Source organism: Streptomyces sp. NPDC039736 (genome assembly GCF_055596485.1).
This window is the reverse complement of sequence record NZ_JBVIUQ010000007.1, coordinates 449,829-493,519: the sequence shown is the minus strand read 5'-3', so window position 1 is coordinate 493,519 and position 43,691 is coordinate 449,829. Positions and strand designations below refer to the sequence as shown.

Below are 43,691 nucleotides of genomic sequence, written 5' to 3'. Positions count from 1 at the left end.
CGGGTGTCAGGACCCACACCCCGTCACGGAGAAGCCCGTCGGCTTCCCCCGCCAAGTCCTCGATCAGCGACCTCATACCCATGCCCGAAATCCTACTGATCGCTGACCTGCCGGGCTCATGAGGCAGGACATGATGGGGCGTGGCGAAGCGGGGTTGGTTCGTCCCGCGCGGGCCGTGACCCGTTCGCTGGGAGGGCCGTTGAAGAGGGCAGTGCCCCGTGGCGCTACCCCCATCAGAAGTCCCCCGGTGTTTGTGCACCCCGGGGGATTTTTGGGATGGAGCGGTTGTCCCGGCACCCGTACGGTTGTCTCTTCGCCCCGGACGGGGCCGGGCCGCGCCGGTAGGTGTCAGAGGGCCGCGGTCGTCGTGCGGCGTGCGGGCGACGTGCCGCACGACATGGGCCAGCGGGCGCTCACCGGGGCCGCCAGAGCGACAGCGCGCGGCCCTTCCCGCACAACTGGCACAGGCCGCGTGGGGTCCTCGACTGCTGCTCGTGATGCTTGAGGTCGATGATCAGGCGGGTGAGGATCCGGACGCTTCCGGCGGGCAGTCGCAGCCCGTACGGGCTTCCCTCGACGATGACGTCGGCCGCGCAGTCGTCGGACAGGTCCGCCTCGGTGCCGGCCGGGTGGATGACCTCGATGCGGGTGGCGTCGGCAGCGACCGAGACGGTCACCGTGGACGTCGTGGCCGGAGGCGGCGGGACGGCGTCGTCCTGGTCGTCGTCGGCGGGCCTCAGCAGGAGCCACCAGGAGGCGTGTTCACCTCCGTCGGCGTCGTGTTCGGGATCTGACGCGTGGAAGGTGTCGAGCAGCTCGCGCAGTGCCCGTCCGAGGGTGGCGACAGCGAGGTCGGGGTCGGGGTCGAAGTCGGGGAGGCTGTAGGCATCTGACATCGGGGGCGGTTCCTTCCGCGCGGGGTGAGGCTGCGTGATCACGCAGCCTCACCCCGGTCTACGGCCTCCCGGGCAGCCGCGGGGCGGGCAACGTCGTCCTCTCCCGCCCGGCGGGCAACGATCTTGGTTGAGGCTCCTCCTGGCGGACCCGGTGCCAAAGACCCGTCCGGGGTTACTCGTGTGGGAGTCGACAGCGCGGCCAGAGCGCAGGACGCTCCGCAGAAAGCCACGGGGGCCGGCCGGTTCGCGGGCGGGGCCCCGCGTACATCCGCAAGGGCGCACGCCCCGCCTACGCTCGCCACCGGTGGCGCCGGTCAGCAGCCCGTGGCCGAGACCTCGAACTTGAACGTGGCCGTCCTGTCGTGCTGGTGGACGTCCGAGGTTGACGTGAAGTCGCTCGTCACGGAGTACACACCGGGGCCTTGGCACTGGTACGTGAAGCTGCGGCCCCGACGGTTCGTCAGGCTGCGCCAAGCCTCATCACGGGGCTCGCTCTTGACGATGGTCTTGCCGTCCTTGGTGAGTACGTAAGGCGAGCGCGCGTCGCAGTCGACGTATTTCCACCCCCAGATGCCGGTCCCGCTCTGCCAGTATTCCTGGCACTCGGTCCAGAATCGGATGGTCGGAGTGCCATCCTTGTCGTCCGTGAGACAGACCTCGGACTTGACCCAGAAGTACTTGCTGTTCTTCCCATACCCCGTCTTCTTGGCACAGGACTGTGGAGGCGCCCCGGCTGCCGTCGAGGCGGCGGGAGCGCCCATGACTGCAAGGGCTGCAAGGGCCACCGCGGGAGCGAGCACGCGAGAGATGGATGCTTTCGTCACGCTCACTGCAACGAATCCGGCACCGGAACGCAACGGCAACCAACCGGACGTTGCCACGCATGGACTAAAAGGGGTTTTTTCTACCGATACTTCGCCTGGAAATGGCATCGCTTCACAGGTGTACGGCAGTCCGCGCGTACGTCCGCAAGGGCGCACACATAGCAGCAGGGCCGCTCCCTGGGTTCCGGGGAGCGGCCCTATGCTGTTCGTGCGTGTGGGGTAGTGGCTAGTCGATGCCGTAGTGGTGGTTCACCGCGGTACGTGCGCGCGCGACGTCGGCGTTGGTGACGCGGTCGTCGTCCTCCAGCGCGGTGAGCCAGTCGCTGATCTCCTCGCTCGACCAGCAGGCGAGGTCCGCCAGGGCGGGAAGAGCCAGCGGCGAGGTGAGGGGCACGGTGGTCCTTGGGGGTGTCGTGGGTGCTGCGTAGGGGGGCAACGTGGTGCGGCGGGGGCCGGTCACCGCCGGAAGGACAGGAGCTTGCCGCCCATCACAACACCCGGACGGCGCGTCACAGCACACAGGCCAAACGTTCCCCGCTAACGACAAGCGGCCGCTCTGCCGGAACCGCGCACGCCGCGATCGCGTCTATCGCAGGCATGGGCGACTGGGTCAAGGACCTCAGCCGGGGCACCTGTTGATCTCAACTGGATACACGCCCTAGTTCAGCGGCGGGTAGTTCTCGACGAAATAGGCGTAGCTGTCGGCGTTCATGATCGCAAGGGCCGGACTCTCGCGGGCCAGTGTCTGGAGATCGTCATGGCCGTCTTCATGCTCCTGGGTGCCGCCGTTGTCCAGGAACCTGCTCGCTTCACGGACCAGGAAGCCCGCCTGGGAAGAGGAGCCCCAGCCTGTGGGCGCGGCATGCCAGAACGCGGGGCCGAGATAGATGGTGCCGAATTGATCCGGGTAGATGTAACCGTACGAGTCCGGCTCGGTATTGATACTGATGTTGCCGTCGTAGACGAAGTCTGTGAGGTCGGTGTTGGTAAGGTTTTTGAGGATGTTCTCGACGTAGGCCCTTCGTTGGGGTTCGTCCTCGCCGAACCAGGCGGTGTACCTGTCTCCGATGGCGTCCGAAGGCGGGTTCACGAGGTATTGGTAAGCCTCGGCGATGTGCTTGGTGGCCGCGCTGACCGCGGCCTTGACCTCGTCTTGCCCCTCACGCCAGACGCCGATGAACTGCGGCTCCACAGTGCCCCTATCGATCAAGGTTCGTTCGCTCAAGGGTGTTCGGTCCACGCGGCTTTCCGGTGGTCGCATGGCCGCTCACAGGTCCCACTGTGACCCGGCCGCGCCGTGCCTTCGTAGCTGACACGCGTGTGGGATGTGTTCACGTTCGAGTGGTCCTATGCGGCAGCCGCGGCTCAGGCATCTGCGCAGTCAGAACAGCTGACGGGGTCGCGGTTGGCCGAGCCAGTACGTTTGGCCGCTCTCGTCGACGGTGACGCCGAACCGGGTGATCTGCGGGTGTCCGTAGTCCTCCCACCAGTGGTAGGCGGCCTCCGCCGCGTCCCACAGGCGGCGCAGCATGATCAACAAGCTGAAGGCCTGGCGAGGCATCGCCACCCGCTACGACAAGACCCCTGAAAGCTACCTCGCCGGCCTCCACCTTCGCGCCGCAATGATCTGGGGCAAGGACCTCAGCCGGAGCACCTGTTGATCTCAACTGGATACACGCCCTAGTCCACCGCAGTACGTGCGCGCACGACGTCGGCGTCAATAACGCGGTCGTCGTCCTCGTGCGGCGGGGGCCGGTCACCGCCGGAAGGGCAGGATGGTGCCGTCCTGGGTGGCGGGCCGGGGGCTGCCGGTGCAGGTGCGCTGGTGCCCGGCGCACCAGGGGCCTGCCTGCTGGGGGGTGAGGTCGCTCTGGCTGTGGTGGCAGGTCCGGCAGGTCACGCTGGCGGTGTCCGCTCGCGCCGTTCCAGACGGCTTCGAGTTCAGAGGTACTTCTGGCCGCACACGCGATGGCCAAGCGGAGCTCACGTGCGGAGGGCCTGCTCGATCCTGCTACTTCCAGTCTGCGATCGCGGTAGCCGTCGCAGCCGCTGCGGCAACCGAGGTTGCCAAAGCGCCGCAGAAGGCAATGCGATTCGCCAGGTTCATACCGGCCCAGAAACCCGCCGAAGGATCCGGGTCGGCGACAGCATTGACCACATTATTCCTCCGCGCCATGACAGCCCTCCTGAAGGAATAGGCAGGGATATACATAAGGGCGTTCACTCCTAGCCCTATCAAAGCATAGATAAATTGGAATTTACCGACTGTCGCAATAAGGAGCTGGAAAAGAAGCCCCAAAGCAATCAACGCATTCACAGGCACAAGGTCGCGCCATACCGTCCTGTCGTGGGCACCGTGCCCCGCCAAGTAGCCCCTGATGGTTTCGAACCTGCCCAGGACTATCGCACGGTCCTCACCACTTACTGAAAGATAGAGCAGGTTTGGTTTCATAGATATATAGACGCTAAGTTCAGGGTTTTCACCGCGCACACTGATGGTCAGGTTCGCGATCTCCCTCTCATTGGATACGACTGCAGATCTTCTGACCTCCGCCAGCAATTCCCCGAGCGTCTCGGCACGAAATTTCGTGTCACTAGCAGTTTGCGAGAAAGCAGTTCGAGCCCCAGGAACTCCTTCGCTCGCAATCGCGCCGAGGTGGTTCAGAGCAGTAGGGCCCAGGCGGCATCCGTACAGGGATATTGACTTCTCGGTGATGCTTGGCAAAAGGGGCTCCTCGGCTGGGGCCACCAGCTCTGCGGCAGACGCTGGATCACGGTGCACCCTAGCGGCCCCCACTGACAGCCGTGGCAGGACAGAAGAGTGCGGCACCAAGTCAGGCGGCGAAGCCGACGTTGGTGACGTACTCGTACTGGCCCCAGTTGGAGCCGAGGTCGCCGATGACGTCGTCCCACGCGGCTTCGAGGCCGGCGTGGTCGCTGGCGGCCCAGGAGCCGACGATCGTGTCCCAGCGGCGGACGTTCATCGTGCGGTACTCCACGACGCGTTTTTGGCGCTGGTCGACCTGGGACTGGTTGACCGGGTGGATCTCCACCCGGGTCCCGCCTCCGGAGTTGAGGCGCTTGAGGAGATGCTTGGCGACGTTCTGCCGTCGCACGGCGGTGTAGGCGCGCTCGATCTTCTCCAGACTGGCCCGGGAGGGGGCGCGCTTGCCCTCGCGCCAGGCTTTGAGGGTGCGGTCGGTGACGGTGAGGCCAGCGGCCTTCGCCGCCTGGCGGGCGTGGTCGGTGCGGGTGAGGTAGTTCAGGCGGGCCGTCCAGCCGCGCTTGGAGGTGACCGGGGTGGCGATGCCTCCAGCGAGGCGGTCGAGCTGGCGGGCGACCGCCTCGCTCCCCTTGATGCCGCGCGCGCCGAACAGGCCGAACTGATGATTCCTCTGGGGCACTTACTTCCCCTCCCCCGTCTGGCCGTCGGCGGTCGTGCCGACGGTGTACGCGTCCTTCACCTTCACCTCGGTGACGCCCCGCCCTTCGGGGAACACCTGGTGCCAGTCGCCGATGACATGGAGCTCGTCGGTGCCCATGGCCCGCACCACGTGCAGGCCGCCCTCATGAGCCTTCCACGCCTTCATCCACAGGTTCGCGAACGCCTGGGAGCGGATGAGGTGCATCCAGTCCTGGCGGTAGATCTCCCGGTTGTAGTTCGACTCCCCCAGGGTGGAGACGAACTTCGAGTACATCGCCTTCACGTACTCCAGCGTCGCCTCGTCCCCCTCGGCCAGCGCCTGGGCGCGGGCCTCGGTGAGCGTCACGCGGAACTTCTCCAGCAGCCCTTCGGTCGAGCCGGAGGTGTAGGACTCGTGGATCTCCGGCGGGTCGCACAGCCGGTGCTTGGGGCCGGACAGGCGCAGCAGCAGCCGCAGGGTCGGCTCGGTCACCCACAGCGGGCCGGGCTCGTCGCGGTTGCCGATCGGGTTGGGCAGGACGTCCTCGTGCTCCCAGACCGGCGGGGTGATCAGGTGGACCCCGGCGCGGCGGCGGTCGAAGTCGAACCCGGTGGAGTGCTCCAGCTGCCCGATGGGGAGATGGGTTTTGAGGGCGGAGAGGTAGGCGGCGTTCATGTCGAGCGCGACCACCTCGTGCGCCCCCTCGGGCAGTGCGCGCCGGGTCCACTTCGGGCGGGCCTCCCAGACCTGGTCGGCGCCCTTGGAAGTCTGCTTGCGCAGGATCTTCGGCAAAGCCGGGTGGGCGACGACGTCGTACCGGCCTCCCTTACGGGTCTCGTCCAGCAGCGCCATCGCGTCCGGGATCGCCCGCTTGACCAGAGCGGCAGTGGCTTCTTCGACATCGCCGCCGTGCTCGGACAAGGCGGCCTGGACGGCCTGGACGATGAGGTCGCCGGGGCCGGACTCCTCCTGGAACGCCCGCCCCCGCGGCTTCTGCTGTGCCGTCGGCCGGGAGGCCGGACGGCTCGTACGGGCCGCACGCGCCGGGACCGGCGGCACCGACGTCGGGGCAGGTGTCGTACGGGCCGGGGCGGCGTCGATGGCGGGTTCTGCCGGGGCGGGGGGCGGAGGGGTGGGGGCACTCTGGCAGTCGGTGGGGTCCAGGTGCTGCGCGAAGCCGTCGATCCGGTGACCGGCCGGGCTGCCGCACAGCACGCACGGCTCAGGCACCGCCAGGACCTCCACGTCGTCTCCCAGCTCGTCGTCCTCGGGCGCGGCCTCGGTGGACGTGTCCTCGGCGGCCGGGCCGGTGTCGTCCTGGTCGTCGTCGGCCGGGTCCGGGGCCTGGTCGGCGAACTTCGCGGCGAGGCCGTCGAGGAGGTACGCGTACTTGGTGCGGAGCTCACCGCTCGGGTCGCGGCCGGACTCCCAGCCGGTCACCGTGGACGGGCTCACGCCGAGCGCCTTCGCGACCTGCGCCTTCGACAGGTGTGCGCGCTCGCGCAGCGCACGGCGCACCCCCGGCTCGGGGAGGGCGGCCTGCTCGGTCACGGAGGACAGCAGCGAGTCGATCGCGTCGAAGCCGCTCATCGGCCGGCTCCCTTCTTCTGGCCGGTCGTGCGCAGCCGGTCGGCGGGCAGCGCCTCGCACGCCTTCGTCGGCCCGTCCAGGAGATCGAGCGGGCGCACCCCGTAGTGGACGGCCAGCGCATCAACATCGTCCAACTGCCACGAAGCGGCACCGGACTGACGGCGCGAGACCTGCGTCTGGGTCAGCCCCAGCACCTCAGCCACCACCCGCTGCGACTCCCCCGTCGCCTGCATCAACGCCGCCACCGTCAGCCGCAGCGACTCCTCCAAGCTCATTCCCATAGACCCATCATAGCGGCAACTCATGCATAGAACGCATGGATCTTTGATGTATGACCTTGCTCATTACTTTTTTAACTCATCTTTGTGCAAGGGTGCTTCACGGGCGGCTGTCAGTGAACCACCAGCCTGAAACGCCCTTCCCCTCACGACATTTCACAGAGAACCCACAGGCCAGGGGTGAAGCAGCGGAATGCGTTTCAGTCCTTGCGGTACCGCTGTCCCGTCGCACCGAACCTCGAGCAAATCTCGCCCGAATGCCAGCGAAGCTTGACCACTGGCGGTTAGTGTCACCACAGTTCGGCGGCCGTCCGTCACCGGTGCGAGAGAGGCGCCTGGGGCCGTAGAGCAGTAGGCGAGCCGCGTCGGAGAAGTGGTCGGGGGAGTTGCTGTGGAGCTAGTGAATCAACTACCTGCTCTGATAGGCGTCGTGGTGGGTTCACTCGGCTCGTACGCCACACAGAGCCTGACCGAGCGCCGGAAGTGGACACGGCAGCGGGCGGAGAGATGGGATGAGAAGCGCTTCGAGACCTACGGCGCCTACGCCAATGCCCTCAAGGCCCAGCTCCGCCTCGCTCAACGCATCGGTGCCGCTCTCGGATTCGCGGACGTGGCCGATCCGTTGCCGCCAGCCGAAGGCCTGCCCCTGCTTGCCGACGCGGAGTCCCACCGCGCGACGGAGTGGGAGTCCGTCCTGCTCGTCGGGGACGCGGCGACCATCGCGGCCGCCCGGCGCTGGCACGAGACGATCTGGACCATCGAGTCACTCATACGCGAAGGATCGATCGACGAAGAAAAGTGGACCAAGATCCATCGGCTGGCAAGCGCGGCGCGCGACGCCTTCTACGAGAGCGCGCGACGGGATCTCGGAATCCACGGAGCTCCGCCGCCGCCGGGGCAGTGGCCCCGGCAATGGCGGACTGAACTGTCCGAGTAAGCGCTCCAGGCCTCGCTTGCGCGAGGCCGTGCACGACAGATCCTCGACAGGGTGGCGCGGTGATAGGCAACCTCACCGAGAACCCGCAGCCCAGCGGTGAAACAGGGAGCCGTTGCACCCCTGCGTCTCAGTCTTCGCGGTGCCGCGCTTCCTCCATCGCCCGGCGCCGGGCACGCAGTTCCTCACGGCGGGCCCGGCGTTCGTCCGCCGCCTGCTCCTCCTGCCGCTCCCGGCGGCGGTGGGCGATGCAGGCCGGGCACACCAGGTCCGCGACCAGGTGCCGGACCTCACGTCGCGGACCAGGCCCGACCGGCAAACGCCACCCCCGGGCAAGGAGGCGGACCGTCAGACGCGTCAGGGATGCCCGCGACGCGAGCATAGGCAGCGTCCAGTCCTCCCGGTCCAGAAGGAACCGCACCTGCGCGGGCAGCCCTCCGCGCGGGAACCGTGCGGCAAGCAGCGCACGGTCGTCGTCGTTGCGGGGGTAGTAGTGCGCCGGGCAGGCACGCTGTGCCCGCCGGTTCGTCTTCTTCCGGGCCCGGCCCGGTGTCGTGTTCTCCATTCGAGAAGCGTTCCGTACCAGCCCTGTGGATACGGGCCGCCGTGGAACGCCACGGCCCGGTACCGCGGAGGGAACCCGCGGGACCGGGCCGGCTGTTGTCGGATGCTGCGGGATCAGTCCCAGCGGCTGTCGGGGACGAGGCCCCAGCCCGGGTCCCGGCGGTGCCGCGTGGTGTCCTCGTGCAGATCCCAGTTCGGGTCCTTGCGTGTCATCGGGTTCCCCTCCCCTTTCGTGTGCTGCCGAGCGCAGCAACGATCACGAGCGTACGACCCCGCACCCTCTTCACGGGCCTCTCCTACTTCTCCTCTTCTCAACCGCCGGGGGCACCGCGACGTCGACCGCCTGCCGGTCGAGACCCTCGTTTGGGAGAGTGTCCGCTTTCCCCGCCACGCTGCCCTCCACGGCCCGCACCACAGCAGGCCGGGCACGGCAACTACAGGGAGAACAAGGTGGAGAAGGAACAGCAGGGGCAGGACGCGGTGCGGGTGAGCGGATACCGGGAGCGGGCGCAGCGGCGCCGGACGGTGCAGGGCACCGGGGAGGCCCGGGGCGACGGTTGGATGCGCACAAGCGCGGACGAGCGGCTGCTCGCGCTGGCCACCCGGTACGGGTCGCTGACGCTGCGGCAGGCGGCGGCCGCGTGCTGGGGCGGGCAGGTGGAGACGGCCCGGACGCGGGTGCGGCTGATGACGGAGGCCGGGCTGCTGTTCCGGTCGGCGGAGACGCGGTGGGCGGGGACGGTGATGTGGACGACGGAACGCGGCGCCCGCCTCTCCGGCACCGGGCTGGGAGCACCGCACCCTCCGAGCGAACGGCTGCTGCACCGCCTCGCCCTGGCCGATGTCGGGCTGCGCCAGGAGACGGGCACCGGGTCTCCCGTTGTGCTCACCGAACGCGAGGTGCGCACCGCCGACGCTGTTCCCGGGCGGGCGGCGCAGCTCCTGGCCGACCTCGGGACACCGCAGCTGGCACCGGTCGGAGCAGGCCGCGGAGAGACCTTGGCGGTGCCGTTGGGGGTGCGGTCGGTGCACTGGCCCGACCTGGTCGTCATCCGCCCCGACACCCCGCTGCTGTTCGCGGTCGAGGTCGAGCTCACCCCGAAGACACCGGCCGCGCTGCGGCAGATCCTGCGCGGCTGCCTCCAGGCCCGCCGCAAGGTGATCCACCTGTGCACCGGCGCAGTCGTCCGCCAGCTCGTCGGGCACCAGACACCGGGCGGGTGGAAGGACGGGATCGCGCAGCAGGTACGGCTGCTGCCGCCCGGCCCGCCGACCGGCCAAGGCGCAACACTGCTGCACGTCCAGGAACTCCACCTCCGCGACCCGGGCGTACGCGCACAGCTGGAGCGGCACACCGCCCGCCACCGGGTCAACACGTACACAGCGCGCTGAACCGCTCTGGCTGGATCAGAGGTGCTCGGGCGCCAAGCCGGGACGCAGCCGGTGGCAGGAGAGACGGCGAAGGAGCCCGGTGTCCTCTGACATCGAACCTGGACCGATTGCCATCGAAACGGGACGGATTAACTCCTGTCACGGCGCGCTGTTCGGACCTCTTGCATGTGCTGTGAGTCCCGCTCCTGGGCTCGACGCCTGGAGCGAGCGATCAGCGGCCCCATCACCGTATAGAGCACCGACATGATCAGACTGAGGATCACGAAGTCCCATCCCCAGGTCCACCTGCATACCAAGGTCATGAGTGCGCTTGCCGCGACACCCGTCGTTGTCCCGGCTGCTACCCATCCCAACCACCGTGCCATGAATGACGGATACCCCTGAACTTCATGGTCATCGTCGTCGGTCGCTAACCAAGACGATCGGCACTGTCCAACTTCAGTGGCGAACGGTCCAGGTTCGATGACAGGAGGCACCCGGCCTGCGTGCGGGTGAGGAAGCAGTATCCATAGCCGCCCCCGGGCGTCACGCTGACTGTCACGGCCGGAGCGAGGACGGAAATTGACAGGTATGTCCTCTGCCATCGGGTCTTGCCCGTTTGTCATCGGAGCGTGACCACTACCGGTTTCGTGACATCGAACCTTGGTCATGCAGGTCAGGTGGCATCACGTGTGTGAGGGTCCCGCACGGTGCCTGTACCTCCCCGGGGTGATGATCTCGGGCGAAGCGGCATGAAGGTGTACGCCGCCGGGCTACGGTGAGTGCACGGTTGATCACTCACCAGGAGGTGCCCCTCATGCCTTTGATTTCGTTCGTGAAGGAAGCCGGCGAGCAGCTCATCGACCTGCTCTCGCCCGGCAACGCCAATGCCGAAGAGCAGCTGAAGAAGCACATCGAGCACGTCGGCCTGGGCGAGCCGGACGTCTCGGCGATCGTCGAGGGCGACAAGATCATCCTCAAGGGTGAGATGGCGAGCCAGGAGGAGAAGGAGAAGGTCGTGCTCGCCTCCGGGAACGTCCGCGGGGTGGCAGCTGTTGACGACCAGATCACAGTCACCGGCCCCGTCGCCCAGACCGCCCGGTTCATCACCGTCGAGAGGGGCGACACCCTCCCCAGCATCTCCACGAAGGTGTATGGAGACCCGAACAAGCACCAGAAGATCTTCGAGGCCAACAGGCCGATGCTGCGCCATCCTGACCAGATCTACGCCGGGCAGCTCCTCCGCGTCGTCGACTGACAGTAGGACAGGGCTTCGGGCTCGGAGACCAGGCGGCGGCCCATGACGAGCCGCCGCCTCCCGCACCCCCGGATCCGCTCGGGTCCGGGGCGCTGCTGTCTCTGCCGCTCGGTGCTGCTGGTGGTGGTGCGGGGTGCCGGAGAGCGATGACATTCCGAAGACCAGCCCTGGCGCCGCGTGGCGGCTGATGCCCGAGCACCTGACGACAGCCGGCCAGGACGCGAAGCTGTCCTACAAGGTCCTCTTCCACGTGTCCGTCCCGGTCGGCGGGGCCCACGTGGTCCGGCGGTGGAAGGCGACGACGAAGAACCCCACGGCCACAGCCCTGCCCCTCTCGCGAATAGTGAACCGCAGTCGTCCTCCATCGCTGTGGTCAGACTCGGGTCGCCAGCCAGCCGAAGACGAACTTCTCGTTCTGTTCCCGAGACTCGGCGATCTCGATGTACCGCGCGCCCTGCAGGCTGGAGATCGCCTTAAGCATCACCGTCTCGCCCTGCGGCTTCCGCTTGTCGATGAAGGCTCTGAGTGCCGTGACGGTCTTCGGGCCGATCGCGCCGTCCACGGTCATGTCCGGGTAGTCGGCCTGCTGCCGGTTCAGCGCGTTGAGGCTGCGCTGCAGGAACTTCGCCACCGTCCCGATGCCCATGTTGACGCCGGTGTCGAACAGCTTCAGGGCAAGCGGCTGGGACATCTCGGCGATGGCGTCCAGCCGCAGCGGCTTCCAGTAACGGTCGAGGTAGATGGTCTTGGCCGTCTCAAGCGGGAGAGCCGACATCGGGCCCGTGTACCCCTGCTTCCTGGCCACATCCTCGGTGATGCCGTAGGCGGCATGGTCCCCGGAAGCGGCCTCCAGCTTCACCGTGGACTCAAACGCATCATCGAACGCACTCATCACGAACCCCTCTCCATGTCGGTGCACCGTGGATCAGATAGATCAATGTCGACGCTAGTGATCACCAGATCCGGATGCCGCAGGTGACGCCCGCTCCCACTCAAAGGAGTGATTCACGCTGTCAAGGTCGCCCGGACCGCCAAGCTGCTGCGGGTACCGACCCCCGCCGACCGCGGGCCCGGCCGGCCCTGGCGGCCACACTCCTCCGTCAGCCGCGCCCATCACCGGCACCCCAAAGCGGACACCTGCATCGGACACCAGGACAAGGTCTTCTTGGAGAAGATCAGCAGCTGGCGAGGTCGAGAACGCTGCACCCGCTCACGCACGCGTCACACCGCGCTCCCAGACCAGCGAGCGCCTCGAGTACTCAAGCTTCGGTGACAGGAAAGTGCGGTTCGTCAGACTTCAATGGCAATCGAACAAGGTTCGTTGTCGGGGGACACGTCCTCCGTCGGCTCGGCCTACTGACGGAAGACCTCGACTCGCTGCAGAACGACGTCCGAGTCGGGGCGGTCCCGCGTGGTGGGCACGTTGGCGATCGTCTTCACGACGTCCTGCCCGGTGACGACCTGTCCGAAGACGGTGTGCTTGTTGTCCAGGTGGGGTGTCGCGTCCTCGGTGATGAACCACTGAGAGCCGTTGGTGCCGGGGCCGGAGTTGGCCATGGACACCACGCCGGGGCCGCTGTGGCGCAGCTCCGGGTGGAATTCGTCGGAGAACTTGTAGCCGGGACCGCCTTGGCCCCACCGGTCGGCCTGGTCGGGGTAGCGGCTGAGAGGGTCTCCGGCCTGGATCATGAAGGTGGGGATGACCCGGTGGAAGCGGGTGCCGTCGTACAGCGGCGTGCCTCGCATCGACGCCCCCGAGGTGGGGTCCTTCCAGTCGATGGTGCCTGTTGCCAGGCCGACGAAGTTCTTGACCGTGTCGGGCGCGCGGTCTTCTTCGAGGCGAATCACGATGTCGCCGAGCGAGGTGATCAGGCGGGCATGGAGCTGGCCGGAGCCAGGTACGTGAATAGCGGGAAACTCCACAGTCGGTGATCCTTCCGGGTTCGTGGCGACAGCACAGCCGCGGTGTGCTTCCCCTCGCGACTCGGGTCGCCGGCGATGGTCAGGTCGACTGAGACCTAGTCCCTGCGATCCTCTCGCTGTGCACCACTGAGGCCGAGCAGATATGGCTCCCATTCACCCAGGCGGACTAAAACACCCGACGTACCGGATGGCTGAGGAACTCAGGGTGGCCGTCATTGGTCCAACTTCAGTGGCAATCGATCCAGGTGCGGTGTCAGAGGACACTCAGAACATGTATGGCGGGTTTTCCCCGGGGGCGCCCGGGGCGAGCGCTTCGGCCGCCAGACCTGTCGGGGTCAGCTACGGCATCGCCCCTTCCGTGCCCGCCTTCAGCTCTTTCGCATCCAGGCCCAGGGCCATGCTCATCCGCAGGGGCGCGAGTATCCACCGCCGCCAGCACTGGATTCAGGCTGTTGCCCGGACTGCCACCCGCATGTGCGACCCGTCCGACAGCCGCCGCCGGCCACACGTCCCTCCCACCCCGCGCTCCGCTTCTCCTCATCCTGTAGTTGCCGCCCGGCAGAAAGCAGACGGCCACCGCAAGCACGGCCGTGGACGGGGAGAGGGAGAGCAGTGCTGTACCGGGACCCGGTCGACCTGGCGGTCGAGCGGGTGGTCAATCCGGTCAGGTGCCGGTACGGGCGACGGCGGCCCGGAACTCCTGGGTCATCAGGGGGGACCGAGCCCCGCTGCACCGGGGCCGGCCCCGGCTCGTCCCACATCTTGTGCAGGGCCGCCCTCATGCATTCGTTCAGCGCGGCGCCGCCGGCCCCCGGACCCGGGACAGGCCTCTTGGTCCGGCTATCGCGGACAAAGAGGTGTCGTTTCGCGAAGGGGGCTTGCCCACGGCCCCTGAGCTGCACAAATGCAAGATCACCAGATGCGGGGGGTCCCACCGCCGGTCACCCCTTCGGTCCCCCGCCCAGTGCACCCCTCCAGGCACCTCTGCAGCCTCCTTCCGGTGCAACCCCTCCCTGAGCCAGGTGCGGCTTCGCCGAGCAGATCAGAGCTTCGATGCCCACGCTCGACTTCAGCCACCTCGTACCAAAGATCGACTACAGCCACCTCATCCCGCAGACGACGATCAACCAGATCGCCGCAGCCGCGTTGACGGCGGGACTTCAGAGTCCCGCCGAAGACGATGACGACGACGCAGCGGTTTCCGGCGTCGATGACGGCTCGGATCCGGAGACCGGCCCGGCCAAAGCGGCCGACCCGGAAGCAGACCGCTGACCGAACCGTCTGTCCTGGGCAAGCCCGCCCACACAGAGGGCTTGCCCAGGCTCCCCTAAGGCTTGCCCGGCAGGATCCCACCGCGGGTACGGCCTTCGGCCACCGCCTCCCAGACGGTGACGCCACGAGCTCGGGGGCCGTCCCGCCCTGCGGCCCGGACGCTGGGCAAGCCCTCCGTGGCGAGGGCTTGCCCAACAGAACTCGTGACCGATCGGCGGGCCGGGCGTGACCGGGCCGTCTCCCGCGATCGGTCAAGCAGCACGTCAACGCCGTGACCGGCCTATGCAACTCCCGGCCGAGGCGGTGACCGGTCATCGGTCACCCGTCATCGGCCAGTCGCGTCTTGGCCACGCCCGCGCTTCGTCGTACGGCACCACCCTCCGCCGGCGGTATCGCACTGGCCATGGTGCTCAGTGCGACGTCGGCAGCGGGGCAAGAGGGGGGTCAGCGGGGCAGCAGCGAACTGAGCATGGTGGCGAGCTGGTGGAAGAGCACGTTCGTCGCCTCGATCTGCCGGATGACGTCGAGCCCGTCGGGTCCGGCCGCCCGGTCCAGGGGAAGCCCGGTCCGTGCCGCCTTGTCGACGGGCTTGCGCAGGGCGTCGCAGAGGTTGGCGACGGCGGTCAGGAGAAGAGGGATCGGCCCGGTGGAGGGCAGCGCGGCTGCGTGCCGCAGGGCGGGGGCGGCGTTCAGGAGGAGGCCGGCCTGCTCCTGACCGGTGAGGCTGCCGCCGATGACGCCTCCGGTGTAGGCCGGGATCACCCGGCCGCCGGTGAGGCCGCAGGTGTGGATCGTGTCCCAGTCGGCATCCGCAGGTGTCCACCGCCAGTCCTGGAACTGGAGCCTGAGGCCGGCGAGGCAGTCCTTGGCCAGCTGCTCGCCGTCGCCGACGTCGAGGGGAGCGCGGCGTGCTGCCTTCAGCAGGGACTCGATCGCGGCCCGCAGCCGCAGACCGCTCGGTGACGCGGCAACGGAGTCGTAGCGGATTGCGGTGGCGCACCGCACGAGGGCGTGGGCCAGCGGGCCGGCTCACGGTGTCGTCCACTCCCCAGCGGTGGGCTCCACCGCACCGGGTGTACGCCATCGGGTCCACTCAGTGGCCGGCCTCCCGGCCGCGGTGCAGTCCGGGCTGCTGTAGGTAGTGCGCCTGCTGGCCGTCCGGGCGCATCGCGTCGGCGTCGGCTGGTGCGGTGCGGCGGTCTGTGCGGGCACGGGAGTCGTTGACCATCTTGGTGGCCGCCTCCTGGATGCGGCGCAGTCGGTCGGCGGTGAGATCGAGGGCTTCCAGGTCCGTGCGGGACTTCCGCAGGGCCCGCAGCGCCGTCATGTCGATCGCCTCCCCGCGACCAGCCTCCGGCTCGGGGTCGTCGTACTTAGGGTCGGCCGGCTCGGGCGCGAGCAGCAGCTCGGGCACCGCCGCCTGCTGGTGGGCGACGACGTCGTACGCCCGGCCCCGCACGGCGGCAACAGTGGTCCTCAGGCGAGGAAGTCGACGCGGTTGATGAGGCCGTCGCACACCCGGTAGGCCACTAGGACGCGGAGAGGGGTGCCGGATGTGCCCAGTGAGTGGGCGAGTTCGTGGTCGACGACCCAGTCCCCTTCGGCCAGCCGGGCCAGGATCTCCGCCCTGCAACGGCCCTGAGCGAACAGCGGCGCGTATATCTCCCGCAGCGCCTCACGTCCTTCAATTTGACTGCCGTCACGGCGGTTCACCACGACGTCGGTCGCGTAGGTGGCGGTGAACGCGTCGATGTCGTGATGGTTGTAGGCGGCGAGCTGCCGCTCGACCACCAGGCACGGATCGGTCATGTGCGCGCGGGCTCCTTCTTTGATCGGGTTTTGGTCGGGATGGATGGTAGCGGGAGAGGTCTTCAGGCAGGCGGCGAGGTCAGGGCGGAGTGTCGCGCCCACGGTGCAGCGCAGCAATGTCAGCCGCCCGGAAAACGAACCAGGTGCTTGTCCGGAAACCCCAGATGCCGGAGGCCACGGGCTGCCGATGCCAGCTGGTGGTACGTGCTCTTCACGTCGGTGGCGGTCGGCGACCAGCGTCGTCGTGCGCGACCTGATGGTTCGCCTGATCGGTCAGGACTCGTACCGGATGGCGGGGGGGGGTGGGTGTCGTACGGCTTGGGGGCGGGCTGCGGGGGCGGCAGCGACTCCGGCGATGTCGTTGTGCCTCTTCGATGGCCTGGTCGGTGGTTTGTTCGGTCGGATGCCGCAGGACTCACCCGCATGAGGTGGTAGATCACTCAGTTCTTCTCCACCGGCCGGCGGTCCGGGGCCGCCGGGGCACCGGCCCTGTTCTCGGCTCCCACCTGCTCCGGCAGCTCACGTCGTGTGCGGATCGGGGAGAGGAAGACCGGCAGGAAGGCAAGCATGAGGCAGACGGCCCCTCCCCATAGGGCCGTGCGCGGTCCGGCGAGTTCCCCGATGAGGCCGGAGAGGGCGGCGCCTACTGCCAGTGCGCCGCTCAGCATGAAGCGGAAGGTGGCGTTCATGCGGCCGAGGAGGGGCGCGGGGGTCAGGCGTTGCCGGAGGGTGATGGCGAGAACGTTGTCGACACCGATCTTGACGGTTATCAGCAACCATCCCGTACCGGCCGCCAGGAGTCCCAGCCCGTGGTCGAGCAGGGGGATCAGTAGCGCGGCGGGAGCCGTGCACAGACCGCTGATTCTCAGGGCCCTTCCGTATCCGGCGCGTGCCGCCAGCGGGCGGGCGCAGAGGGCCCCGAGGAGAATCCCTGCTCCGCCCATTGCCCAGTACAGGCCCAGCACCGCTGTCGAGAGCTGGAGTTCGCGTGCGAACAGAACGGGCAGCAGGGTGTTGATGGCCTGGGTGCCCAGGTTGGAGAGGGAGGCGGACAGTGCGAGCGCACGCAGTTCCCGGTGACGGAACACGTGACGCATCCCTTCCGTGACCTGGATGCGTAGGGAGGTGTCTGGTAGGTGGCGCCGTGGTGCCGGGCGGGGGCGGATGCCTGTGAGGCACACTGCCGAGGCGAGGTGCAGCAATGCCGTGCAGGCCACGGCGAGCGGTGCCGTGATGAGAGCCACGAGACCGCCGCCCGCTGCCCCGCCGGCTACGTTTCCGGCGGCCTGGAGGCCGGTCACGGTGGTATTGGCGCGTATCAGCCTGTGGTCGGCGACGAGATGGGGCAGCACGCTCTGTGAACCCACGTCGAAGAAGACCGTTGCGCAACCGTTCAGAGCCACCACCAGATACAGCTGCTCCAGGGTCAGCACTCCCAGGGCCCATGCGGCGGGCACGGTGGCGAGCAGCGCCGCCCGCGTCAGGTCCGCAACGATCAGTACCTGGCGGTGGCGCATCCGGTCCACCCATGCTCCGCAGGGCAGGCCGATGAGCAGGAATGCCGCCGTGCTCAGTGCGGCCAGAGCCCCCACCTGGCCCGGACCGGCGTCCAGGGCCAGTACTGCGACGAGGGGGAGGGCGATCTGACCGGTATGAGTGCCGAGCTGTGCGAGCGCGAGCGCGGCGAAGAAGACGCGGAAGCCGGATGTCTGCTGCGGGGTGTCTGTGTGGGGAGACATGGCCGCAACCTGCCGTGACTCGGCTCCCTGAACCAGTGATTTAGGCTCTGCTAAATGGTGGTGGAGATCGGGTTCACAGCGAAGGATCTGGCATTGACACGGTTCGCCGTGTCCCCCCTGTGGGAGGTGGTGGCCAGTGTGCGGGTCCTGAAGGGCGCCGACACCCAGGGGCTGCACCGACGCTGGGCGGCACAGGCCGTTCCGGCACTCGCGGCGGCGAAACTGGACCTGACTCCCCTGTTCGATCTGGTGCCCGTACCCACTGCCGGCATCGTCGGCTTCCTCGCACCGCCCCCGGCAGCCCCGCAGCCCTCGCTGGAAACGGAATTGGCAGCCCTTCGTGCCACCCCGACCGCCCTGATACGGACAACCGACCCGGCGGTCCGTCATCCCGTGGCAGCCCTGCGCGAGAATGCCGGGCTGGGGCTCGGCCGGCTCGCAGACACCATCACCGCGTACTGGGAGGTGGCGCTCGCCCCCTACTGGGCGCGCATCCTCGCCTTGCACGAAAGAGACATCGCCCGCCGGGCCCAGCACTTCGCCGAAGGCGGGGCACATCGTCTCCTGGCGGACCTGAACCCCCAACTCACTTGGGACGAAACCACTTTGCGCGCCCCCCACGGGTCACTGCGCGGGTCCCAGCAACTCGGCGGCCGCGGGCTCCTGCTGCTCCCCTCCGCTTTTACCTGGCCCCGGATCTTCTCCATCCTGGAGAGCGACAGCTACCAGCCCACGTTGCGCTACCCGCCGCTCGGCGTGGGTGGCCTGTGGCAGGAGCAGCCTCCACCCCAGTGCGAGGCTCTGGCCGGAGTCCTTGGACGTACTCGCGCGCGGCTGCTGGCCGAATTGACGGCTCCCGCATCCACCACGGACCTGGCCGGTCGCATCGGCGTCACCCCGGGCGGTGCTTCCCAACACCTGACCGCGCTGCGCACTGCCGGCCTGGTCTCAGCGCATCGGGTAGGGCGGATGGTGCTGTACGCGCGCACCGGTATCGCTGAGGCTTTGGTGCAGGGGGCCGCCTGAGAGGCCACGTCGCACAGTTGCGGCCGGAATTGCACGGTTGCGGTGGGGCTGTGACCTCAGGTGGAACGGTATGGCCACCGGTCAGTCGCCAGCCCGGCGGCCACCTCTGAGGAGGTGGCCGCCGGGGCCGAGCATGCGGCCGTACAGGGTCATCGCCGCCCGTCCTTGGCGGTAGAAATGACGGCACGTAACAGAGCGCATACCGTTCACGGCGCCTGGCTCCTTCCTCGTCCCGGCTTCCGGCAGGCTTGCCCCCTGGTCACGGAGGCGGGGATGCGGGGGTGCTGGGGGCTGCCACTTTCGACCACGGTCTGTGCCACTGTGCCGAAGGCCTCGGCCCAGGTGGCACGCAGGGCACCGACACCGTGTCGGAAGCCGACCCGCCTTTTGCTGTCTGGCCTTTGACGCACTTTCCGGTCGCTGGCACGTCCTTGTCACTGGAGTCCCTGCTTCTTCCGGCCCCTGATCAGCGCGTGATCTGTCGCCCGTAGGTCGCTGACGTGGAGGGCGGCTTCGGCTCCTCTCCACTGGCGGCCTCAGCCTGCACGGTGACTGCCCCGAGACATATCAGCGAGAGGGCCGCGATCGCGACGGCATTCACTGTTGTCGACCGGGCCGCCTGCAGCTGCCGATTCGGGGCAAGGCCGGCCTGGTCATGGTGCGACATCGATATCGTCCTCTTACTCTCTGCGCCTACGATCCGCGTGCAATTCCCCGGGCGGAGCGGCTGCCGCTCGTCTACTCCGTGCGGAGCCCTTCTGGTCGCATGAGATGCCATAGAGCCGGCATGCTCAGGGCTGTGACGAGGAGTACGGCTGACGCTCCGATTCCCGTCATCGCTGCAGCAGTTCCCCAGTCGAAGTTCACCGGCATTCCCGTCATGCGGAGCAATACCGCTCCCAGCCCGTTGCCGACGACAACCGCGAGCAGCAGTCCCAGCAGCACGGGGAGTGCTGATTGCCACAGCACCGACCACCCGAGTGTGGAGCGCCGTACTCCGACCGCCACCAGTGTCGCGAGAAGCCTGCGCCGTTCGCGCAGCTGTTCCAGTTGTGAGATGAGCAGGCTCGCCCCGATCAGCAGCAGTACGCACGTCGCACCAGCGAGCAGGGCCCTGCGGATACGGCTGAACCTGCTGTCGACCTCGACCTCGGCCATTCCTTCGGCCCGGACGAACGGGTCGACAGCGGTGGCGGCATTGCGTATCCGTTCGGCAGCGTCTGGCACCGCGGGGTCGACCATCAGATCCAAACTGTGGCTGAGCGCGGTCCCGGCCATGGCCGGCAGGGCCCCAGGAGTGGCCAGGATGCCGCCGGACAGATCATGCTGGGGTTTGAGGCGGGCCTGTTTGCTGGCTGCTCCGCTCGGGAGGGTCCAGGGCACAGCCCGGCCAGACGCCTTCTCAAGCTTCGGGTCGAGGAAAACCCGCTGTCCCGCCGCGATGCCCGCGAGGTTGCCGCTGCCTGTCTGGAAGGAGTCTCCGTCCCTGCAGGACGGGAGAGTTGCGATCTTCCGCAGCGAGGTGCAGTCGCCCACCGTCAACAGGGTGGTCTTCTGGGGTGCCGTCGGCGTGTCACCCACGGAAACGTGGGACAGGTGAAGGGTGAGATCAACGCCTCGGATCGCGGCCAGCCGCTCCTTCAGGGTCCTGATCCGGGCGGCGGCAGGACTGCCGGCCTCGACCTGGACCCACATGTCCGAGCGGGAAGCGACGGTGTCAGTGTCCTTGGAGTACCGGTCGGACGTCTCACCGAACAGCAACTGGAGAGCGATTGCCCCGGCCACTGCCACCGCGATGGCGTTGACCGCGCGGGAGGCAGTACCACTGCTCATCTGGAGTCTGCGCACCGCCAGCTGCCAGGCCACGGGCCCCTTGCCAAGACGCGCCACGACCGTTTCGACCAGCCACGGCAGTACGGCCGTGACGCCGGTCAGCGTCAGCGCAGTGCCGGCGATGACTGGGGCCTGGTCGAAGTTGCCGCCCCCGGTGCCCGCGCGCATCTGCGGCAGCAACAGAGCCAGTCCGCTGAGGGGCAGCAGCAGCCGCCACCAGATTCTGCGGCGCCTGGGCCTGACCGTACGGACCACACCGAGGGGTTCGATGACCACGCTGCGCATCGCCAGGAGCGTCACCAGGACTGCGGCCACAGGCACTGCGAGACAGATCAACGCCACCAGCCAGGGTGCTGGGGCAAGGTCGGCAGGGAACACGCTGATGCTCTCCAGCGTGATCAGCGCGGACTGGGAACGGGCCAGGAAGAACAGCGCGCTGCCCACCATGAGGCCGCCGAACGCACCAGCAAGGGCCTCGCCTGCGGCGATTCTGCGGGTGGAACGAGCGTCGGCACCGACCAGCCGCAGGGCGGCGAGCCGCCGGTCGCGGCGGTCGCCGCCGAAACGGACGGCAGCCGCGATCAGCACCGCGACCGGGACGAGCAGCACCACGAGGGCGACGACGACAAGAAGCAGCAGGGTGGTGTCCAGGCCCTGCTTCGATGAGCCCCGGAAAGCGTTGATCCGGCTGACTTCGGTGGCACTTGGAGCGAGGCGGTCGGTCCCCCTGTAGTAGGTCAGCTCATTGGGCCCCAGCAGCCCGGCGTCTTCGACGAGGGCAGTGACCCGGCCCCCCAGGCGCTCCCGCAGCAGTTCGCCCTCGTCGGACTCCAGGAGCGCCTTGAGAGCGGGCGAGACGGCCAATTCGCCGGGCTTCGGCAGAGCAGTCAGGCCGGGCGGCACCGGAGCCCGCGGCCCCTCGGGCTGCACGAGCCGTCCGCGTACCGCCTGCTCGTGGAATTCGGTCTCCACCGCTCCGATCAAGAGTGTGTCCGGGCCGGGAGCGTCGACGCGCCCAGCGAACTCGCCGCGCGCGAAGCCGCGTTCGTCCCTCGCAGCCAGCGCGTTCGGTATCGCAGCGGTGACCAGGAGCAGGGTCACGCCGAGGCCGACGCCGATCGCGGTAAGGGCCGTCCGTATCCATCCCTCGCGGCCTCCGCGGACTGCGAACTCCATTCCCATGCGCAGGTCGCCGAGGGCGGTCATCCGATGACCTCCAAGGTGAGATCGCGCGCCCGGCCGTCGCGTACGACGACTTCCCGGTCGGAGTAAGCGGCGACGCGAGCCTCGTGGGTGACCAGGACGACGGCGGCATTGGCGGAACGGGCGGCCTCGGTCAGCAGCTCCATGACACGTTCGCCGTTGAGGGAGTCCAGCGCGCCGGTCGGCTCGTCCGCGAACAGCACTCGGGGGCCGCCCGCCAGGGCACGGGCGACCGCAACGCGCTGGCCCTGGCCTCCGGAGACCTCACCGGGGCGCTTGGCAGCGAGGGTGTCGACTTCGAGGCGCTCCATCCAGGACAGCGCCATTCGCTCGGCGCTCCTGCGACTGAAACCGTTCAGACGCAACGGCAGGGCGGCGTTCTCCACGCAGGTCAGCTCGGGCACAAGTTGGCCGAACTGAAAGACGAAGCCGAAGTCCGAGCGGCGCAGGGCGCTGCGCTCGCGCTCCGGCATGGCGGACAAATCACGGCCGTCGTAAATGACGGTGCCCGAGTCGGGAGTCACGATCCCGGCCAGGCACTGCAGCAGCGTCGACTTGCCGGAGCCCGAGGGGCCCATGACGGCCACCACCTCGCCGGGATGGATGGAGAAGTGCGACCCGTCGAGGGCGGGGGTCGCACCGTACGTCTTGAACACGTCGGTAGCGGTAAGAAGCGAACCGGGCGGAGCGGTGTAGGCAGGCGATGCCTCCGGATCACCGGGCTGGCCTTGGGCGTTCATCGGCGTACCTCCGTGGCGAGGCGGTCCAGGCGGGCGGCGGTCAGTTCCAGCCAGCGCAGGTCGGCTTCGAGGTGGAACAGGGCGTGGTCGCAGATCAGCTGGTCGGCGAGGTCGCCGCGGCGTTTGCGGTCGGTGAGGTTGCGCATCAGCCGCAGGTGCTCCGAGCGCTGGGTGTCCAGGAGCCGGTCGGCGGGGCGGCCGGTGAGCAGGGCCAGGACGACCTTGGTGTAGAGGGTCGACTGGAGGTAGGGCTCGGGCTTCTCGGGGGCGGCGAGCCACTGTTCGACGTCGGTGATCCCGGCGTCGGTGATGGCGTAGGTCTTGCGGTCGGGTCCGTTGCCGGACTCGGTGCCGTCGACTTCGACGAGGCCGTTCTTCAGCAGGCGGGACATCGTCGCGTAGACCTGGCCGTAGGCGAGGGGGCGGTCGTGCCCGAACTTCTCGTCGAAGGTGCGCTTCAGGTCGTAACCGTGGCGGGGGCCGGCCTCCAGGAGGCCGAGCAGCGTGTGGCTGATGGTCATGATCTGACTATACACACGGTGTATACACAGCGTGTATAGCGAAAAGCGCCTGAGCACCGGGGCAGCCGCCTCAGCCCTTCTTCACCAGTGGGCCGCTGCTGGCGGAACCGACGAGTACGGTGCAGGCGGAGCCGCCGCACGCAGCCAGCACACACGCACTCCGCTTGTCTCCGACCCGGCCTTCGCCTTCCCGTCATCCTGCGCCGGTGGAGGCGGGATGGCTGGGTTGCGCGTGTGGCTGCCGCCGATGGCGGCCACCTGGCGGTCGTCACCGAGAACGGCCGTGGCGTAGGCATCACCAACGCGGCCGAGGAGATCACCGCCGAGCTCGCCGCCCGGTACCTGGGGCCCCTGGTCGTGCTGGAGCACTGGCTCCCCGGCGACGGCGCCGGCCACGACCGTCCCGACCAGGTCCTTGCCCCGCCCGGCCGCACCCTGCGGTGGCGCCCGGTGTGGCCCGTCCCGCCGGCCAACCCCGACCACGCCGCGCACCGGGAGTGGAGGCGAATCCGCGGGCACGCCCTGCTCACCGCCCGCCCGGCCTGAACTGGCGCCGTTCGTGGTGATGAACAGCTTGCGGCTGCGAACCACCGGGGGTCTGGTGGGCGGTTAAGCCCGCCAGGCCGGCGGACGTTGCCGTCCGTGGGGCTCCCGGGGTGGCTGATTCCCATGCGGTCTGGTTGTCGTACGGGGGTTGCGGTCTACCCTCACGAAGGGCGAACAGGGATTCGCCGCGGGGGACGAGGGAGGGATCGCGGTGTATACGCGGGGTCTGTTGGTGCTCATGGTCATGGTGGTCACGCTGGGGGGCGGCACCACAGTCGCCTCCGCAGCGCCTGACTCGCCGGGATGGCGGCCGACGGCCGCGCCGAGGAACCAGGTCGCTCCCGGCCACATGCGCTCGGACCGAGAGCGGGTGCCAAAGGGGTTCACCAAGGCCGACGCCGACAAGGCCGAGACGATGGAGGCCCGGCGGGTCGCCGCCGACTGCCAGGTGTACTGGCCCGCGCCGTACGAGGTGTGTGGCGCGATCCGAGACAAGTACAACGAACTTGGCGGCCCGAACAGCTTCCTTTCCTTCCCGAAGTCCAACGAACTGACCAACCCCGACGGATACGGCAAGCGCACCGAGTTCGTCAACGGGCCCATCTTCTGGTCGCCGCAGGGTGGAGCCCACCCCGTGGTCAATCACTTCTTCGCCGCGTGGGCCCGCAACGGCTACGAGACCGGACCGCTGGGCTACCCCACCTCCGACGAGATCGTGAACCCGGACAACATCGGGCGGCGCCAGTACTTCGAGCACGGCACCATTTACTGGAAGCTCAACGAGGCCTACGCGGTACACGGAGCCATCCGCGACAAGTGGGGTGAGGCGGGCTGGGAGACCGGCTACCTCGGCTATCCGATCAGCGATGAATTCCGCACCCCGGACGGTCTGGGCCGGGCCACCCGCTTCGAGCACGGAATGATCTACTGGACCGAGGCCTACGGAGCGCATCCGATCAGCGGCGGACTCCTGCGCAAATGGGAACTGTCCGGTTACGAACGCGGCCCCTACGGCTATCCCGTCGCCGGCCAGCAGCCGCGCGGCTCCTCCTGGGACCAGGAGTTCCAGTTCGGCACCATGGGCTTCCCCACCGACCCGGTGGCCGCGACCGACCCCGACGACGGGGACGCCGAGCCCACCGTGCCCGACGCTCGGCCGGTGACCTGGTCCGACTTCGCGGAAGACGCCCGTACCGGAAAGGCGGGGCCGATCACCCAGGGCAAGGCGATCACCCTGGACCCTTGCCAGAGCGGCCAGTCCTGCATGCGGCAGAAGCCGGGCACCGCCCGCACGCGGCTGATGGACGAGGACCCGAACATCGACGGCCCGGACACCCACGGGTACTTCATACCCGGCTGGTGCACCGCGGAGTCGCCCTGGGACGGCCAGTGGCGAAGCACCCGGAAGAACGCCTGCGCCATCCACCCCCATCTGGAAGTCGAAGTCATCAACACCGCAGGCGCCAAAGTGGGCAGCGTCCCGTACACCATCAAGACCGGAATCCTGTCCTCACACCGCTCCGGGGAAATACAGCAGGAATTCCGCGTCGACTTCGGGGCGTTCATCGGCAACGTCGGCACGCCGACCTTCCGCTACGAGCCCAACTACCTCGGTTACGGCACCGACGCCTACAGCGTGGAGGGTGCCGCCAACGGCTCGGTGATCAAACCCGGCACCTCCAAGGTGATCGTGATCAAGTGGAAGGAACGACCCATGGCGGACGGCGCCCTCAAATACCGGTCCGTGAGGGTCGTCTGGTATCTGGGAAATCTAGACGCCGACGTCACCCGTTCCAACCTCGGCAATCTGCCGAACAACAGCTTCCGCTGCGACTCGACCATGAAGACCTCCTCAGGAAACTTCCGGCAAGGCTGCGTAGTCCCCGGCCGCACCCCCGTGTTCGAACTGACCGGATCCACACCGGAGCAGACCTGGCATGTTCAGGAAGCCATCCGCTCTGGCCTGCCCGGCGCCACCGACCGCCCGCTGCACCGCCAAGCCGACAAGGTCAAGCGAGACATCAACCGCCAGAAGTCCTGCCCCCGGTCGGGCGCGGTGTACCAGCAGCGCCGCCTGACCGGCAGGTCCTGCGACGAATACCCCTTCGCCTCGACCACGGAGGGCGCGGCCACTTCGAACGGTCCAGGCCGCACTGTCCATACGAACTGCAACGTCCCAGACCTGCCGATCACCACCGGTCCCACGGGCTACAGCGTCTGCATGATCAACGCGAAGCAGAACTCTTATAGCGGCAGCCTCCTGGGCGCGTTCTACGGGAACGAGCGGGTCGTCGACCAGGACGCGTTCGCCTTGACTGCCTCTGGGGGTGGGGCGCCACCCACGCCGTGATCGGCGGTGGGTGCGGGGTGGCGTGTTGTGACGCGCTGTGGCCCCTGCCCTCAGGGCACCGAATGATCAGTGTCCCCCGGTTATGTTTTCTGCGGCTCCGCAATGGGGCCGTCGGCCTCCGGGCCCGGTATGACTGTTTCCCCTGTCGAACAGGGCCCGCCGGGCGGTGTAGAGGCGGTAGTCCGCCAGCAGGCCGATCGTGGTCTTCGGCTCGGTGATGTCCAGGCAGTGGGTGGAGAGGGCGGCAGGGTGCTTCGTCCTGTCAGGAACGTGCGCTCACGACCGTACGGGTGCCGACCCCACTCACATCCGCAGGAAGCCGTACGGATGCTGGCGGGTGGCACCTGGTCAGCACTGACCGCCGTGCCGGGGAGAGGTGGTCGGGCGGTGTAACGCCAGTCCTTTACCGTCCGGCGTTCGGCACCGATGTCGTACGCGAACATCTGCAACGACTCCGTCACCGTGAACAGGTCGTCCGTGCCGATATGGACGCGTGGGTCAGGCTCGGTGCATGCGGCGCTCTGGGGCTCCGCGTGCCGAGCGCAGAGGCCGCGTCCGCGGAAGTAGGCCATGGCTTTGGGCGGCTGCTCAGCCCTGCTTGCGACGCGGTGGGCGAGGGGGTCTGAGTCCGCGCATGGCGAGCTCGACGGCGTCCTCGACAAAGGCCGCGTCGTCCGGGCTGTCCGGTCCTCGCACGATGAGCAGCCGGTAGTACAGCTGGGCGTAGATCAGCTCGATGGCGCGGTGCGGATCGATGTCTGCGGCGACCTGTCCGTCCGCCTGGGCGCGGCGGATGCGCTGCGCGACCAGCGCGGTGGCGGGATCGATGAGGCGTTTGCGGAACTCCGCCGCAAGGTCGGGATCGTGCTGGGCCTCGGCGACGATCGAGGCGAGCACGCGGCGTGTATCGCCGATCGTGTCGATCCACGCGTCTTTGACCATCAGCTTCAGGTCAGCCTCGAAGTCGCCGGTCTGCGCGGCCTCGAGACGTTGGTGCAGGCGCTCGCCGAGCTGCTGCGCCCATGCGTCGAGGACGACCGCGCCCTTGGACGGCCACCAGCGGTAGACGGTCCGCTTGCCGACACCGGCGCGGGCTGCGATTCCTTCGATGCTGACGCGCGCCAGGCCGCTCTCCCGGGCCATGTCGAGCGCGGCTTCGAGGATCGCGGCCGTCGACTGCGGGTTGCGCCGGGCGGGGTCGGGTGCATGCGTCGTGCTCATGTTGCTGTCGCCTCCGTCTGCTCAGGGGCTCACGCTACCCCAGGGGAGACGATCCGGTTCGTGTTGACGTGGATGCGAACTTACGACACGATCCGTGTCGGCTCGCGATCCGACACGGATCGTCTCCTATCAATGGCCGTCAAACGGTGGTTTCTTGCGAAGGGAATCCCATGCACAACGACCTGTACGACTACAGCCCCATCACCGAACGCCCGCCCATCCACTGGCCCGACGGCGCCCGCGTGGCGTTCTACGTCGGCCTCAACGTGGAACACTTCCTGCTCGGCAAACCGTCCACCAGCATCAACCAGGGAACTGCGGCGCTCGTACCCGATCCCCTGAACCACGGATGGCGCGACTACGGCGCCCGAGTGGCGATCTGGCGGATGATCGAGTCGTTCGACCGGCACGGGGTGCGCCCGAGCGTGCTGCTCAACTCCGATGTCGCCGAGCACTACCCGCAGATAGTCGAAGCCGGCCGGGCGCGCGGCTGGGCCTGGCTCGCGCACGGCAAGAACAACTCCACCCTGCAGGCGGAAGTCGAGGAGGACGAGCGCGCATACCTGACCGACGTCGTCGAGACCATCGAGAAGGCGACCGGGCAGCGGCCACGCGGCTGGATGGGGCCCGCTCTCAGCGAGACGTTCCAGACCCCGGCGCTGGTCGCCGAACTCGGCCTGCGCTACGTGCTGGACTGGACCGCCGACGACCAGCCGTTCCGGCTCAACGTACCGGGCCTCCTGAGCGTCCCGTACACACTCGAACTCAATGACCTGGGACTGTTCACGGCCCATTCTCTCAGCGGCCCCGACTTCGTACAGATCGTCAAGGACCAACTCGACCAGCTGTACGCGGACTCGGAGCACAGCGGCCGCGTGATGGCGCTGGCGCTGCATCCCTTCGTGACCGGCCAGGCGTTCCGGATGAAGTACCTGGACCAAGCGCTCGAATACGTGGTCAACCACCCCGGCGTGTGGACGACCACCAGCGACGACATCGCGGAGCACTACGCGCGCACCACCGCCGACTGACACCGCGCGCACGGCACCGACGGCGGTCCCGCGTACCCACGAAAACCACGGGACCACCGACGCGCCACCGAGACGCGCGCCCACGACCGCACAGTGGAAATCACCTACATCCCGACCTTCTGTGTCCAGTCTGGGCGTGTTGCGTGAATGCTTGTGTCTGCTTGGTTGGCCTCGCAGCCCTAACGAGCTCGTGCACGGTAAGCGGTGAGACGTCGAGGTCTTCATGGCCCACCATGGAGGCGTGGTGGGGAACGTGGATCGGGCAGCGATCGTCAGCAACCGCCGGATCACCGGCCTGACGGCCGATGTGATCGGCGAACTCGTCGTTGAGGTGGGCCCGTTGTGGCACGCTCGCCATCAGGCCCGGCTCGTTTCCCGGCAGCGGAAGCGTGCCGTGGGGGCTGGTGCGAAGCACCAGCTGGTGTTCGTCGACCGGCTGCTGGCCATCCTGGTCCACCTGCGCCGTGCGGCCACCCACGACGTACTCGCCTGCTGGTTCGGCGTAGACCGCTCCACCATTACCCGTGCCGTCAACGAGGTGCGGCCCTTGCTTGCCGGGCGGGGCTGCACCGTCAGCCGAGGAGTCCGGCTGCGGACTCTTGCCGAGGTCGTCAGCCACCTCGGCAAGAGCGGGAGGACCGGAATCATCGATGGCACAAAAATCCGTGTCCGGCGCCCCGCGGCCGGAAGCAGGGGCCGGGAGAAGTTCATCTCCGGCAAGAACAAGCAGAACGCCGTGAAGTCCGTGGTCGTCACCGACGCCTCCGGACGCGTGCTGTGGTGCAGCCCGACCCGGCCTGCGAGCTGCCCGGACATCACTCACGCCCGCCAGCTCGGCCTGGTCCAACTCCTCGCCGGCGGACCTGTGGTGGAGATCCTCGGGGACGCCGGCTACCAGAGACTCGGCGCGCAGACCGGCGGCCAGGTGGTGACACCTCCGCACCGTAAGTCCAAGAAGAACGTCCCCGACGGGTACGAACATAGGCACGAACGGCAGCGCAAGGCACATTCCTCACGGCGCATCCCAGTCGAGCACGGCATTGCCCACCTCAAGAACTGGCGGGCCCCGGCCCGTCACCTCGGCCGCCGAGAGCACATGAGCGACACCATCCAGGCCATCGCCGGCCTCCTCAGCCATCAGCAGAGCGTCGACCTGACACCGGGGCCACGCAGGTGAAAATCACAGGCCGAACTGCCCCTCGACGTCTCACCGCTTACCGTGCACGAGCTCGTTAGCAGGGGCAGACCGGCAAAATGGGCTCTATGGAAGAGATTGACCCGCTCAGAAACCCCATCCGCAGTAACGACGACGAAGAGCTGTGCCGTGTTTGTGGTTACGCCGGAGGTCCGTTTTTCGAAGGCACCTGGCCGAGCTCTGCGATCTGCAGTTGCTGCGGCTGGGACGCGCAGACGCAGCCAGCCGGAATCGCAGGGACTCGTGAGCTCCGCGGGTACTGGATCGGGCACGGAGCCCGCTGGCATTTTCCTACGGACAAGCCGAAGGACTGGGATCTCTACACACAAATCCAGGCCATCCCTGAGCTCTGGCGTTGACCGGTAAGCCACTACCCGGCGCCGGTGCCCGAAACAGCTCTGCCGACGTACGAACGGCGGCAGACCAGCGGCCGCCGAGCAGCAGGATGTTCTCCGGCTTGAGGTCGCGGTGGACGACCTCGCGGTCCTTGAGGTCGGTGAGTGCTTCGGCGACGTCGGACAGGACGGCGACCGCCTCGTTGAGGGGCAGTCGGCCGTGGTCCTGGAGGTGGTCACGCAGGGACTTCTCGGCCCGGGGCATCACCAGTGCCCACTGGTCCTCGTGCTCGCCGCTGTCGATGACCGGCACCACGTTGCGGACGCCGGCCAGGTCGGTGAACAGCATCTCGCGCTCGGTCCCCGGGTTCTTGGGCACGAGCTTCACCGCCGCCTTCTCGCCGTCGGTGCTCACCGCCTCGAACACGGCACCGAAGCCGCCACCCCCGATACGGGCGCCGACGCCCCATTCCTTGTTCAGTGCCAGTGTCATGGTGCGCGTTGTCTCCATCGTCAACCGCTGCCCGGTGAGGGCTGTTTCGCCCTGCTTCTATAGTCTCAGGCCCCACTGACACACGGCGGGCTGATTGTCCGGGGACCATGCCGCCTCGCGGAGCAGCGAGGGTCACTCCTCGTCGGTCAGGGCCTTCGCGAATGCCTCTTCGGAGTCCAGTGAACGGAGCAGGGGGCCGAGGAGCCTTCGTGTCACCGTGGCCGGCGTATCGCGCAGCTCGGCCAGTGTGGCGCCGGTGCTCTCCTCCTACGTGTCGGCGCTGTACCGATGGTTGCTGGCGAAGATGGCCGGCTGGCTCCAGCGGCGTCGGCCGCGGAGTCGGTTGGCTCCGACGGCCACGCCCTCGCGGTAGATGAGAACAGAGTGCCGCCTTGTCAGTGCCGGGTGACACCATCCGGCCATGAGTAGCGAATCGTTCAACTGGCACGAGTTCCTGGGACGGTGGCAGGAGGAGTGGGTTCCGCGCCCGGACGCAGACGAGGACGGTGAGCAGATCCTCGTCCGCCCGGGCCTGCCTGGGGCGGACGAGGCGGTGATCGCCGTGGCCGAGGAGCGGCTGGGGCGGCGGCTGCCGCCCTCGTATCGGGGGTTCCTGGCCGCGAGCGACGGGTGGCACGTCGACCAGACGGCCGGGATCTACCGGCTCGGGGGTGCCTCAGATATCGACTGGTTCCGGGATCCGTACGACATGACCGCGCTGTACGAGCCGGATCCGGGCGACGGCCCCCGCGAGGAGGACGTGCTGCTGGCCGGCATGTGGCAGCGGGCGCTGCGCCTGGAAACGGACTCCGACATGTCGCACGCCCTTCTCGACCCGGGCGACAGCGGCGAGGACGGCGAGTGGGCACTCTACGTCTACAAGGGCTGGAGCGGTGAAGTGCCCGACCGCTATCCCTCGTTCCGCGCATACATGGAGGCCATGTACCGCGGCTTCCACGCCGACCGAGCGGCGCAACCCGATTTCGTGAACGCGACCACGCTCACCCAAGACGTCCACGTGGACGAGGCACGTCTGCTGGCCCTGCGCGGACGGTACGAGGATGCCTTGCCCCTGCTGCAGGAGGCGTTCTCCTTCGGGAGGCCGCGCAGCGCCGTCCTGCTGAACCAGCTCAGGCAGATGCTCACTCCGAGCGGCTCCCAGAGCCACGGCGACCTGGTGGCGGACCCGCTGTACCAGCCGGAGATCCTGCCCATGGAGGCCATGGAGCAGGCGAACGGCCGGGAGTGGTCGGGCGGGGATGAGCAGTGGCTGCGGATGATGGGCGCCCGGGGGGCCGCCCCGGAGATCGCCGAGGCCGTGCTGGGCGCCGTGCGGGACGGCACCCATCAGTACGCGCCTCCCGGTCCGTGGGGCCGGGCCGTCGCCGAGGCCCGGGAGGCGGCCCGCTGGGGCGCGACCGACGCCGCGTGGCACGTGCTGCGGGACGCGCTACCGCTGTGGGAGGCGCCGGGGCCGCTGATGGTCGTCCCGCTCGGCCTGCTCGCCGATCCGGTCCTGGGGCCGCTGATCACTCCGGAGCGCGGGCGGGAGATCCTCGCGACACCGCGGGCCGGTGAGACGGGCCCCGCTCCCGAGCCGGTGCCCGATCTCGATCCGCCGGGCCTCACCTGGCTGGCGGGGCCGTTCAGGCACGGGCAGCCGCTCGACGGCTACCGCTGCGTCTGGGTCGAGGGGGCGGATCCCGTCGGCCTGCCTGCCCTGATCGGTGAGGAGGGCGCCGAACTGAGCCGGCCCGTCGATCTGTCGAGGTCTTTCCGGCGGGCGCCCCAACCCCACGAGCGGGAGGGCGTGGAACTCTGGGAGGACCGGGCCGTCGTCGCCGTCGGCCGCACGGCTGAAGGGTGGGCCTTCGCCTTCGACGGGCCCTCCCACCGCCACCTGCACGGCCTGTTCCTGTCCCCGGCCGCGGCCGCCTCGTCGTCCGGCCGCGCGGTGGTGGTGTGGTCCGACCCGAGCCGCTCGTCCCCGGACGATCCGTCGGCCTTCCACCTATCGGTGGCCGAACACGGCCAGGAGCTCTACGCCTTCACCGTGCGGGGCACGGAGATCCAACGCTCCGGCGCGATACCCGAGACCCTGGACCCCGCACGGCTGTTCCGGCCGGAGGATACCGAGCGGGACAACGAACGGCGGGTGCTGGAGGCCCTGCACACCGAACTGGGACTCTCGCTCCCCCGCTTCGCGCTGACCCAAGGCAGGATCCACACCTTCACCACCCATTCCTGGACCCGGGCGCCACGCGCAGGTGAGGGCTTCGCCTACCTCAGCTTCGCGCGGCACCGGTCCTGACCGCCAGTGGGCCCGCCCCCGTGGCGGGCCCACTGGCGACGACCGACCGCGGTTTCAACTCAGTTCGATCGCGCGGGCGCTGGTCGAGGCCCCAGCCCGGATCTGGGCGCCCCTTGGTGTCCTCGTGCAGCTCCCAGTTCGGGCCCTTGCGTGTCATCGGGTCTCCCTCCCCCTGGTGTGCTGGCGAGCGCAGTAACGATCACGAGCGTACGGCCCCGTCCCCGAGTTGCGGGCCTCCGCCCTGCCCCCTCTCCTTGACCGCCGGGAGCACCGCGACGTCGACCGCCCGCCGGTCGAGACCGCCGTGCGAGGGGGTGTCCGCTTCCCCCGTCACGCTGCCCGCACCACAGCAGGCCGCACGCGGCAACTACAGGGAGGAGGGAGAACAAGGTGAAGAAGGAACAGCGGGAGCAGAGCGCGGTGCGGGTGAGCGGATACCGGGAGCGGGCGCAGCGGCGCCGCACGGTGCAGAGCGCCGGGGGCCCGGAGCGACGGTTGGATGCGCACGGTGGCGGATGAGCGGCTGCTCGCGCTGGCCACCCGGTACGGGTCGTTGACGCTGCGGCAGGCGGCGGCCGCGTGCTGGGGCGGGCAGGTGGAGACGGCCCGGACGCGGGTGCGGCTGATGGTCGAGGCGGGGCTGCTGTTCCGGTCGGCGGAGACGCGGTGGGCGGGGACGGTGGTGTGGACGACGGAATGCGGCGCCCGCCTCTCCGGCACCGGGCTGGGAGCACCGCACCCTCCGAGCGAACGGCTGCTGCACCGCCTCGCCTTGGCGGATGTCGGGGTGCGCCAGGAGGCGGGCACCGGGTCTCCCGTTGTGCTCACCGAGCGCGAGGTGCGCACCGCCGACGCTGTTCCCGGGCGGGCGGCGCAGCTCCTGGCCAGCCTCGGGACACCGCAGTTGGCGCCGGTCGGAGCAGGCCGCGGGGAGACCCTGGCGGTGCCGTTGGGGGTGCGGTCGGTGCACTGGCCCGGCCTCGTCGTCATCCGCCCCGACACCCCGCTGCTGTTCGCGGTCGAGGTCGAGCTCACCCCGAAGACCCCGGCTGCGCTGCGGCAGATCCTGCGCGGCTGCCTCCAGGCCCGCCGCAAGGTGATCCACCTGTGCACCGGCGCAGTCGTCCGCCAGCTCGTCGGGCACCAGACGCCAGGCGGGTGGAAGGACGGGATCGCGCAGCAGGTACGGCTGCTGCCGCTCGGCCCGCCGACCGGGGACGGTGCGACGCTGCTGCACGTCCAGGAGCTCCACCTCCGCGACCCGGGCGTGCGCGCACAGCTGGAGCGGCACACCGCCCGCCACCGGGTCAGCACGTACACGGTGCGCTGAACTGCTCTGGCTGGATCAGAGGTGCTTGGGCGCCGAGTCGGGACGCAGCCGGTGAAAGGAGGGATGGCGAAGGAGCTCGGTGACCTGTCGCAGCAAAGGTTGAGTGTTCTTATCGAACATTGAGTGCCGTCGGGTCGGCACGGCCAGCGGTCATGGCCTGTGCGCACCCAGCCGAGGCGGCCGCGACGGGTGGCCTCGTGGTGGGTGAGCCGTTCAACGCGGCCGGCGTCGGCAGTAGTGCCGGTACGGCCGGGTATCCCCGGCGGTCTGTCGTCCCCGTCGTCAACTCCGGCTCAGTCGCCGTACGATGGCCTCCAGCAGCTCATCCAGCGCCGCCTCGTGCGTCCGTCCCCGAGGCCGGACCAGCCCAACCCGGCTCGGTGAGACCCCGCGGACTGGACGGAAGACCACGTCCGGGTGGGAGTAGAAACGGGCCACCGACGCCGGGGCCAGCGCCACGCAGCCGCCAGCCACCGCTCCGAGCCACTCGTCGGGACGGCTGGTGACGGCGCCTACCCGGACGGGGTGCCCGTCTCGTTCCTCCACGGCCAGCCAGTGCTCCCTCCAGGTTCCGCTCTCGGCTCCGGACGCGACGAACAGCTCGTCCCGCAGCTCCCGAAACTCCACCGTCTCGCTGTTCGCCAGCGGATGCCGGGCTGGTAGCAGCACCCCCCGGTCCTCAGTAAACAATTCCCGCACCGTCAACCTCTCTTGTCCCGGAAACGGCAAACGCACCACTGCTGCGTCCACCTCCCCCCGGGCCAGGTCGGCACCCGGGTCCGACCAGTCGAACTGCCGCATTTCCACCCGCCACTCCGGCTGCGCCTTGCAGAACGCGGCGATGACTTCGGGGACGGCACCCACTGCGCCCGCATCCAGGAAGCCCAGGCGCAGCACCTGCGCCGCTTGACCCGTTGCCTGCACCGCCTCGTCCCAGTTGTCCAGCAGTGCGGGCACCCGGGAGGCGAGCTCACGACCAGCCTCAGTCAGTGCCATCCCCGACCGCGAACGCGCGAAAAGCCGTACACCGAGATCGTCCTCCAGGCGCCGGATCTGCTTGGTCAGCGCGGGCTGCGAGACGAACAGCCTCTTCGCTGCCCCGGTCAGGCTTCCCTCATCCGCCACTGCGGCGAAGTACCGAAGCAGGCGCGTGTCCACATCCATGCCACCAGGTTATAGAAGCAGGTATTGGTAGGTGCCGCGGTGCCCGCGGATCCTGAAGGCATGACCAGTACCCAGCTCGCTTTTCTCGTTGTCACCCTGCTCACCGTCGCCGTCAACGTCGGTATCGCCGCCGCCGACCTCGCCGGGGCGCGCTTCGTACTGGCCAACTCGGCGCAGGTGGGTGTCCCCCGGTCCTGGCTGCCCCGGCTGGCCACCCTCAAGCTGGCTGGCGCGGCGGGCCTCCTCCTCGGCCTCTTCGACGCCGCACTGCGCCCCCTCGCCACGGCTGCGGCCGGCGGCCTCGCCCTGCTCTACCTGGGCGCGCTCGCCTTCCATCTGCGCGCCCGCGTGCTCTACAACCTCGCATTCCCCGGTTTCTATTTCGCCACCGCCGTCGCCTCGCTGGCCTTGACGGTGTCCTCTTGATGGCGGCCCCGCTCAATGTTCGATGAGAACACTCAGCCTTCGCGGCGACAGGTCACCCGGCCTGTGCCCGGTCTCGGTTGATCTGGTCCGTGGACAGTCCTGTGACCTGCGGCAACCAGTTCATTTGAGACGCCGGGGTGCCGGGGATCCCAGGTGATCCGGTCCCGGGAGTCGGGATGGCGGGTGTTGTCTCAGGTGATCTGGTCCGGCTCCGGCGTTGGGTGTGACCGCGTCCAGGGGCGAGGCGGCCACTGACGTGGACGCGCCGGCACGGAGGAATGACCTTCCGGCCACTGCTGTCTGAACGCGGCCGAGGGTCGGTCTGTGCGTGTTGACGATTCATGCGCAGTGGCGATGGTGGTTGTCACATTCGTGGGCGCGGCGGTGTCTTCATGCCAAACAGGCAAACGTCCAAGGAGAACACCATGGCGCTACGCATCCCGAAAGCCAAGCTCCCCGCCGGGCTCCGCGAAAACCTGATCAAGCAGCTCGGTTCCGTGCCCGAGCCCAACGAGGTGCTGTGGAACAACCCCGAGCTCGCCGAGGCCAGCCAGGAGTTCGCAGCCAAGGTGGCCACCTGGGACGCGGCCGACGCGAGCCTCAAGACGTTCGCGCACATGGCCGTCGCGGCACAGGTCGGCTGCAGCTGGTGCCTCGACATCAACTACTTCGCGGCGCTGAACCAGAACCTGGACCTGGCCAAGGCGAGCCAGGTGCCGCGCTGGCGGGAGTCGGAGGTGTTCACGCCGTTGGAGCGGGAGGTAATGGAGTACGCCGAGGCCATGACGAACACGCCGACGACCGTCACCGATGAGCTGTCGGCGAGTCTGCTCGGCCGACTCGGTCCGGCGGCGCTGGTCGAACTCACCGTGTTCATCGGCTTCGCCAACCTGGCGGCCAGGTGCAACACGGCGCATGGGATCACCTCGCAGGGCTACTCCGATGCCTGCGAGATCCCGCTGGCCGGGCGTCCTCAGACGTCCGGCGCAGCGTCGGCATCATGACCGAGGACCCGTTCGTCGCCCATCGCAGCCTGCTGTTCACGGTCGCCTACGAGATGCTCGGCTCCGCGGCCGACGCGGAGGACGTGCTGCAGGAGTCCTGGCTGCGGTGGGCCGGCGTCGACCCGTCGCGGGTGAGCGACGCGCGGGCGTACCTCGTCAGGACCGTCACGCGGCAGGCGCTCAACCGACTGCGGACGTTGGCGCGCAGCCGCGAGGACTATGTCGGCGAGTGGCTGCCGGAGCCGCTGCTGACCACCCCAGATGTCGCCGAGGACGTAGAGCTCGCGGAAAGCGTCTCGATCGCGATGCTGACCGTCCTGGAAACGCTCGGGCCCACCGAGCGGGCGGTGTTCGTACTCCGTGAGGTCTTCGAGCTGCCGTACGGTGAGATCGCCGAGGCCATCGGGAAGTCCGCGGCCGCGGTACGGCAGATCGCGCGGCGAGCGCGCGAGCATGTGGCGGCCCGCCAGCCGCGGGTGCGGGTGAGCCGGTCGGAGCAGCAGGCCGTGGTGGAGCGGTTCCTGCTCGCGTTGCGTACCGGGCAGTTGCAGCAACTTGTGGAGGTCATGGCGCCGGACGTGGTCCTGATCGCCGATGGTGGCGGGCTCGCGGCCGCCGCTTCGGCTCCGATCCACGGGGTCGAGCTCGTGGCGAAGGTACTCGCGCGCGCGAACCGGGCGGAAGCGACCCCGCTCGCGACAACGGCCGTGTGGCTCAACGGGGCACCCGCGGGCCGGATCGAGATCGACGGCGAGCTGCCCACAGCGGTGAGTCTCGTGGTGGAGAACGGGCAGATCACCCGGGTCTACTTGGTGAGAAACCCGCGGAAACTGACGAGACTGGACGAACCGGTTGAACTCGCCAGGTAAGCCAACTACCGCCCTGGCATGGTGGGTGTTCCGGGCGAAACCGCCCGGAACACCCACCACCACACACCCGGCCGGAACCCGACGGCGGCCAGCACCGAGGATCCAGGACGGACGCGGGGTTGAGCCCACGATCCGACATAGATTTCCCTGACCCTCGAAAGGCCCTACCACCTGAGATGCGCAAGACCCCGCCGGGCCAGGTCAGACCGGACGCACGAGTGACGCTGATCAGGAAGTGGCGAGCGTCGTCTCCGCTGCAATGCTCCGGACCGCTGAACGGGTGCCTGTCGTCGTGTCGGATTCGGTCGGGCGTCGCGCGTGCCATTTGATGGTACTTACGAGTTGGTGCGTGATAGCGGGTGAGGCGTGTTTGGCTTGGTCCTGGCGTGTTGTCAGTCGTTGCTGGTTCGGTCGGAGACGAGGCCAGCGATGGCGCGGCAGGTGTCGGGCAGGCGGTCGCGGCGGTGGGTCCAGCGCGTCAGTTGTTTCCAGCGTGTGTGGTCGGCGAGGGCGTGTTCGACGCTGATGCGGTCGGACGAGTGGTCGTGGCGGTCGCGTTGCCACTGCTCAACTCTGCCGGGCAGTGCTCCCGGCCGGGGCTTTCTGGGTGGCGTGATCGCTTGTCCTCGGTGGTCGCGACTGAGGCCGAGGCAGCCGTCGTCCAGGAGGACCTCGACGTCGGAAAAGTGCTGGAAACAGACGGCGATGCCCTCGTTGCGGGCGGCCGTGGCATCGTGCATACGTCCAGGTCGCAAGGCATCGGTCCATAGAGTGCGGCCCCGCCAGTCGGCGGTCACGGTGGCCTTCATGGTGTTCTGCTTCTTCTTGCCCGAGACGAACGCACGGCGACCGCCGCGGTTGGCCGGCGGTCTGCGGACCTGGATCTCGGTGGCGTCCAGCCGCAGCTCGATGCCTTCGGCCTGGGCATAGGCGAAAACGTCCGGCAGCGTCCGCAGACGCAGGCCGGGGCGGTCGGGGACCGCGCACCCCCGCTCGGCCAGGAGGTGACGTATCTCCCCGATCGCGCGGGTGATGGTGGAGCGATCGACGCCGAACAGCAGGCCAAGAACCGAGTGCGGCAGATCATGGCGCAGATGGATCAACGTGGCCACCAGCCGGTCGACGAACACCAGCTGGTGACGGGCGCCGGCACCCGCTGCCCGCTTCCTGATCCCGCCTCGTGCAGCATGGCGGCGGCTTTCGACACCGGTCTGCCACGGCACGGCCAACTCCTCGATCAAGCAAGCCAGATGATGCCGTGAGATTCCAGTGAACAGCCGATGCGCCAGGACCGCCCGATTGACCATGATCGCCACAATCGGATCATGCCACTTGCCAGCAACGATGCCTCACCCGCTATCACGCACCAACTCGTAAGACCAGGACGAACGGAACCGAGACCAGGAAGATCCACCGCAACCCCAGACGGGCGGTAAGGATTCCGGACAGGACGAACCCGAGTACGAGACCGCAGCTGGCCACGGCACCCCACACGCTCAAAGCCCGCGACCGACGCGGACCTTCGGGGAACATCAGGACAATGGTGGCCATCGCGGCAGGCAGCGCGATGGCCTCACCGACCCCCTGCAGCAGGCGCGCGACCACCATCCCGGCACCACTGCCCCGTACAGCGCGCTGGGCATCGCCCACTGCCTCAAGGGCGAACCGTTCTCCGTGCACGGCTGGCAGGAGCCGTGAGGGCACGGGAGACCGAGAGGGAAAGACCTCTGGCCCCGCACGAAGGCGTGCGGGGCCAGGGAGACGGGTGTTCCGCCCTGGCCGGGGGGAGCCGGTGGGCGGACCTCCCCGGCCCGGCCGGGTGGGTGTCAGAAGCGGACGTCGGAGCAGGCGTAGAAGGCGTTGCCGGTGTCGGCGATGGTCCACACGCCCAGGATGAGGTGGCGTCCGGTCTTCTGCGGCAGGACACCGGCGTGGGTGACCGTGGCGCCAGGCTGACGCCCACCGAAGGGCACCGTGAGGAACGGCTGCGGATCCAGGTCGGCCCTGGTCAGCGGCTTGGCCGGGTTCCAGCCGTCCTTGGTGATGTAGTAGCGGAAGTCGGTGGTGGCGTGGCGCGCGGTGATCCGCCAGACAAAGTTGTGGCTCTGGCCTGCGGTGAGGGTGGTGGCCGGCCAGTTCCCGCCCCGCGGGTCGTCCAGCTCGGAGAAGCGCCCGATGCCGCCCGAGCAGATGTGCCCGTCGGCGGGCCCGCGCGTGGGGAAGCCCTTGGACCCCTCCACGCTCGGCGGCTCCCACTGGATCTGCCCGCAGTTGCGGACGGTGCCGTTGCCGCACAGTTGCTGGCGGCTGACCGGCGAGTCGGTGTAGCCGTGGCTCGACGCGCTGCCGCTGGTGGCGAGCACGGCGGAACCGGCCAGGCCGAGGCCGAGAAGTAACGAAGTGAGCTTCCTGCGCATGGCGTGCTCCCGTGGTCCGAGGGTGCGGATGGGGGGCGGACGCACCCCTGCGACGCACTGCCGATGTAGCGGATGGGCATGGATGCAGCGGATGGAGCGGGCCCGAGCAGCGGTGAGGCGGCAGGGCGGTGGCAGTGCGGAGAAGAACCGGAGGGCATACGTCCGACGCGGTCTAGACCAAGACTGAGGCTAGCTCCGGGACTTGAGCATGTCCATACCAATGACTATGCCGCTCGCGTTCCCCGCGTCAGACAACGTCAACGACTCCACCGTCTTCGACACGGTCATGGACGAGCTGCGGGTGCCCCGGACCGGTGCCGGGCGACCCCGCCGCAGGCCCGACGCGAACATCGCCGACAAGGCTTACTCGTCCCGGGCGATCCGCCAGGTCCTGCGCAGGCGAGGCATCCAGGCCGTGATCCCAGAACGGACCGACCAGAAGGCCAACCGCCTGCGGCGAGGGAAGGCCGGTGGCAGGCAGCCGGCCTTCGACCGCGAGCTCTACAAGGCACGCAACGTGGTCGAACGCTGCTTCAACCGTCTCAAGCAGTTCCGCGCGATCGCCACCCGATTCGACGAACTCGCCACCCGCTACAAGGCCGGAGTCCGCCTCGCCGCACTCATCCTCTGACTCCGCGACCCCACCCAAGATCCTTTGTCAGACAGGACCTAGTATTTTGAGTCCTTATTTCGCTTTAGAAGTAGCCTGGGCTCATGGCGCGTATGGGTCGGCCGACGGTCGAGGTGGTTCTGACGGATGAGGAGCGAGAGACGTTGCTGCGCTGGTCGCGGCGGGCAACGTCCTCGCAGGCTCTGGCATTGAGGTGCCGGATCGTGCTCGCGTGCGCTGATGGTGCTTCGAACACCGCAGCGGGAACGGAGCTCGGGGTCCACCCGGTCACGGTGGCCAAGTGGCGCAAGCGGTTCGCGGCCGACCGGCTCCAGGGTCTGTCCGACGAGCCGCGGCCCGGTCCGCCGCGCACCGTGAGCGACGAGAAGGTCGAGGAGGTGGTCGTGCGAACCCTGGAGAGCACTCCGAAGAACGCCACGCACTGGTCGACACGCGAAATGGCCGCGGCCAGCGGCCTGAGTCAGTCCACCGTCTCGCGGATCTGGCGGACCTTCGGCCTCAAACCGCACATGGTGGACACCTTCAAGCTGTCCAAGGACCCGCAGTTCATCGAGAAGGTCCGCGATGTCGTGGGCCTGTATCTGGACCCGCCCGAGCGGGCCATCGTCCTCTGCGTGGACGAGAAGTCGCAGATCCAGGCACTGGACCGGTCGGCACCGGTGCTGCCGATGATGCCGGGCATGCCCGAGCCCCGTACCCACGACTACCTGCGCGGCGGCGTGACGACCCTGTTCGCTGCCTTGAACGCGGCCACCGGCGAGGTCATCAGCTCGCTTCACCGCCGGCACCGCGCGGTGGAGTTCAAGAAGTTCCTGGCCAAGCTGGACAAGGAGGTCCCTGACCATCTCGACGTCCACCTAATCTGCGACAACTACGCCACCCACAAGACGCCCGCGATCCAGAAGTGGCTGCTGGCCCATCCCCGGTTCCACATGCATTTCACCCCGACCAGTTCGTCCTGGCTTAACCAAGTGGAGCGCTGATTCGCGCTGCTGACGGACAAGCAGATACGGCGTGGCGTCCACCGGAACGTTCAAGCCCTGGAGAAGGACATCCGAGCCTGGATCGCCGACTGGAACGACAACCCGAGGCCCTTCGTCTGGACGAAGACCGCTGACGAGATCTTCGAACGCCTCACCGGATATCTGAACCGAATCAAAGACTCAGGACACTAGTAGTGCTTTGTCAGGTGGTGTCGTAAGGCTGCCAGGTGGGTTGTCGGCAGGTGGGGCAGGTGCCGGTCCAGGTGGCGATGAGGTGCTGAAGGAGGTCCAGGGCCTGGTAGAGGGTCAGGCCCTGGCAGGGGCTTCTGGGCAGGCCCGCTGTTCGGTCAGGGACAGGTCGGCGGCGGTGACGAGGGTGACGTGGCGGTGCCGGCCGGTGAACGAGCGGCCCTCGAAATGGTCCAGGCCCAGGGCTGTCTTGAGTTCGCGGTAGTCGTGCTCGATGCGCCAGCGTGCTTTCGCCAGGCGGACGAGGTCCTTGGCGGGAAGGTCGGCGGGCAGGTTCGAGATCCAGTACTTCACCGGCTCGCTCCCGCCTTCGGGCCACTGGGCGATCAGCCAGACCAATGGGATTGTCCCATCGTCACAGGGCTTGGGCCGGCGCCCGGCGAGCCTCACCCGCAGGAACACGAAGTGCGAACTCATCGCCGCCTTCGAGCCTTTGTGCCAGGTCACGGTGCGGCCGCCGCGACGGCCCACGGTCAGCACGTGATCTCGCAGGGGAACCGGGGTGGTGCGATAACGGGGCAGCGGCCGCAGTCCCAGACCGCCGTAGGCCGGCTGGTGAGGTGCGGCTTCCTCGCCGTGGACGGTCATCTCGCCCTTGGTCTGCAGGACGTAGGTCAGGCCGCGGTCTTCCAGGCTGCGGCGGAAGTCGGCGTTGGCACCGTAGCCGGTGTCCGCGACCAGGACAGCGGGCCGCAGACCGGTGGCGGCGAGTTCGTCGAGCATGTCCACAGCGAGCTGCCCCTTGGGCCGGTGATGTTCCCTCTCGGGTATCCGGCAGGCCCGCCGACGGCCTGCGGCCTCGTCCCCGTCCTAGGCCGCGGGCAGGAACAATCGCCAGGACAGTGGGCACGAGGCGGCGTCGGACACGGCGTGGACACTGACGCCGACCTGGCAGTTGCCGACCTTGCCCAGGGTGCCGGAGTACTGCCGGGCCACCCCGGGCGAACAACGGCCGTCCTTGGGGAAACCGGTGTCGTCCACCACCCACACCTGCGGCCGCACCGACGCCACCGCCCGCCAGGCCAGCCGGGACCGCACGTCCTGGACCGGCCACGTCGAGGACGTCATGAACTGCTGCAGCTGCTGGTGATCGACACCGAGCCGTTCCGCCGTCGGCTGCATCGACTTCCTGCGGCCGTCCAGCAGCAGGCCCCGTAGATACACGGCACCCTTCTCGCGCTGGTCCCGACGCACCAACGGCGCGAACACCTCGGACGCGAACTCCTCCAGCCGACTCCGTACCGCCGCAAGCTCCTCAGCCCTCATACAGCTGGCGAACTACCAGACCCCCAACACGACAAGTCCACATAACAAAGCACTACTAGACCGGCAGCGGGACTTCCTCCGCAGTCAGAGCCACCGTCAATAAACACACGCTGCCGTCCTCTTCACGCCTCTTCGGCGATTGATTCCGGCCAGCTTCCGCCGCCGTCGTTCCCCTTCGGTCATGAGAAGTAAAAAAGCGCCCGCACGGGGTTGATCAATTGCGGCATTGATCCTACGTTCGGAAATCGTTCAGCGACTCGCGGGACATTCATACGGCCAACGGCACACCACCCCCACAAGAGGTGCCCCTGTGCCCGGAACTGCCCCATATAAAGGGGCGAGAAGGAGCAGAGAATGAAGTTTCTGTTTGCCATCAAGAACGCCGTGTCCCATCAGAAGAGCCTGAAGGCCAGCGCTTGGTACATCTGGTACTAGAAGCGCTGCTCGGGTCCGCCCCCGTCGTCCAGCGGGGGCGGACCCGAGAGGCACCGTTCGCAGCCTCGTCCGGCCCTTCGGAGTCCTTCCCATGACGCAGCCCACGCCCGCCCGCCTCCCGTCCTCACACCCGGACCCCTCGCACCCCGCCGCCGCCCGGACCACCACATTCGCGCCCCGGCTGGCCGCACTGCTGCGAGAACACCGGGGCAGGGACGTCTTCCGGCTGGAGCCCGACACCATCGGGGTC

Annotated in this window: 44 protein-coding genes and 4 pseudogenes (1 of these 48 only partly in view); 20 read left to right on the top strand and 28 right to left on the bottom strand. The window is 68.4% G+C overall.

The genetic code is table 11. The features are described 5' to 3' along the window. Positions 1 to 413: 413 nt before the first annotated feature. The 5 genes from ACZ56L_RS24255 to ACZ56L_RS24235 form a co-directional block, all read right to left on the bottom strand. Positions 414 to 896, bottom strand: a complete 483-nt coding sequence (locus ACZ56L_RS24255; protein WP_471066262.1) for a hypothetical protein — start codon at positions 894 to 896, stop codon at positions 414 to 416. A gap of 314 nt (positions 897 to 1,210) precedes the next feature. Then, positions 1,211 to 1,726: a hypothetical protein gene (locus ACZ56L_RS24250; RefSeq protein ID WP_471066260.1), complete on the bottom strand. Its 516-nt coding sequence runs from the start codon at positions 1,724 to 1,726 to the stop codon at positions 1,211 to 1,213. A gap of 220 nt (positions 1,727 to 1,946) precedes the next feature. Further along, positions 1,947 to 2,114 (bottom strand): hypothetical protein, encoded by a 168-nt coding sequence (locus ACZ56L_RS24245; protein WP_471066258.1) that lies wholly within the window; start codon positions 2,112 to 2,114, stop codon positions 1,947 to 1,949. Between the two features lie 264 nt (positions 2,115 to 2,378). Beyond that, on the bottom strand, positions 2,379 to 2,945 hold the full coding sequence (locus ACZ56L_RS24240; RefSeq protein ID WP_471066256.1) for a M35 family metallo-endopeptidase: 567 nt from the start codon (positions 2,943 to 2,945) through the stop codon (positions 2,379 to 2,381). A gap of 156 nt (positions 2,946 to 3,101) precedes the next feature. After that, a complete protein-coding gene (locus ACZ56L_RS24235; protein ID WP_471066254.1) occupies positions 3,102 to 3,251 on the bottom strand; it encodes a hypothetical protein in 150 nt (49 codons plus the stop codon). On the opposite strand from ACZ56L_RS24235, the pseudogene ACZ56L_RS24230 reads away from it, so the two are divergent. Continuing rightward, positions 3,250 to 3,381, top strand: a pseudogene (locus tag ACZ56L_RS24230) (hypothetical protein); the annotation flags it as partial. The gene ACZ56L_RS24235 and the pseudogene ACZ56L_RS24230 overlap by 2 nt on opposite strands. Before the next feature lie 95 nt (positions 3,382 to 3,476). Here the strand turns inward: ACZ56L_RS24230 and ACZ56L_RS24225 are convergent. From ACZ56L_RS24225 to ACZ56L_RS24205, 5 genes are all read right to left on the bottom strand, one after another. Then, positions 3,477 to 3,620, bottom strand: coding sequence for a hypothetical protein (locus ACZ56L_RS24225; RefSeq protein ID WP_471066252.1), 144 nt, complete (start codon positions 3,618 to 3,620; stop codon positions 3,477 to 3,479). Positions 3,621 to 3,731: 111 nt separating this feature from the next. After that, positions 3,732 to 4,445, bottom strand: coding sequence for a hypothetical protein (locus ACZ56L_RS24220; protein WP_471066250.1), 714 nt, complete (start codon positions 4,443 to 4,445; stop codon positions 3,732 to 3,734). A gap of 109 nt (positions 4,446 to 4,554) precedes the next feature. Beyond that, positions 4,555 to 5,124: a transcriptional regulator gene (locus ACZ56L_RS24215; RefSeq protein ID WP_471066248.1), complete on the bottom strand. Its 570-nt coding sequence runs from the start codon at positions 5,122 to 5,124 to the stop codon at positions 4,555 to 4,557. Beyond that, positions 5,125 to 6,714, bottom strand: coding sequence for a helix-turn-helix transcriptional regulator (locus ACZ56L_RS24210; protein WP_471066246.1), 1,590 nt, complete (start codon positions 6,712 to 6,714; stop codon positions 5,125 to 5,127). Beyond that, positions 6,711 to 6,995 (bottom strand): helix-turn-helix domain-containing protein, encoded by a 285-nt coding sequence (locus tag ACZ56L_RS24205; protein ID WP_471066244.1) that lies wholly within the window; start codon positions 6,993 to 6,995, stop codon positions 6,711 to 6,713. The genes ACZ56L_RS24210 and ACZ56L_RS24205 overlap by 4 nt, the downstream gene beginning before the upstream one ends. A gap of 427 nt (positions 6,996 to 7,422) precedes the next feature. Here ACZ56L_RS24205 and ACZ56L_RS24200 point away from each other — a divergent pair, with 427 nt between their 5' ends. Further along, positions 7,423 to 7,929, top strand: coding sequence for a hypothetical protein (locus tag ACZ56L_RS24200; RefSeq protein WP_471066242.1), 507 nt, complete (start codon positions 7,423 to 7,425; stop codon positions 7,927 to 7,929). Positions 7,930 to 8,056: 127 nt separating this feature from the next. Here the strand turns inward: ACZ56L_RS24200 and ACZ56L_RS24195 are convergent, their stop codons facing one another. Beyond that, positions 8,057 to 8,491, bottom strand: coding sequence for a hypothetical protein (locus ACZ56L_RS24195; protein WP_471066240.1), 435 nt, complete (start codon positions 8,489 to 8,491; stop codon positions 8,057 to 8,059). A 449-nt stretch (positions 8,492 to 8,940) separates the two neighbouring features. Between ACZ56L_RS24195 and ACZ56L_RS24190 the strand changes: the two genes are divergently transcribed. Both ACZ56L_RS24190 and lysM read left to right on the top strand, forming a co-directional pair. After that, positions 8,941 to 9,882 (top strand): hypothetical protein, encoded by a 942-nt coding sequence (locus ACZ56L_RS24190; RefSeq protein WP_471066238.1) that lies wholly within the window; start codon positions 8,941 to 8,943, stop codon positions 9,880 to 9,882. A 796-nt stretch (positions 9,883 to 10,678) separates the two neighbouring features. Further along, a complete protein-coding gene (gene lysM, locus ACZ56L_RS24185) occupies positions 10,679 to 11,119 on the top strand; it encodes a peptidoglycan-binding protein LysM (protein ID WP_471066236.1) in 441 nt (146 codons plus the stop codon). A gap of 373 nt (positions 11,120 to 11,492) precedes the next feature. On the opposite strand, the gene ACZ56L_RS24180 is transcribed toward lysM, so the two are convergent. Both ACZ56L_RS24180 and ACZ56L_RS24175 read right to left on the bottom strand, forming a co-directional pair. Further along, entirely contained in the window at positions 11,493 to 12,011 is a 519-nt protein-coding gene (locus ACZ56L_RS24180) for a glycoside hydrolase family 108 protein (RefSeq protein ID WP_471066234.1), read from the bottom strand. Between the two features lie 461 nt (positions 12,012 to 12,472). Continuing rightward, positions 12,473 to 13,042, bottom strand: a complete 570-nt coding sequence (locus tag ACZ56L_RS24175; protein ID WP_471066231.1) for a peptidylprolyl isomerase — start codon at positions 13,040 to 13,042, stop codon at positions 12,473 to 12,475. A gap of 1,053 nt (positions 13,043 to 14,095) precedes the next feature. Between ACZ56L_RS24175 and ACZ56L_RS24170 the strand changes: the two genes are divergently transcribed. After that, the gene (locus tag ACZ56L_RS24170) at positions 14,096 to 14,314 is read left to right on the top strand and encodes a hypothetical protein (protein WP_471066229.1); all 219 of its coding nucleotides are present in this window, start codon (positions 14,096 to 14,098) and stop codon (positions 14,312 to 14,314) included. Positions 14,315 to 14,758: 444 nt separating this feature from the next. Here ACZ56L_RS24170 and ACZ56L_RS24165 read toward each other — a convergent pair whose 3' ends face one another. From ACZ56L_RS24165 to ACZ56L_RS24150, 4 genes are all read right to left on the bottom strand, one after another. Next, positions 14,759 to 15,319, bottom strand: a complete 561-nt coding sequence (locus ACZ56L_RS24165) for a hypothetical protein (RefSeq protein WP_471066227.1) — start codon at positions 15,317 to 15,319, stop codon at positions 14,759 to 14,761. Positions 15,320 to 15,407: 88 nt separating this feature from the next. Beyond that, a complete protein-coding gene (locus ACZ56L_RS24160; protein ID WP_471066225.1) occupies positions 15,408 to 15,773 on the bottom strand; it encodes a hypothetical protein in 366 nt (121 codons plus the stop codon). 17 nt (positions 15,774 to 15,790) lie between these two features. After that, positions 15,791 to 16,123: a nuclear transport factor 2 family protein gene (locus ACZ56L_RS24155; RefSeq protein WP_471066223.1), complete on the bottom strand. Its 333-nt coding sequence runs from the start codon at positions 16,121 to 16,123 to the stop codon at positions 15,791 to 15,793. A gap of 440 nt (positions 16,124 to 16,563) precedes the next feature. Then, entirely contained in the window at positions 16,564 to 17,862 is a 1,299-nt protein-coding gene (locus ACZ56L_RS24150; protein WP_471066221.1) for an MFS transporter, read from the bottom strand. 54 nt (positions 17,863 to 17,916) lie between these two features. Between ACZ56L_RS24150 and ACZ56L_RS24145 the strand changes: the two genes are divergently transcribed. Then, on the top strand, positions 17,917 to 18,888 hold the full coding sequence (locus tag ACZ56L_RS24145) for an ArsR/SmtB family transcription factor (RefSeq protein ID WP_471066220.1): 972 nt from the start codon (positions 17,917 to 17,919) through the stop codon (positions 18,886 to 18,888). Positions 18,889 to 19,626: 738 nt separating this feature from the next. Here the strand turns inward: ACZ56L_RS24145 and ACZ56L_RS24140 are convergent. From ACZ56L_RS24140 to ACZ56L_RS24130, 3 genes are read right to left on the bottom strand one after another with little or no spacing between them, the layout of a single operon-like run. Beyond that, on the bottom strand, positions 19,627 to 21,927 hold the full coding sequence (locus tag ACZ56L_RS24140; RefSeq protein ID WP_471066219.1) for an FtsX-like permease family protein: 2,301 nt from the start codon (positions 21,925 to 21,927) through the stop codon (positions 19,627 to 19,629). Beyond that, positions 21,924 to 22,664: an ABC transporter ATP-binding protein gene (locus tag ACZ56L_RS24135; protein WP_471066218.1), complete on the bottom strand. Its 741-nt coding sequence runs from the start codon at positions 22,662 to 22,664 to the stop codon at positions 21,924 to 21,926. The genes ACZ56L_RS24140 and ACZ56L_RS24135 overlap by 4 nt, the downstream gene beginning before the upstream one ends. Continuing rightward, positions 22,661 to 23,185: a PadR family transcriptional regulator gene (locus tag ACZ56L_RS24130; RefSeq protein WP_471066216.1), complete on the bottom strand. Its 525-nt coding sequence runs from the start codon at positions 23,183 to 23,185 to the stop codon at positions 22,661 to 22,663. Before ACZ56L_RS24130 ends, ACZ56L_RS24135 begins: the two co-directional genes overlap by 4 nt. A 234-nt stretch (positions 23,186 to 23,419) precedes the next feature. Between ACZ56L_RS24130 and ACZ56L_RS24125 the strand changes: the two genes are divergently transcribed. Next, positions 23,420 to 23,731: a hypothetical protein gene (locus tag ACZ56L_RS24125; protein ID WP_471066214.1), complete on the top strand. Its 312-nt coding sequence runs from the start codon at positions 23,420 to 23,422 to the stop codon at positions 23,729 to 23,731. 370 nt (positions 23,732 to 24,101) lie between these two features. Continuing rightward, positions 24,102 to 26,081, top strand: coding sequence for a NucA/NucB deoxyribonuclease domain-containing protein (locus ACZ56L_RS24120; protein WP_471066212.1), 1,980 nt, complete (start codon positions 24,102 to 24,104; stop codon positions 26,079 to 26,081). Between the two features lie 588 nt (positions 26,082 to 26,669). Here the strand turns inward: ACZ56L_RS24120 and ACZ56L_RS24115 are convergent. Beyond that, positions 26,670 to 27,302 carry a TetR/AcrR family transcriptional regulator gene (locus ACZ56L_RS24115; protein ID WP_471066210.1) on the bottom strand — a complete coding sequence of 211 codons (633 nt, stop codon included), beginning with the start codon at positions 27,300 to 27,302 and terminating at the stop codon, positions 26,670 to 26,672. A gap of 170 nt (positions 27,303 to 27,472) precedes the next feature. On the opposite strand from ACZ56L_RS24115, the gene ACZ56L_RS24110 reads away from it, so the two are divergent. Then, the gene (locus tag ACZ56L_RS24110) at positions 27,473 to 28,333 is read left to right on the top strand and encodes a polysaccharide deacetylase family protein (RefSeq protein WP_471066208.1); all 861 of its coding nucleotides are present in this window, start codon (positions 27,473 to 27,475) and stop codon (positions 28,331 to 28,333) included. A gap of 241 nt (positions 28,334 to 28,574) precedes the next feature. Next, on the top strand, positions 28,575 to 29,510 hold the full coding sequence (locus tag ACZ56L_RS24105) for a transposase (protein WP_471066206.1): 936 nt from the start codon (positions 28,575 to 28,577) through the stop codon (positions 29,508 to 29,510). A gap of 309 nt (positions 29,511 to 29,819) precedes the next feature. Here the strand turns inward: ACZ56L_RS24105 and ACZ56L_RS24100 are convergent, their stop codons facing one another. Continuing rightward, positions 29,820 to 30,356, bottom strand: coding sequence for a protein kinase domain-containing protein (locus ACZ56L_RS24100; RefSeq protein WP_471066204.1), 537 nt, complete (start codon positions 30,354 to 30,356; stop codon positions 29,820 to 29,822). A 421-nt stretch (positions 30,357 to 30,777) separates the two neighbouring features. Here ACZ56L_RS24100 and ACZ56L_RS24095 point away from each other — a divergent pair, with 421 nt between their 5' ends. Then, positions 30,778 to 32,667 (top strand): SMI1/KNR4 family protein, encoded by a 1,890-nt coding sequence (locus tag ACZ56L_RS24095; RefSeq protein WP_471066202.1) that lies wholly within the window; start codon positions 30,778 to 30,780, stop codon positions 32,665 to 32,667. Between the two features lie 199 nt (positions 32,668 to 32,866). Here the strand turns inward: ACZ56L_RS24095 and ACZ56L_RS24090 are convergent, their stop codons facing one another. Further along, positions 32,867 to 33,001: a hypothetical protein gene (locus ACZ56L_RS24090; protein WP_471066200.1), complete on the bottom strand. Its 135-nt coding sequence runs from the start codon at positions 32,999 to 33,001 to the stop codon at positions 32,867 to 32,869. A 56-nt stretch (positions 33,002 to 33,057) separates the two neighbouring features. On the opposite strand from ACZ56L_RS24090, the gene ACZ56L_RS24085 reads away from it, so the two are divergent. Both ACZ56L_RS24085 and ACZ56L_RS24080 read left to right on the top strand, forming a co-directional pair. Continuing rightward, positions 33,058 to 33,186, top strand: coding sequence for a hypothetical protein (locus ACZ56L_RS24085; protein ID WP_345219824.1), 129 nt, complete (start codon positions 33,058 to 33,060; stop codon positions 33,184 to 33,186). Next, positions 33,167 to 33,997 carry a hypothetical protein gene (locus ACZ56L_RS24080; protein ID WP_471066197.1) on the top strand — a complete coding sequence of 277 codons (831 nt, stop codon included), beginning with the start codon at positions 33,167 to 33,169 and terminating at the stop codon, positions 33,995 to 33,997. Before ACZ56L_RS24085 ends, ACZ56L_RS24080 begins: the two co-directional genes overlap by 20 nt. A gap of 282 nt (positions 33,998 to 34,279) precedes the next feature. On the opposite strand, the gene ACZ56L_RS24075 is transcribed toward ACZ56L_RS24080, so the two are convergent. Beyond that, entirely contained in the window at positions 34,280 to 35,161 is an 882-nt protein-coding gene (locus tag ACZ56L_RS24075; RefSeq protein ID WP_471066195.1) for a LysR family transcriptional regulator, read from the bottom strand. A gap of 60 nt (positions 35,162 to 35,221) precedes the next feature. On the opposite strand from ACZ56L_RS24075, the gene ACZ56L_RS24070 reads away from it, so the two are divergent. The 3 genes from ACZ56L_RS24070 to ACZ56L_RS24060 all read left to right on the top strand — a co-directional run bounded on the left by ACZ56L_RS24070 (position 35,222) and on the right by ACZ56L_RS24060 (position 37,460). Then, positions 35,222 to 35,587: a DoxX family protein gene (locus ACZ56L_RS24070; RefSeq protein WP_471066194.1), complete on the top strand. Its 366-nt coding sequence runs from the start codon at positions 35,222 to 35,224 to the stop codon at positions 35,585 to 35,587. A 425-nt stretch (positions 35,588 to 36,012) separates the two neighbouring features. Then, complete coding sequence (locus ACZ56L_RS24065) at positions 36,013 to 36,591, top strand: carboxymuconolactone decarboxylase family protein (RefSeq protein WP_471066192.1); 579 nt, start codon at positions 36,013 to 36,015, stop codon at positions 36,589 to 36,591. Continuing rightward, positions 36,588 to 37,460: an RNA polymerase sigma-70 factor gene (locus tag ACZ56L_RS24060; protein WP_471066190.1), complete on the top strand. Its 873-nt coding sequence runs from the start codon at positions 36,588 to 36,590 to the stop codon at positions 37,458 to 37,460. Before ACZ56L_RS24065 ends, ACZ56L_RS24060 begins: the two co-directional genes overlap by 4 nt. A gap of 392 nt (positions 37,461 to 37,852) precedes the next feature. Here ACZ56L_RS24060 and ACZ56L_RS24055 read toward each other — a convergent pair whose 3' ends face one another. The 3 genes and pseudogenes from ACZ56L_RS24055 to ACZ56L_RS24045 form a co-directional block, all read right to left on the bottom strand. Further along, on the bottom strand, positions 37,853 to 38,767 hold the full coding sequence (locus tag ACZ56L_RS24055; RefSeq protein WP_471066321.1) for a transposase: 915 nt from the start codon (positions 38,765 to 38,767) through the stop codon (positions 37,853 to 37,855). A 55-nt stretch (positions 38,768 to 38,822) separates the two neighbouring features. Continuing rightward, positions 38,823 to 39,068: pseudogene (locus ACZ56L_RS24050) on the bottom strand (MFS transporter); the annotation flags it as partial. A 218-nt stretch (positions 39,069 to 39,286) separates the two neighbouring features. Beyond that, entirely contained in the window at positions 39,287 to 39,877 is a 591-nt protein-coding gene (locus ACZ56L_RS24045) for a lytic polysaccharide monooxygenase auxiliary activity family 9 protein (protein ID WP_345219807.1), read from the bottom strand. A 208-nt stretch (positions 39,878 to 40,085) separates the two neighbouring features. Here ACZ56L_RS24045 and ACZ56L_RS24040 point away from each other — a divergent pair, with 208 nt between their 5' ends. Both ACZ56L_RS24040 and ACZ56L_RS24035 read left to right on the top strand, forming a co-directional pair. After that, entirely contained in the window at positions 40,086 to 40,508 is a 423-nt protein-coding gene (locus tag ACZ56L_RS24040; protein WP_471066188.1) for a transposase, read from the top strand. An 83-nt stretch (positions 40,509 to 40,591) separates the two neighbouring features. Further along, a pseudogene (locus ACZ56L_RS24035) lies at positions 40,592 to 41,683 on the top strand (IS630 family transposase). Between the two features lie 114 nt (positions 41,684 to 41,797). Here ACZ56L_RS24035 and ACZ56L_RS24030 read toward each other — a convergent pair. After that, positions 41,798 to 43,006: pseudogene (locus ACZ56L_RS24030) on the bottom strand (IS701 family transposase). A gap of 354 nt (positions 43,007 to 43,360) precedes the next feature. On the opposite strand from ACZ56L_RS24030, the gene ACZ56L_RS24025 reads away from it, so the two are divergent. Both ACZ56L_RS24025 and ACZ56L_RS24020 read left to right on the top strand, forming a co-directional pair. Then, positions 43,361 to 43,441 (top strand): tryptorubin family RiPP precursor, encoded by an 81-nt coding sequence (locus ACZ56L_RS24025; protein ID WP_380837501.1) that lies wholly within the window; start codon positions 43,361 to 43,363, stop codon positions 43,439 to 43,441. Between the two features lie 91 nt (positions 43,442 to 43,532). Further along, positions 43,533 to 43,691: the 5' end (the start) of a cytochrome P450 gene (locus ACZ56L_RS24020; RefSeq protein ID WP_471066186.1), read on the top strand. Its footprint extends 1,014 nt past the window's final position; 159 of the gene's 1,173 nt are visible here — the first part of the coding sequence; the start codon lies at positions 43,533 to 43,535; its stop codon lies off the right edge, out of view.

Bases quoted from the DNA above. Each gene is read 5' to 3' on its own strand.
- ACZ56L_RS24170 (WP_471066229.1), top strand. From the start codon at position 14,096: ATGCCCACGCTCGACTTCAGCCACCTCGTACCAAAGATCGACTACAGC.
- ACZ56L_RS24150 (WP_471066221.1), bottom strand. From the start codon at position 17,862: ATGTCTCCCCACACAGACACCCCGCAGCAGACATCCGGCTTCCGCGTC.
- ACZ56L_RS24255 (WP_471066262.1), bottom strand. From the start codon at position 896: ATGTCAGATGCCTACAGCCTCCCCGACTTCGACCCCGACCCCGACCTC.
- ACZ56L_RS24145 (WP_471066220.1), top strand. From the start codon at position 17,917: ATGGTGGTGGAGATCGGGTTCACAGCGAAGGATCTGGCATTGACACGG.
- ACZ56L_RS24040 (WP_471066188.1), top strand. From the start codon at position 40,086: ATGTCCATACCAATGACTATGCCGCTCGCGTTCCCCGCGTCAGACAAC.
- ACZ56L_RS24140 (WP_471066219.1), bottom strand. From the start codon at position 21,927: ATGACCGCCCTCGGCGACCTGCGCATGGGAATGGAGTTCGCAGTCCGC.
- ACZ56L_RS24065 (WP_471066192.1), top strand. From the start codon at position 36,013: ATGGCGCTACGCATCCCGAAAGCCAAGCTCCCCGCCGGGCTCCGCGAA.
- ACZ56L_RS24070 (WP_471066194.1), top strand. From the start codon at position 35,222: ATGACCAGTACCCAGCTCGCTTTTCTCGTTGTCACCCTGCTCACCGTC.
- ACZ56L_RS24110 (WP_471066208.1), top strand. From the start codon at position 27,473: ATGCACAACGACCTGTACGACTACAGCCCCATCACCGAACGCCCGCCC.
- ACZ56L_RS24130 (WP_471066216.1), bottom strand. From the start codon at position 23,185: ATGACCATCAGCCACACGCTGCTCGGCCTCCTGGAGGCCGGCCCCCGC.
- ACZ56L_RS24180 (WP_471066234.1), bottom strand. From the start codon at position 12,011: ATGAGTGCGTTCGATGATGCGTTTGAGTCCACGGTGAAGCTGGAGGCC.
- ACZ56L_RS24025 (WP_380837501.1), top strand. From the start codon at position 43,361: ATGAAGTTTCTGTTTGCCATCAAGAACGCCGTGTCCCATCAGAAGAGC.
- ACZ56L_RS24235 (WP_471066254.1), bottom strand. From the start codon at position 3,251: ATGCTGCGCCGCCTGTGGGACGCGGCGGAGGCCGCCTACCACTGGTGG.
- ACZ56L_RS24095 (WP_471066202.1), top strand. From the start codon at position 30,778: ATGAGTAGCGAATCGTTCAACTGGCACGAGTTCCTGGGACGGTGGCAG.
- ACZ56L_RS24155 (WP_471066223.1), bottom strand. From the start codon at position 16,123: ATGACCGATCCGTGCCTGGTGGTCGAGCGGCAGCTCGCCGCCTACAAC.
- ACZ56L_RS24055 (WP_471066321.1), bottom strand. From the start codon at position 38,767: ATGGTCAATCGGGCGGTCCTGGCGCATCGGCTGTTCACTGGAATCTCA.
- ACZ56L_RS24195 (WP_471066240.1), bottom strand. From the start codon at position 8,491: ATGGAGAACACGACACCGGGCCGGGCCCGGAAGAAGACGAACCGGCGG.
- ACZ56L_RS24060 (WP_471066190.1), top strand. From the start codon at position 36,588: ATGACCGAGGACCCGTTCGTCGCCCATCGCAGCCTGCTGTTCACGGTC.
- ACZ56L_RS24045 (WP_345219807.1), bottom strand. From the start codon at position 39,877: ATGCGCAGGAAGCTCACTTCGTTACTTCTCGGCCTCGGCCTGGCCGGT.
- ACZ56L_RS24115 (WP_471066210.1), bottom strand. From the start codon at position 27,302: ATGAGCACGACGCATGCACCCGACCCCGCCCGGCGCAACCCGCAGTCG.
- ACZ56L_RS24100 (WP_471066204.1), bottom strand. From the start codon at position 30,356: ATGACACTGGCACTGAACAAGGAATGGGGCGTCGGCGCCCGTATCGGG.
- lysM (WP_471066236.1), top strand. From the start codon at position 10,679: ATGCCTTTGATTTCGTTCGTGAAGGAAGCCGGCGAGCAGCTCATCGAC.
- ACZ56L_RS24075 (WP_471066195.1), bottom strand. From the start codon at position 35,161: ATGGATGTGGACACGCGCCTGCTTCGGTACTTCGCCGCAGTGGCGGAT.
- ACZ56L_RS24135 (WP_471066218.1), bottom strand. From the start codon at position 22,664: ATGAACGCCCAAGGCCAGCCCGGTGATCCGGAGGCATCGCCTGCCTAC.
- ACZ56L_RS24080 (WP_471066197.1), top strand. From the start codon at position 33,167: ATGCGCACGGTGGCGGATGAGCGGCTGCTCGCGCTGGCCACCCGGTAC.
- ACZ56L_RS24210 (WP_471066246.1), bottom strand. From the start codon at position 6,714: ATGAGCGGCTTCGACGCGATCGACTCGCTGCTGTCCTCCGTGACCGAG.
- ACZ56L_RS24205 (WP_471066244.1), bottom strand. From the start codon at position 6,995: ATGGGAATGAGCTTGGAGGAGTCGCTGCGGCTGACGGTGGCGGCGTTG.